Origin of the sequence: Microbacterium atlanticum, from assembly GCF_015277815.1 — a bacterium.
Lineage (GTDB): Bacteria > Actinomycetota > Actinomycetes > Actinomycetales > Microbacteriaceae > Microbacterium > Microbacterium atlanticum.
The window spans coordinates 1,667,708-1,725,378 of record NZ_CP063813.1 but is presented as its reverse complement, the minus strand read 5'-3'; the positions used below and the strand labels follow the sequence as shown (position 1 = coordinate 1,725,378).

Here is a 57,671-nt window from a genome sequence, read left to right as displayed (position 1 = left end):
TCTCGGCGATGCGGACCTCCAGGCGGAAGTCGAGGGGGAAGTCGCCGAACAGCAGGCGGCCCGCCGCGGTCGCGGCATCCGCCACCGCCTGCGCTGCCGCCTCGGCGTGCACCTCCGGGGTGTGCACGATGACCTCGTCGTGCAGGAAGAGGGCCAGGTGCGGGCGTATGGCGAAGGCGGGGCCCGACCGCGGCGCCGCGTCGGCGCCCGCGACGGGCTCCATCGCAGCGAGGCGGGTGCGCAGGTCGGCCAGCCACGCCAGCGCCCACTCCGCGGCGGTGCCCTGAACGACGAAGTTGCGGGTGAACCGGCCCCGATCCCGCGCCTGGCGCCGGGCGCGGGACAGGTCGGCTGCGGATGCCTCCGCCTCGGTCGCCCGCGACTGGGCGGCCGCCCAGGCGGGAGACGGCGGCGGCGAGGTGCGCCCCAGCCAGGTGGAGACCACGCCGCCGTCCTCGCCGGTCCGCGCGGCGTCGTCGACCAGCCCCATGGCGCGCGGGTAGGCACGGCGCAGCCGCGGCACGAGCCGGCCGGACTCCCCCGTCGTCGCGCCGTACATCGCCCCCAGCAGGGCGATCTTCGCCTCCTGCCGCGAGCCCACCGCGCCGCGGTCCACGATCCCGCCGTAGAGGTCCCGCCCCCGCGCCGCGTTCGCCAGCGCCTCGTCGCGGGACATGGCCGCCAGCACGCGCGGCTCGAGCTGGGCGACGTCCGCCACGACCAGGCGCCAGCCGGGATCGGCTCGCACCGCCTCGCGCAGCTGCCTCGGCAGCTGCAGCGCGCCGCCGCCCGACGAAGCCCAGCGACCGGTGACGACGCCGCCGGGAACGTACATCGGCCGGAACCGGCCGTCCTGGACCCACTCCGCCAGCCACGCCCAGCCGTTCGCCGAGAGCAGCCGCGAGAGCCTCTTGTACTCGAGCAGCGGCTCGATCACCGGATGCCGCTGCTGGGCGAGCTCCCACCGGCTCGTGGACTCCACGAGCACGCCCGCGCGGTGCAGTGCGCGCAGCAGCTTCGGGTGCGAGTCGAGACTCGCCGTCGGGTCGCCCAGAGCCGCGCGGACGCGGGCTGCCGCCTCCTCCAGCTTCGCCGGCCGACCGCCGGCCGCCGGTCGCTCGCCGAGCGTGCCCACGAGGATCCTGTCGTGCGCCGCGGCGTCCCACGGCAGCCCGGCAGCCCGCAGCTCGCACGCGACGAGGGCACCCGCCGACTCGGCTGCGGTCAGCAGGCGCAGGCGGCCCGGATCTCGGCCGCTCGCGATCGCGTCGCGCTGCCGCATGAACTCCGCGAGCACTTCCTCCGGGTCGCCGGGCGGCCCAGTCGGACGGTCGGAGCTGTCGAGCTCGAACAGCGCGGGCGGGCCGTCGTCGGCGTCGGCATGCGGTGCGGTGGCCCACGCATGTGCCCGGCGGACCGGTGCGGAGGCCGTCACCAGCTCCGATGCGCGCAGGATGGCGTGGCACAGCCGCAGGTCGTGACACCGCGCAACGCGCACGCCGTCGGCGAGGAGTCCGGGATACCACTGAGGGGTGTCGTTCCAGACCCAGCGCGGTGAGTGCGCGGACTCCCGCGCCGCGACCCACGCGCTCAGGTCGACGTCGGAGACGTGCTCCCGGCCGGACACCTCACCGGCCGCGTCGAGGTGGATCGCGACGCAGCCGTCTCCGGTGCGTCCGAGGACGATCCAGGCGGCGTCGTCAGCGGCCGCCATGCCGGGACAGCTGCAACCGGGTCACAGCCCGGATTCGTCGTCGCGCACCAAGATGCAGCCGCACTCGGGGCACGTCACCACCTCGTCCTCGGGCGCCTGGCGCAGCGCCTGCAGATCGGTGCCCGCGAGCACCATGTGGCATCCCTCGCACGTCCGCCGCCGAAGGAGCGCGGCGCCCGAGCTGCGCGCGGCCACCCGCTCGTAGAACGTCATCAGCTCGCCGGGGAGCAGCTCCGCGATCGCCGCCCGGTCGCGCGTGGCGGCGTCGAAGGCGGCGCCCGCCTCAGCGACGGCGCGCTTCCCCTCGGCGCTGAGCTCTGCACCTTCGGCGTTGGTGGCGGCGATGAGCGCCTCCTGCTCGGCGACGGCGGCATCGGCCAGCTCGAGCCGCTCCATGACCGACAGCTCAGCGTCCTCCAGGTCGCTCTTGCGACGCGCCAGCGCAGCCAGCTCGCTCTCCAGCCCCTGCGCCTCCTTCGCATTGCTCGAAGAGGCCAGTCGCTGGGAGTCGCGGGCAGCCCGCGCGTCGACGACCGCGACGTCGGACTCGATGCGCGCGAGCTCGGTGCGCAGATCATCCCGGGCGCCCAGGCGCTGCGTGAGCTCCGCCGAGAGCTCCTGCCGGCGGCCGAGCAGCTCCTGGACCCGCGCGGCCTGCGGCGGGTTGCGGCGGGCGTGCTCCGCCTGGCGGATGCGGGCGTCGAGCTGGGCCACCTCGACGAGGCGGCGCTGGTCTGCGGCGGTGGCTTTCACGCCACCAACCTACCCCGCGGGCCGCGACCTGATCCGCGGACGACGGCGAGGGTGCGGCGGCGGGCGCCGTGCGGCACGGAAGTGGGCCCTGCCGGGATCGAACCGACGACATCCACGGTGTAAGCGTGGCGCTCTACCAGCTGAGCTAAAGGCCCTCGCGGCCAGTCTACGAGGTGCGACCCGAACGTCCCGGACTCGCTAGGCTGGCAGCTGGTGCGTTGTGCACGGCAGACAAAGCCGGCGCCGCTCCGGTTGCGATTCCCTGGCACGATCTGCCAGACGACGAAAGGTCTTCTGTGACTGTCAACGATCAGGATCCGTACTCGCAGGAACCCCTCGACAGCGATCCCGACGAGACCTCCGAGTGGCAGGAGTCCCTCCAGCAGCTCGTGCAGGCGAAGGGCCACGGCCGTGGCCGGGAGATCATGCTGAGCCTGCTGCAGACCTCCCACGAGCTTCAGCTCAACGTGCCGCAGGTGCCGACGACGGACTACATCAACACCATCGCCCCCGACAACGAGCCCGAGTTCCCCGGCGACGAGGAGCTGGAGCGCCGGTATCGCCGGTGGATCCGCTGGAATGCCGCGATCACTGTGCACCGCGCGCAGCGCCCGGGCATCGGCGTCGGCGGCCACATCTCCACGTACGCATCCTCCGCCTCGCTCTACGAGGTCGGCTTCAACCACTTCTTCCGCGGCCTCGATGACCCTGCCGGCGGCGACCAGGTGTTCATCCAGGGGCACGCCTCGCCCGGCATCTACGCGCGGTCGTTCCTCGAGGGACGCCTCAGCGAAGCCCAGCTCGACGGCTTCCGCCAGGAGAAGTCGAAGTTCCCCGACGGGATCCCGTCCTACCCGCACCCGCGCCTCATGCCGGAGTACTGGCAGTTCCCCACCGTCTCCATGGGCCTCGGTCCCATCAACGCCATCTACCAGGCGATGACGAACAAGTACCTGACGAACCGGGGCATCAAGGACCTCTCCGATTCGCGCGTGTGGGCCTTCCTGGGCGACGGCGAGATGGACGAGGTCGAGAGCCGCGGCCAGCTGCAGGTCGCGGCCAACGAGGGTCTGGACAACCTGACGTTCGTGGTGAACTGCAACCTGCAGCGCCTGGACGGCCCGGTCCGCGGCAACGGCAAGATCATCCAGGAGCTCGAGAGCTTCTTCCGCGGCGCCGGCTGGAACGTCATCAAGGTGGTGTGGGGCTCGGGCTGGGACGAGCTGCTGTCGAAGGACGTCGACGGCGCGCTGGTGCACCTGATGAACACGACGCCCGACGGCGACTTCCAGACGTACCGCGCCGAGGACGGCGCCTTCATCCGCGAGCACTTCTTCGGGCGCGACGAGCGCACGGCGGCGCTGGTGAAGGACTGGTCCGACGACGACATCTGGGGCAAGCTCCGCCGCGGCGGCCTGGACTACCGCAAGGTGTACGCGGCGTACAAGGCAGCGACCGAGCACAAGGGCCAGCCGACGGTGATCCTCGCCAAGACGATCAAGGGATACGGGCTGGGTCACCACTTCGAGGGTCGCAACGCGACGCACCAGATGAAGAAGATGACCCTGCAGGACCTGAAGTACTTCCGCGACTCGATGCGCATCCCGATCACGGACGCGCAGCTCGACGAGAACCCGTACCTCCCTCCGTACTTCAACCCGGGCGGGCAGGACGAGACGATCCAGTACATGCTCGAGCGCCGGCGTGCGCTCGGGGGCTTCCTGCCGGAGCGCCGCTCGCACCACGTCGGTCTTCAGCTCCCGGGCGACGAGGCCTACGCGCTGCCGAAGAAGGGCTCGGGCACGCAGGAGATCGCCACCACGATGGCGTTCGTGCGCCTGCTGAAGGATCTGCTCCGCTCGAAGGACTTCGGCCACCGCATCGTGCCGATCATCCCCGACGAGGCCCGCACGTTCGGCATGGACGCGTACTTCCCGACCGCGAAGATCTACAACCCGCACGGGCAGAACTACACCTCTGTCGACCGCGAGCTCCTCCTGGCGTACAAGGAGAGCCCGCAAGGCCAGATCATGCACGTCGGCATCAACGAGGCGGGCGCCGTCGCCGCGTTCACGGCCACCGGAACCTCGTACTCGACGCACGGCGAACCGCTGATCCCGGTCTACGTCTTCTACTCGATGTTCGGCTTCCAGCGCACCGGCGACGCCCAGTGGGCGGCGGGCGACCAGATGGCGCGCGGCTTCATCATCGGCGCGACCGCCGGCCGCACGACCCTGACCGGAGAGGGACTTCAGCACGCGGACGGCCACTCGCCGCTGCTGGCTTCGACGAACCCCGCCACGATCTCGTACGACCCGGCCTACGGCTACGAGATCGCCCACATCGTGCGCTCGGGCCTGGAGCGCATGTACGGCGGCGACCACCCCGACCCGAACGTCATGTACTACCTCACCGTGTACAACGAGCCGCTCGTGCAGCCGGCGGAGCCCGAGGGGGTCGATGTCGACGGCATCGTGCGCGGCATACACCGCATCTCCTCGCCCGAGGGCGAGGGACCGCGCGCGCAGATCCTGGCGTCGGGCGTCGGTGTGCCGTGGGCGCTCGAGGCGCAGCAGCTGCTGCGCGACGACTGGGGCGTGCAGGCGGACGTCTGGTCCGTCACGTCGTGGAGCGAGCTGCGCCGCGACGGTCTCGCGGCCGACGAGCACAACTTCCTGCACCCCGACCAGGAGCCGCGCGAGGCGTACATCACGCAGAAGCTCGCCGGGGCGCCCGGCCCGGTCGTCGCGGTCAGCGACTACATGCACGCGGTGCAGGACCAGATCCGCCCGTGGGTCCGGCACAACTTCGCCACGCTGGGTGCGGACGGCTTCGGGTTCTCCGACACCCGCGCCGCAGCACGCCGGTTCTTCAAGATCGACGGTCCCTCGGTCGCGGTCCGCACGCTGCAGGCCCTCGCCGCCGAAGGCGCCGTCGACCGAGGCCTTGCCGCGCAGGCGATCCAGAAGTACCGCCTGCACGACGTGACGGCCGGGACGAGCGGGAACGCGGGCGGCGAGAGCTGATCCGCGAATGGGCACGTCCGCCGAGCTGATGGACAAGCCCGAGACGCTCGCCTGGCTGCGACGCATCTCGGGTGATCTGGCCACCGTCACCATCAAGCGACTCGAGGAGACGCTGCCCTGGTACGCCGAGATGCCGCCGGCCCGACGCTCCGCCGTCGGGCTGGTGGCGCAGGCGGGCATCACCTCGTTCATCTCGTGGTACGAGGATCCGGCCTCCACGCCGTGGATCGCCTCCGACATCTTCGCCGTCGCGCCGCGCGAGCTGCTGCGCAGCGTCAGCCTCCAGCAGACGCTGCAGCTCATCCGCGTCACCGTGGAGGTGACGGAGGAGCGGGTCGCCGGCAAGGGTGAGCACCTGCGTGAGGCGATCCTGCTGTACTCGCGGGAGGTCGCGTTCGCGGCGGCTGACGTCTACGCGCGCGCCGCAGAGGCGCGGGGTCTGTGGGACGCCCGGCTCGAGGCGCTCGTCGTGGACTCGATCCTCACCGGGGAGGCCGATGAGGAGCTCCCGAGCCGCATCGCCGCGCTCGGGTGGCACGGCCACGGTGAGGTGGCGGTGCTCGTGGGCACGACCCCGCCGCAGTTCGATGTCGACCAGCTGCGTCGCACCGCCCGCAAGCTGGGCGTCGACGTCCTGATCGGCGTGCAGGGCTCGCGCCTCGTGCTGGTCGTGGGCCGCGCCGACCCCGGCTCGCGCGCCGATGAAGCGATCGCCGACCTTCCCTTCGCCGAGATCGCGCGGCGTCTGGAGCCGGGTTTCGGCACCGGCTACCTCGTGCTCGGTCCCACGGTCCCCGCGCTCGTCGACGCCAGCCAGAGTGCGCGCGCCGCGCTGGCGGGCTTCGCCGTGGCGCGGGCGTGGCGCCATGCCCCGCGTCCGGTGGAGGCCGACGACCTCCTGCCCGAGCGCGCTCTCGCGGGTGACCCGCTCGCCAAGCTCACGCTGGTGGAACGCATCTACCGCCCGCTGCAGGGACACAGCGCCGACCTGCTGTCGACGCTGTGGGCGTACCTCGACAACGGCCGCTCCCTCGAGGCGACCGCGCGGGAGCTGTTCGTGCACCCGAACACCGTGCGCTACCGCCTGAAGCGCGTGTCGGAGGTCATCGGCTGGGATGCGACGGGCCCGCGGGAGGCGCTCATCCTTCAGACGGCGCTGATCCTGGGATCCATCGGAACGGATGCCGCGCGCCGGCGCTCGCCCTCCCCCCGGCGGAGTCCCGCCTGACGCCGCAGACCGTCCGGGTGTGCACCACGCACAAAGCATGCGAGCATTCTTTGACGGTCTCGCCAGAACCCCGTCGATGATCCTTGGAAGGATGGAACGGTGACAATCGCGGTCTTCCCCGGACAGGGCTCCCAGTCCCCCGGCTTCCTGACCCCCTGGCTCGAATCGGACGGCGCGGCGGACCGCCTCGCGCAGTACTCGGAGTGGTCGGGGGTCGACCTCGTCGCCGCCGGCACCGAGTGGGACGCCGAACGCATCCGCGACACGCAGGTGGCGCAGCCGCTCATCGTCGCGGCGAGCCTGCTCTCGTGGAACGCCCTCCCCGACCGGGACCGCATCCTCGGGGTCGCCGGCCATTCGGTCGGCGAGTTCGCCGCGGCGGCGGCCGCAGGAGTCCTGACCGAGGAGTCCGCGCTGACCCTCGTCGGCATCCGCGGGCGGGCGATGGCGCAGGCGGCTGCGGCCGCCGAGACGGGCATGAGCGCCGTCATCGGCGGCGATGAGGCATCCGTGCTCGCCCGCCTCGACGAGCTGGGACTGTCGCCCGCGAACTACAACGGCGGCGGCCAGCTCGTCGTCGCCGGTGCGCTCGATGCCCTGCAGGCTCTCGCCGCCGACCCGGTCGCCGGCACGCGGGTCATCCCGCTGCAGGTCGCCGGCGCCTTCCACACCGACTACATGGCACCGGCCGTGCAGACGCTCCGCCGGGCCGCCTCGGACCACGACGTGTCCGATCCCGGGATCACGCTGTGGACCAACCGCGACGGCTCCGTCGTCTCGACGGGCTCGGCTTTCGTCGAGCTCCTCGTGGAGCAGGTCGCTTCCCCGGTGCGCTGGGACCTCTGCATGGCTTCCTTCGCCGACAGCGGCGTGTCGGGGATCATCGAGCTCTCCCCCGCGGGCACGCTCGTCGGGCTCGCGAAGCGCGCGCTGCGCGGGGTGCCGACCGTGGCCGTCAAGACACCCGCCGACCTCGAGGCCGCCGCCGCACTGGTGGCCGCCGCCGCCTGACCGGAGCACGCGACATGTCCAGCATCATCCAGCCCACCGGCGCCGCGCACACGCGCATCTACGCCTACGGTGCCGCCCGCGGCGAGATCGCGGTCCCGAACGACGACCTGGTCGGTCCCATCGACTCCAGTGACGAGTGGATCCGCCAGCGGACCGGGATCGTGACGCGCACACGGGCGGTGCCCGAGACGGACGCTATCGACCTGGCGACGGATGCCGCACGCGAGGCGATCACGCGGTCGGGCGTCGCCGCCTCCGACATCGACGCCGTCATCGTCGCCACGGTCTCGAACCCGAAGCAGACCCCGTCGGTCTCGGCGATCGTCGCCGACCGCGTCGGGGCCAACCCGGCCGCGGCCTACGACGTCAACGCCGCCTGCGCGGGCTTCGCCTACGGCGTCGCCCAGGCGGACGCCCTCATCCGCGCGGGTGCCGCTCACCACGCCCTGGTCATCGGCGCGGAGAAGCTCAGCGACGTCGTGGACCCCACCGACCGGAGCATCTCGTTCCTGTTGGGCGACGGGGCGGGAGCCGTGGTGATCGGCCCCAGCGAGACGCCGGGGATCGGCCCGACAGTGTGGGGCTCGGACGGCTCCAAGGCCGACGCCGTGGGGATGAACCACACCCTCGTCGAGTTCCGCGACGGCACGGCCCCCTGGCCGACGCTGCGGCAGGAGGGGCCGACGGTGTTCCGGTGGGCGGTGTGGGAGATGGTGAAGGTGGCCCGTCAGGCTCTCGAGGCCGCCGGGGTGGAGGCATCCGATCTCGCCGCCTTCGTCCCCCACCAGGCGAACATGCGCATCATCGACGAGTTCGCCAAGCAGCTCGGCCTTCCCGACTCGGTGGTGGTCGGCCGAGACATCGAGACGACCGGGAACACCTCAGCGGCATCCATCCCGCTCGCGACGCACCGTCTGCTCGAGGAGCACCCCGAGCTCAGCGGCGGTCTCGCGCTGCAGATCGGGTTCGGTGCCGGTCTCGTGTACGGCGCGCAGGTCGTCGTGCTTCCGTGAGCCCGGAATCCCCGACTCTAGACTGAGACCCGGCCCGGTCGGGTCTCGCAACCCCAAGAAAACAGGAGAAACCATGGCATTCACCAGTGACGAGGTCCTCGCCGGACTCGCCGAGCTCATCACCGACGAGACGGGCATCTCGGCCGACGAGGTCGCCCTCGAGAAGTCGTTCACCGACGACCTCGACATCGATTCGATCTCGATGATGACAATCGTCGTCAACGCGGAGGAGAAGTTCGGCGTCACCATCCCCGACGACGAGGTCAAGAACCTCAAGACCGTCGGCGACGCGGTCAGCTACATCACGTCGAACCAGGCGTAAACCCTTCCGGTGGGGGCTTCGGCCCCCACCGGCGCACCCACGAGGACTCCCATGAGCAACCCCCGCATCGTCGTCACGGGCATCGGCGCGTCGTCGCCCCTGGGCGGCACGGCCCCCGAGAGCTGGTCGGCACTTCTCGACGGCGTCTCCGGCGCACGCACCCTCGAGTACGACTGGGTCGAGCAGTACCAGCTGCCGGTGACCTTCGCCGCCGAGGCCAAGGTGCGGCCGGACACCGTGCTGGATCGCCCGGTCGCCAAGCGCCTCGACCCGTCGTCGCAATTCGCCCTCGTCGCGGCGATGGAGGCGTGGGCCGACGCGGGCAGCCCCGACGTCGACCCCGATCGCCTCGGCGTCGATTTCGCCACCGGCATCGGCGGTCTGCACACCCTCCTCGACGGCTGGGACACGCTCCGCGAGAAGGGCCCGCGGCGCGTCCTGCCGATGACCGTCCCGATGCTCATGCCCAACGCGGCTGCGGGCAACCTGTCGCTGCACTTCAACGCCCGCGCCTACGCCCGCACGGTGGCCAGCGCCTGCGCGTCGAGCACGGAGTCGATCGTCAACGCGATCGAGCACATCCGCGCGGGACACGCGGACGTCGTGATCGCCGGCGGAACCGAATCCGTGATCCATCCCGTCACGATCGCGGCGTTCTCGTCGATGCAGGCCCTGTCGCGCCGCAACGACGACCCCGCGACGGCGTCGCGGCCCTGCAGCATCGACCGCGACGGCTTCGTCATGGGCGAGGGTGCGGCCGCGCTCATCCTCGAGACCGAGGAGCACGCCCGGGCCCGCGGCGCCCAGATCTACGCGGCCGTCGTCGGCGGCGGCGTGACGGCGGACTCGTACCACATCACCGCCAACGATCCCGAGGGCCTCGGCGCCTCCCGTGCCGTTCGCCTGGCGCTGGAGATGGCGGATGCCTCGGCCGACGATGTCACCCACGTCAACGCGCACGCGACGTCCACCCCGGTCGGCGACCCGAACGAGTACACCGCCCTGCGGTCGGTGTTCGGCGCGCGGATCGACGAGATCCCGGTCTCGGCCACCAAGGCCTCCACCGGCCACCTCCTGGGCGGCACCGGTGCGCTGGAAGCGATGTTCACGGTCCTCGCGCTGCGCGACCGGGTCGCTCCCCCGACGATCAACCTCACCGCGCAGGACCCCGAGGTCCCCTTCCGCATCTCGGGCTCGCCGATCCCGCTCGGCGACGGCCCGCAGCTCGCGATCAGCAACTCGTTCGGCTTCGGCGGGCACAACGCCGTCGCGGCGTTCGCATCGGTCTGAGGCATCCGGCCCGCACCAAGACGCCCCCGTGCCGCACCTCAGGTGTCGACGCGGGGGCGTCTGTGGTGTCAGGCGGTGGTTCGCGGTCCCGCTGCCCGGGATCAGGGGCCTCCGAGCCTCGGTAGTGGCGCCTCGCACCGCCCTCGTCTGTGAAGTTGTGTCACCCGCTCGGAGATGCCGGGCACGGGCCCGACCGCCGTCAGCCGACCTTGTGCAGCCAGACGACCGGTGCGTCGTCGCTCGCGTGGCGGAACGGCTCGAGCTCCTCGTCCCACGCCGCGCCGAGCGCGATCTGCAGCTCCCGGTGGAGTTCGGCCGCATCGCCGCCGGCGATCTCCATCGCGTAGCGGATGCGGTCCTCGCCGATCACCACGTTGCCCGCGGAGTCGGTCTGGGCGTAGTGGATGCCGAGACCTGGCGTGTGCAGCCACCGGCCGCCGTCGCTGCGCGGCGTGGGATCCTCGGTGACCTCGAACCGCAGATGCTCCCACCCGCGGATCGCCGTCGCGAGCGCCGAGCCTGTCCCGGCGGCGCCCTCCCAGTAGAACTCGGCGCGGCGACTTCCCGCCAGCACGGGCTGGTCCGCCCAGTCGAAGCTGACGGCACGCCCGAGGGCCCGCCCGACCGCCCATTCCAGGTGAGGACACAACGCCCGTGGCGCAGAGTGAATGAAGATCACCCCACGCGCTTTGTGTGTCGCCATGATCTCTCCGTTCGTCAGGTGCGTCTTCCCCTACGACCTGAGACGGTGCCACGGCGTGCTGTTCGGTTGTTCCCGCCATTATCGCCGAGGGGGTGGGCGAATCACAAGTGTGTGATTCCCCCACCCCCTCGGTCCGGGCGGAGGCTCAGGCCTCGCTCATCGCCTGGACCTCTGCCTTGCCCTTGGCGGCGTAGTACGCGGCGCGGGCGGCGTCGCGGCGGGCCTGCTCGGCCTGACCGGCGTCGAGGACGTCCTGCGGCACGTCGAACTGGTCGGTCGTCGGCTTGCCGTGGTACTTCGCGATGTAGGCGTCCAGTTCGGGGCCGGACTCCCACGACGTGATCAGGCAGTAGCGCGGCGCGTCGCCGTCGTGGTGGACGGCGTGCCACAGGCGCTGCGTGTCGACGATGAGCTGCGCGCCGGCGGGAAGCGCCACGCGGTACTCGATGCTCGGGTCGGTGCGGTTCTCGCGCAGCACGAAGTAGCTGTTCTTGTCGTCGGTGAGGTTGAAGAACCCGCGCACCACCCAGCCGGTGCCGTCCGGGTTGAGGCGGTTGTTGTCGTCCTGGTGCAGGTTGTAGAGGGCGTCGGCGTACGTGTTCGGCTGCAGCTCGATGATGCGGCAGCGGCCGACGTTGGCGCCCGGCTCCTGCGCGCGACGCGTCAGGGTCGGCGCCTTCTCGGTCTGCTCGGGGATCCAGACGCCGTCCTTGTCGGTGCGCGGCGGCGTGTGGTTCCAGAAGCCGTTGCACTCGATCTCGCCCTTGGCCGAGGCCAGCGGGGCGAAGCGGGTGTCACCCGACGACTTCCAGTCGACGTACTCGATGGACAGCCATTCCTGCGGGTCGATCTCCTCGTTATAGGAGTCGAGCACCACGAAGCCGGTCTCATCGAGAGCGGCGGACTTGATGTAACCCATGACGGATCATGCCTTTCGGTCAGTGAGCCAGCACGTTTTAACAGGCTCAACTTAGGCAAGCCTACCTCGCTGGCCTCCGGGCCCCTCGAGACCGGGCCGGGAATAACCGCCCCCCGGGTGGGGCAGCGACGCCCCAATAGACTGGAGGCGCCATGGTCACTGCCACGAACGTCGATGCGACTGCTGTCAACACGATCGGGTGGCTCTCCGCCGCGGACTGGACGATCGTCGTCCCGGTCTACCAGCGCCAGTACCGGTGGGACATCGGCGGATGCGAGCAGCTGTTGGCCGACATCCGGGCGGTGGCGGACCTCGACGATCGGCACATGCACTTCATCGGCTCGATCCTCTCCTCCGCGAGCGGAGACGGCGAAGGCGCCGAGCTCGTGCTGATCGACGGCCAGCAGCGGACGACGACGCTGATGCTCCTCGTCGCCGCGCTCCACCACACGGTGCGCGAGACCGATCCGGAGCTGGCCGATCAGCTGCAGCGCGTGCTCGTCCACTCCCACGACGCATCCCGCACCAAGCTGCGGCCCCACCGCGCGTGGGCCGGTGTCTTCGAGCGCGTCGTCCTGGACCTGCCGCTCGCGCCGGGCGAGCACCGGGATTCGCGCTTCGACGACAACTACGCCTTCTTCCGCAGCCAGATCCGCGCCGAAGAGGCGCCCCGCATCTGGCGCGGGCTCCAGAAGCTCGAGCACGTCGCGATCACGCTCGGCGCGGGCGCGAACGCCCAGCAGATCTTCGAGAGCCTGAACTCCACCGGCGAGCCGCTGCGCGACCACGAGCTGATCCACAACTACGTCCTGATGGGGCTGACGCACGCCGAGCAGCGGGAGGTCGAGGGCGAGTTCTGGCAGCCGATCGAGACGGACACCGGCGACGCGATCGCCGACTTCTGGCGCCAGTACCTCGTCATGCGAACCGGACGAGAGGTCGCGGTGGTGGGCGGCCGCGGCGTGTACGACGCCTTCCGGCACGAATTCCCGCGCCTGGAGTTCGCCGATCTCATCGCGCACGCCGCCGAGTGGCGGGCGCTGGCCCGCGTGTACCGGGTGCTGCTGCGACCGCAAGAGGCCCCGGACGCCGAGATCGCAGGGCACCTCGGTCACCTCAGCACCTTCGGCTCGACCATGTACCCGCTCGCGATGCGCGCGTATCGCGACCACGAGACCGGGGAGCTCTCGCGGGAGCGCCTCATCGAGACGCTCGAGATGATCCAGACGCTGCTGATGCGCCGATCGGTGGTCGGCATCGGGACGCAGCGTCTCGTCGCCCGGCTGTGCCGGGCACGCGAGGCGGGCTGGGACACTCTGGTCGCGGCGATCTCGCGCATCACGCCCTCGGACGAGCGCATCGCGGTGGCGCTCAAGTACACCGAGCTCCCGCACGCGCGGTACGCGCTCGGCCGCATCGCCGGCGTCGACCCCGCGGGTCTCGAGCTCGAGCACGTCTTCCCCCTCGCCCCTGGCGACGGGTGGACCGGCGACGGGGCGCGCACGTGGGCGTCCTACAGCGAGGACGAGCAGAACAGCCACCGCGCGCTCGCGCAGACCATCGGCAACCTCACCCTCCTCGAAGAGGGCCTCGCGATCGCCGCCTTCGACCGGTCCTTCCCCGAGAAGCGGGAGCTGTACGCCCGCAGCGCCGTGGGCATCACGGCCGACCTCGCCGATGTCGCGGCGTGGGGAACCGCGGCCGTCGCCGAGCGCTCACGTCGCCTCACCGACCGCTTCGTACGGGTGTGGCGGCGTCCGGGCGGCCCGGCGATCGACGACGACGGGCTGACTCCGATCCTCGACGCGGTGCGCCGCCGCGGCTGGCCGGCCGGCTGGCACCGCGAGTGGTCGTACGTCGAGTACTGCGGAGAGCATTGGGAGGTCTCGGACGTCAAGTACCTCTTCAACCGCGTGTTCAAGCGGCTGTGGGCCGATGCGCGCGAGGCGGTCGTGTCATACAGCGCCCGCCGCGGCGGTCCCGTCTACACGGCGCAGTCGTGGAACGGCCAGTGGGATCGCCTCGACGATCAGCACTCGCTCTACATGGGCTGGGACTCCAGCTACATGCTCAGCGCCGTGCAGGGCGTCCTCGAGGAGGCTGGCCTGGCCCCTGAGGTCTTCGTCAAGTACTCCTACATCGGCGAAGCGATGTGATGACGGGGACGGATGCCTCGGCCCGAGGCATCCGTCCCCGCCATCGTCGGATCACTCGAACGAGACGGCGGCGTTCTCGTTGTTGAGCACGATCACCGGGGTGATCGCGGGGTGGCCGGCGGCACGGATGCGCTCGAGGTCGAAGCGCAGCAGCGGAGTGCCCGCGGTGACCTTCTGGCCCTTCTGTACGAGCGTGTCGAATCCGTCGCCCTTCATGTCGACGGTGTCGATGCCGACGTGGATGAGCAGCTCGGTGCCGTCCTCGAGCACGAGCGCCACCGCGTGGCTGCTGTCGAACGTGGCGCCGATCGTGCCGTCTGCCGGCGCGATCACGGTGTCACCGGTCGGCTCGATCGCCACGCCCGGGCCCATGACCCCCTGCGAGAACGTCGGGTCGGGCACCTGCGAAAGCGACACGACGCGGCCCTCGAGCGGCTGGCGCAGCCGCACCGTGGTCGTCGCCGGGGCGTCGGTCAGCACCGCGGTTCCTCCCGCGGTGACGGGCGCGGGCTCGGCCGTCGCACCGGCCGGGGCCGCGGCGCGTCCGGCGAGGATCGCCTCCATGGCGTCCTTCACGAACTGCACGTTGGTGCCGTAGACGACCTGGACGGACTTACCACCGGGTTTCATGGTGCCCGCCGCCCCTGCGCGCTTGAGGGCGGCGTCGTCGACCTTGCTGACGTCGTCGATCTCCATGCGCAGGCGCGTGGCGCAGTTCTCGAGTTCGAGGATGTTGTCCTTGCCGCCGAGGGCGTCGATGAACCGACCCCCCGTGACCAGATACTTGTCGTCCGCCGTGTGCGTGTCGTACTCGGTGCCTTCGCCGAGGATGTCGTCGTCCTCGCGGCCCGGGGTCTTGAGGTTGAACCGCTTGATGAAGAAGTAGAACACCACGAAGTAGATGAAGAACCAGAAGACGCCCATGACCGGGATGAGCCACGGGTTCTGGGCCATCGGGTTCATCCAGTTGAGGACGAGGTCGATGAATCCGCCCGAGAACCCGAAGCCCATGCGAACGGGAAGGATCTGGCTGATGGCCATCGAGATGCCGGTGAAGACCGCGTGCGTGAGGTACAGCACCGGCGCGAGGAACATGAACGCGAACTCGAGGGGCTCGGTCACGCCGACGAAGAAGGAGGCGATGGCACCCGAGAACAGGATGCCGTACGCGAGCTTCTTGCGCGTCGTCCTGGCCGTGAGATACATCGCCAGCGCGGCGCCGGGGAGACCGAACATCATGATCGGGAAGAAGCCCGTCATGTACTGGCCGGTGACCCCGTAGGTGCCCTCGCCGGCGAGGAAGTTGTTGAGGTCGTTGATCCCGGCGACGTCGAACCAGAACACGGAGTTCAAGGCGTGGTGCAGCCCGACCGGGATGAGCAGGCGGTTGAGGAAGCCGTAGATCCCGGTGCCGAACGCCCCCAGCGTCACGATCCACTCGCCGAAGCCGACCAGCCCGCCGTAGACGAAGGGCCAGACGAAGAACAGCACGATGGCGACCACCAGTGAGACGCCCGCCGTCACGATCGCGACAGAGCGCTTGCCGGAGAAGAAGGACAGCGCGTCGGGGAGCCGGGTGTCCTTGAACTTGTTGTAGCAGTACGCGCCGATGAGGCCGCAGACGATGCCGACGAATACGTTCTGCACGCGCAGGAATGCGGGATCGACCTGATTGACGTCGTCGACCCCGGTGAAGAGGGCGACGGTCTCGGGCTTGAGCAGCGTCGTGATCACGAGCCAGGACACCAGGCCGGCCAGGGCGGAGGTGCCGTCGGACTTCTCGGCCATGCCGAGCGCGATGCCGACGGCGAACAGCAGCGCCATGTTGTCCAGCAGCGAGCCGCCGGCGGCGCCGAGAAACGTCGAGACGATGTTGGGACCGGCTGCCGAGCTGATCCAGTAGGAGATGCCGGACAGGATCGCCGCGACCGGCAGCACGGCTACCGGGAGCATGATCGACCTGCCGAGCCTCTGCAGGAACTTCATTGTTCGCCTCCATGACGGGCTGGGGACAGTTGCTGTCGATGACGCTACCGCCAAATCCCGGCGCTCATCAGAGGCATCCCCTCCGAAAGTAAGGATGGTGAACGAAAGACCGTCGCGTGTGCCGCGGCGACGGTCTTGTTCGGTAGGGCGGGTGGGACTTGAACCCACGATCGTCGGGTTATGAGCCCGCTGCCTTGACCAGCTTGGCCACCGCCCCGCGCACCGAGGTGCGCAGACGAGCCTACCGGCCTGGCACCCCGGTCCGGTGTCTCACCGGGCGTCGGGCTCGTCGGCCGGATCCTTGACGGGCGGTTCGGGCCACACCTTCGCGACGGCCTCAGTGACCTTGATCGACGCGGTCGACGGATGCGCGGCATCGGGGGCCGTGCCACCGCTTCCGCGCGGGATCGGCAGCTCCTGGCTGTCGCTGAGCACCTGCGGATGATGGCGGGCGAGCTGGAAGACGCCCCACACGGCGACGGCACCCACCACCGCGAATGCGATGTAGACCCACAGCGGCGCCCCGGCGACCTCCTGCAGGACCGTCAGCCCGATGAGGATCGCCACGATCGGATCGATCACGGTGAGGCCGGCGACGACGAGGTCGGGCGGACCCGAAGCGTAGGCGCTCTGCACGAAGTATGCGCCGACGATCGCCCCCACGATGAGGGCCGCCAGGCACAGGAACGTGAGCCAGTCGAAGTTGTTGTCCTTGATGCGCTCGATGACCACCTTGGCCAGCGTCGCGACGAAGCCGTAGATGACGCCGGCGGCGGTGATGTAGAACAGCGCCCCCATGCGCTTGCGCAGCCACACCCACAGCCCGGCGAACGCGAGCGTCACCAGCGCCAGCAGCACGAGGATCGTGACCAGCTGCCCGTTGGACACGGGCTTCTCGGTCGCGAAGAGCGCCGCGATCGTGACGAAGACGAAGATGCCTCCGACGCACGCGGCAATGGCGATGAGCGAGCGTCGCGTCGGCTTGTGTCCGCTGATCTGCGCATTCAGGAGGGTGGTGATGACGAGCGCGATCGCTCCCAGCGGCTGGACCACGATGAGCGGCGCGACAGCCAGGGCGGAGAGCTGGCAGACGATGGCGAGCCCCAGCATCACCGTGCCGATGACCCACGAGGGCCGCGCCAGCAGTCTCAGCATGTGGCTTGCACCCAGGCCGCCGTGACCCGTCTCGGACCGGCTCATCCGCTCGACCTTGGTCACTCCGCGGTGCTGGTACTGCGCCCCGAACGACATGAAGATCGCACCGAGCAGCGCGAGCGGGATGCCGTACAGCAGCCCGGGGTTCTGGAAGGCGCCGACCAGCTGGTCCCCCACGTCCTCGAGCTCCACAGCGGTCCACAGCACACATCGACATTAGCCGCAGGCATCGCTCGATAGGCTCAAGGCGTGGCTGTTCTCCCGATTCGCATCATGGGCGATCCCGTCCTGCACGCCCCTGCGTCGCGCGTCGAAGCGATCACCGATGAGGTGCGCGCCCTGGTCGCCGACATGTTCGAGACGATGGATGCCGCGCCCGGCGTGGGGCTCGCCGCCCCGCAGGTCGGCGTGCCTCTGCGCATCTACACCTACTCGTATGCCGATGACGACGGCGCCCCCTGGCGCGGCGTGATCGTGAACCCGGAGCTGTGGATGCGGCCGCTCGAACCCGGAGCGCCCGACCCCGACGAGGAGTCCGAGGGCTGCCTGTCGTTCCCCGGCGAGCGGTTCCCGCTCCGGCGCTCGGATGAGGTGCTGGTGACCGGAACGGATCTCGAGGGCGCGCCCGTGCGCATCCAGGTCGACGGGTGGCGGGCGCGCATCATGCAGCACGAGTTCGACCACCTGGACGGCGTCCTCTACGTCGATCGCCTCGACGACGGCGACTGGAAGACGGCGCAGAAGATCGCGCGCAAGCGCGGCTGGGGCCGCCCGGGCAGCGCGTGGACGCCCGGCATCGACGACCTCGACGCCTGATCCGTCGGTCTCCTGCTGGGGGGAAGCGGCTCGACCGCGGAATGAGGAAAGGCCCCGAGGTGGAGCTCGGGGCCGATCCGCTCCCCCACTTGGACTCGAACCAAGAACCTATCGGTTAACAGCCGATTGCTCTGCCAATTGAGCTATGGAGGAATGTCCTGCGCTCTCGCGCGGGCAACCAGACCATCTTAGCAAAGCTCCGGCGGTGGTCTTGACCACCGGGGCCCTCATGAGCCGACGAGTCGCCGGTCTGCTTCGCCGCTGGGAGTCCACAGCAGATCCCGGATGCCGTGGCCGTAGGCGACGGCGTGACCGGCGCGGAGCACCAGGACATCCGCGTCCAGCTCGTCGGCCACATCGGCCTGGTTCGTCACCACGAGGGCCGCCATGCCGAGTTCTCGCTGTCGGCGCAGGATCGCGTCTCGAGCGGCCGTGCGCACCTCGACGTCCATGTTCGCGTACGGCTCGTCGGCGATGAGCACGCGCGGCTGGAGCACCAGTGCGCGCGCCATCGCCACGCGCTGCCGCATCCCGGCGCTCAGCTCATACGGGTACTTCGCCGCAGCCCCCAGCGGCAGCATCATCTCGTCGAGCAGCGATGCGACTCGCACCGCCAGAGCCCGCGAGCTCACTCGGCGGTCCCGGCTGGTGATGGGCCCGCCGATCACGTCCGAGACGGTGAGCCGCGCGGGAAGACGTGCACCAGCCGATTGGGGCAGATACCCGGCGTAGTACGTGAGGTACCGGTGGTCGCGGCCCGGACGGCGCACCGGGATGCCCTCCACGGTCGCCTCGCCGCCGACGACGGCGAGGCCCGGCTCGTCGGCGCCGGCGAGCACCGCCGCCAGCGAGGACTTGCCCGAGCCCGTCGGGCCCATGACCGCGAGACTGCGTCCATGCGGCAGACGGAATGTGACGCCGTCGACGACCCGCTGATTCGGACCGCCTCGCCCTGCTCGGGCGATCGACAGGTCGGAGCAGTCGATCGCGGCATCCGCGGTTCGTCGTCGAGCCATGCCCTCATCCTGCCCCGGCCGCGCCTCCGTGCGCCAGTCGGCGGCGCGGTCAGGAGGATTCGTCGGCGATCGCCTGGCGCTGTGCGTCGAGCTCGCGCAGACGCAGCCGGATGCTGCGCCCCTGCTCGGAATCCGCCGGCACGCGCTGGATCGCGCCCAGCAGCTCGGCCTTCTCGCGCTCGATGCCGCGCATCACCAGGCGACGTGCGAGATCGCCTGCCGAGGCGACCGCGGCCTCGTCGTTGAGCGCAGGGAAGTCGCCGGCGAGCAGCTCCGCGGCCAGCGAGCGGTACGGTTCCCGCACCGTGCCGACGACCGCCGCCGACCAGCCCGGACGCTGCATGTCGTCTGCCGCGACGACCGCCGCCCGGACGGCGTCCAGGGCGGGGTGGCGGAAGGGCTGCTCCAGCGCCCGCGCGACGAGCGCCGCCTCCATGCGGTGGCCGAACTGCAGGACGCCCATGAGCGCGTCGCGCTCGAGTCCGACCTCGGGCGTGCGCGGCAGCGTCGCGACGGTGACCTGGAGGGGGTCCGTCTCACCGGAGGGGGGCGCCGGCGAGGGCGGGTGAGCGGCGGTCGGAGCATCCCGTCGTCCGCTCCCGCGCCCGGCGCGCTCCACCTCCCGGCGCACGTCCTCGGTGTCCATGCCGAGGCGGCGCGCGAGGACCCGCACGTACTCCGGCTGCAGCAGCGGGTCGCGCAGCTCGGCGACGACGGGAGCAGCGGTGCGCAGTGCCCCGACGCGGCCCTCGACGCTCGCCAGATCGTAGCCCGCGATGCGCTGGTCGAGCACGAACTCGACCATCGGCACCTTCGTCTCCACGAGCCCCCGGACGGCGCCGTCGCCCCGCATCAGGCGGAGATCGCACGGATCGAGCCCGTCGGGGCCGGTCGCGACGTACGTCTGGGCGTTGAAGCGCTTGGCGTCGGCGAACGCGCGCAGTGCGGCCTTCTGGCCGGCCGCGTCGGGATCGAATGTGAAGACGACTTCGCCCGCGGTCGAGTCGTCACCCATCACCCGCCGGAGCACCGTGATGTGGTCTGCGCCGAAGGCCGTCCCGCAGGTCGCGATCGCCGTGGTGATGCCCGCGAGGTGACACGCCATCACATCGGTGTACCCCTCCACCACCACGACACGGTGCTGCCGCGAGATCTCGCGCTTGGCGAGGTCCAGGCCGTAGAGCACCTGGGCCTTCTTGTAGATCGTCGTCTCGGGGGTGTTGAGGTACTTGGGGCCCTGGTCGTCGTCGTAGAGCTTGCGCGCGCCGAAGCCGATGACCTGGCCCGTCACGTCGCGGATCGGCCACACGACGCGGCCGCGGAAGCGGTCATACACGCCGCGCTGGCCCTGCGACACCAGCCCCGCCGATGCCAGCTCGTCGTCGGTGTACCCCTGCGCGCGCAGCGCGGAGTGCATGCCCGACCAGCCCTTCGGCGCATACCCCACGCCGAAGTGCGCGGCCGCGCCGGCGTCGAAGCCGCGCTGGCCCAGAAACCGCCGCGCGGTGTCGGCTTCGGAGGTCATCAGCTGCGTGCGGAAGAACTCCGCCGCCGCCGCATTCGCCGCGTACAGCCGCGCCCGGCCGGTGTGCTCGGGGGCGGCGCCCCCGTCCTCGTAGTGCAGGGCGTAGCCGATCCGCCCTGCGAGGCGCTCGACGGCCTCGGTGAACGAGACGTGGTCCATCGCGCGCAGGAACGAGTAGACGTCGCCGGACTCCCCGCAGCCGAAGCAGTGGTAGAAGCCCGCCTGCGGACGCACGTTGAAGCTCGGACTCCGCTCGTCGTGGAACGGGCAGAGCCCTTTCAGCGAGCCCACGCCGGCGGACTTGAGGGCGACCCGCTCGCCGATGATGTCAGCGATGTTGGTGCGCGCCTTCACCTCGTCGACGTCCGCCTGCCGGATGCGCCCGGCCATCAGCCCACCTCGAAGGGGTCGCGGGTCCGGCCCGCCGGCGAGTCCATCGGGCGGGCGCCGGGGGCCCAGACGCCGACCGACGCCGGGTCCAGCGGTTCGACGAGGCTCCCGTGCCACGCGATGGCCAGCTGATCGGTGAGGCTCGCGACCTGATCGACGACGACGCGGCGGCGTGCGGCATCCGTCTCCGCGGCGGCGAAGTCGCGCAGGTGCAGGGCATCGAGCGCCTCGGGGCGCTCCCACAGCGCCGAGGCGAGGCGCTTGAGGACGCGCCGCTGCTCCTTGTAGAGGTCCTTGCGTCCCTCGATCGAGACGACGGCCGCGCCGATGATGCCCTTCAGGACCGCCATCTCGGCTTCGACGACGCGGGGAACGACGAGGTGGCCCTGATAGCGGGTGAGGACGGAGCGTGCGTACGACTCGCGTGTCGCCGTCGTCGCCGCGCGGGCGAAACGGCCGATCAGGTCGGAAGTCAGGTTCTTCAGGCGCGCCAGCGCGGCGCGCGATCCGTCGAACGCGTCGATCCATTCCGGCATGCGGGTGAGCCGGAACAGCGCATCCTCGAGCTCGTCCCGCGCGAAGTCGAAGCCGACCCACGACTGGACGGCGGTCAGCAGCCACTCGTGCTCGTGCGGATCGGCCAGCCTCGCGGGATCCAGGTACCCGTTCACGATCGCGTCCTCGAAATCGTGAACCGAATAGGCGATGTCGTCCGAGAGGTCCATGACCTCGGCCTCGATGCAGCGGACGCGACCGGGCGCGCCGGCTCGCAGCCAGCGGAAGACCTCCTCGTCCTCGGGGTAGACGCCGAACTTCAAGCGGCCGCCGGGGTCCGGCAGCGGATGGTCGGCCGTCCACGGGTACTTGCAGGACGCGTCCAGACTCGCGCGCGTGAGGTTCAATCCGAAGCTGCGCCCGTCGGCGTCGATCACCTTCGGCTCCAGGCGGGTGAGGATCCGCAGCGTCTGGGCATTCCCCTCGAACCCGCCGACGTCCTCCGCCCACTCGTTCAGGGCGCGTTCGCCGTTGTGGCCGAAGGGCGGATGACCGAGGTCGTGACTCAAGCAGGCGGTGTCGACGACGTCGGCGGCGAGGTCCAGCGCCGTGGCGAGCTCGCGTCCGACCTGCGCGACCTCCAGCGAGTGGGTCAGCCGGTTCCGTGCGAAATCGGCCGGGCTCGCCGGGCTCAGCACCTGGGTCTTGGCCGCGAGCCGCCGCAGCGCCGCGGAGTGCAGCACGCGCGCGCGGTCGCGGGCGAAGTCGTCGCGCTGGGAACGGTGCTGCTCGGCATGGAACCGGGCGGCATCGGCGTCGTCGTAGCCGTCCGGTCGGTCGGACGCCGGGCCTCTCAGGTCAGCCGCCACTGTGGTCGAGCTCCGCATCGGCGATGGCGCTGGAGGCCTCGGCGCTCAGCTCCCGCGAGCTGAGCCAGCCCTCGGGCAGAGCGGGACGCTTGGGCGTCCCCGCGCGACCTCGCTGCCCCTCCGCTGCCGCCCCGGGGTAGGGAGCGTCGGGGTCGAGGGAGGCGAGCAGCTCGTCGATCTCGGACAGGCTGGAGGCCGTCGCAAGGCTCGCGCGGAGCTCGCCGCCGACGGGGTAGCCCTTGAAGTACCACGCGACGTGCTTGCGGATGTCGCGGCAGCCGCGGTCCTCGTCGTCGAAGAACTCCACCAGCAGCTCCGCGTGCCGACGGAACGCGGCCGCGACGAAGCCGAGTGTCGCGTCGACCGGCTCGGCCGGCGCCGCTCCCGCTCCGCCCAGGGCGCGGGCGAGATCACCGAACAGCCAGGGTCTCCCGAGGCATCCCCGACCGACTACGACGCCGTCGCAGCCGGTCTCGGCCATCATGCGCGCGGCGTCGTCGGCCGACCAGATGTCGCCGTTGCCGAGCACCGGGACGCTGGTGACCGTCTCCTTGAGCTTCGCGATCGCGGACCAATCCGCCTGGCCGGAGTAGAACTCCGACGCGGTGCGGGCATGGAGTGCGACGGCGGCGACACCGGCGTCCTCCGCGATACGGCCGGCATCGAGGTACGTGAGATGGTCTGCGTCGATGCCTTTGCGCATCTTCACGGTGAGCGGCACGTCCCCCGCCGCGCGTGCGGCACGGGTCACGATCGCGCGGAACAGCCCCAGCTTCCACGGCAGTGCGGCTCCGCCGCCCCTGCGGGTGACCTTCGGGACGGGGCATCCGAAGTTCAGGTCGATGTGGTCGGCCCGGTCCTCCTCGACGAGGAGGCGGACCGCGGCCTCCGTGGTCGCGGGGTCGACGCCGTAGAGCTGGATGGACCGCGGCGTCTCGGACTCGTGGTGGGTGATGAGGCGCATCGTCGTGGCGTTCCGCTCGACGAGCGCGCGGGTCGTGATCATCTCGCTCACATACAGCCCGGCGCCGTACTCGCGGCACAGCCGCCGGAACGCCGTGTTGGTGATGCCCGCCATCGGCGCGAGCACCACGGGGGCGTCGAGTTCGATGGGCCCGATGCGCAGCGCGCGAGCAGGGGCGGGGGCAGTGGTCACGCGTTCCATTCTCTTACACGAGGCCGTCCGTCGGCTGAACGCGCAACCGGCTGTGGACGCGCGTCCGGCGCGCACCCGCGGGGCCCGACCGGAGCCGGCCGACGCGCTGCCGGGACCGGGCCGTTCACGCGTCGACGTCGGCGGGCGCGCGGTGCTCCGCCCACACCTGACGGACGATCTGCGCGAACGCCTCCGCCGGCTGCGCACCCGACACGCCGTACTTGCCGTCGATCACGAAGAACGGCACACCGTTGATGCCGTACGCGGCCGCCTGCGCCTGGTCGGCGCGGACCGCGCTCAGGTAGCGGCCGCCGGCGAGAGCCTCGCGCGCCGCGACGGCGTCGAGCCCGACCTCGGCCGCGAGCGCGGCGAGATCGTCCTCCCGGCCGAGATGCCGGCCCTCGGTGAAGTAGGCCGACATGAGGCGCTCGGCCATCTCCGACTGCCGACCGTGTTCCTTCGCGAAGTGCAGCAGCTCGTGCGCCTTCACGGTGTTCGTGTGCTTGAGCAGGTCGAAGCGGTATTCCAGGCCCGCCTCGGCGGCGACAGCGGTGACGCGCTGCAGCATCTGCTGCGCCTGGGCCGCGGAGATGCCCTTGTGGGTGGCGAGGTAGTCCGCCTCTCCGCCGTCGAAGTCGACCGGCGTGTCAGGCGACAGCTCGAACGAGTGGAAGGTGACCTCCACAGCCGGCGCGTCCTCGTCCGCCGATGCCGCGGCGAGCCCGTTCTCCAGATTGCGCTTGCCGATGTAGCACCAGGGGCAGGCGATGTCACTCCACACGTCGATCTTGATCGTTCCGGTCATGCCGGGGACAACCGCCTCGCGCAGCGCTTCTATTCCGACGCATGTGTCGGAGGAGGTCACGAGGTCGCTGTGTCAGGCGCGTCGACGGCGCCGCCGAAGCGCCGGTCCCGCGCGAGGTACATGTCGATGCCGTGCCAGAGGTCGGCGCGGGTGAAGTCGGGCCACAGCGTGTCCAGGAACACGAACTCCGCGTAGGCGGACTCCCACAGCAGGAAGTTGGAGGTTCGCTGCTCGCCGCTGGAGCGGAGGAACAGATCCACGTCCGGCATGTCCGGGCGGTAGAGCCGTCGCTGAATCAGCTTCTCCGACACCGCCGACGGACGAAGCCGACCGGCCGCGACGTCCTCGGCGATGGACCGCATGGCGTCGACCAGTTCGATCCGGCCGCCGTAGTTGACGCACATCGTGAGGGTCAGCACGTCGTTGGCCGCGGTCAGGCGCTCCGCGAACTGCAGCTCCTTGATGACGCTCGACCACAGCCGGGGCTTGCGCCCCGCCCACTGGATGCGCACGCCCCACTCGTTGAGCTGGTCGCGCCGGCGGTGCAGCACGTCGCGGTTGTACCCCATCAGGAAGCGCACCTCGTCGGGTGAGCGCGACCAGTTCTCCGTCGAGAAGGCGTACACCGAGAGATGCTTGACGCCCGCCTGGATGGCGCCGGCGACGACGTCCAGCAGCGCCGCCTCGCCGGCCTTGTGGCCTTCGATCCGGGTGAGTCCGCGCCGATTGGCCCAGCGCCCGTTCCCGTCCATGACGATCGCCACGTGATTCGGCACGGCGCCACGCGGATACTCCCTCGGGTGCAGTCCCGTCCAGTCGAGCGGTCGATACGGGATCGCGTCGCGGTGCGTGTAGGGCTTCGGGCTCACCTGGTGCCTTCCTGCGGGGGTGCCGAGACGTGCGAGAGCGAGCGGATGCCCCGCTCGAGGTGCCACTGGGCGTACGCCGCGATGAGTCCCGAGGCGGCCGCGGTCGAACCCGGCGACGCGGCGTCCACCGCGTCCCACTCCCCCGCCATCAGCGACTGCAGCAGCGACACCGTCGCGCGGTCCACCCGGGCGGCTCCGGTCGGCGCACAGTCGCGGCACACGATGCCGCCCTGCTGGGCGACGAAGGTGTCGTGAGGCCCGGTTCTCCCGCACCGAGCGCACTCGCCGAGCCCTGGCGCCCAGCCCGAGAGCGCCATCGCCCGCAGCAGGTACGAGTCCAGGACGCTGCGAGAGGCGTGCTCACCCCGCGAGAGGGCCCGGAGTCCGCCGACGAGGAGGAGGTACTGCTGGGACGTGGCCTCCGCCTCGTTCAGTCGGTCGGCTGCCTCGACCATCGCATGTGCCGAGGTGTACCGGTCGTAGTGCGCGGCGATGTCCGCGCCGTACGAGCCGAGCGACTCCGCCTGCTGGACGATGTCCAGCGATCGGCCTTGATACAGCTGGACGTCGGCGACCATGAACGGCTCCAGCCGGGCGCCGAACCGCGACGAGGTGCGGCGCACGCCCTTGGCGACGGCGCGCAGCTTGCCGTGCCGACGGCTCAGCATCGTCACGATCCTGTCGGCCTCCCCCAGCTTGTGGGTGCGCAGGACCACGACTTCGTCGCGGAAGGTGGGCACCCCTCGATTATCCCCGCTCGGCGTCTGCGTCGGCCTCCGCCGAGCCGCGGGACGCTCGCGCAAGGAGCGGATCGGTCAACATTATGTATAGTGTTCACTATGTCGGGAACACGCATCTTGGACACCCTCCTGGCCCTCTCCCTCGTCCTGGAAGCGGATCAGACCCGCGAACTCGAGCGGCGCGGACTCACGGCGTCCAAGACCCACCTCTTGTGGGTTGTGCACCACCGCGGGCCGGCGACGCAGGCGCAGCTGGCGGAGGCGCTGCAGGTGACGCCTCGCCATGTGACCACCTTGGTCGACGCGCTGGAGGCCACGGGATTCGCGCGCCGCACGCCGCACCCGACGGACCGCCGGGCGGTACTCGTCGACCTCACCGACCGCGGGCGGTCGGTCATGACGGCGATGACCGCCGAGCACGAATCGCTCGGGGCCGAGCTCGTCCGGGGCCTCGACGCCGAGTCGGTGGCGGTGGCCGCCGATGTGCTCGACCACGTCCTCCAGAGGCTGCAGACGCTGGTCGCGGAGCATGAGGCGCGCCAGGCGGAGCGGGCGGAGACCTCATGACTGCCTCGCCCACGGTCAGTGCACCTGCCCGGGTGGGTAGGCAGGTGGTCAAGATCGCCCGCTTCGCATGGCGTGCCGAGGTGGGCATCTGGAAGAGCCTCTACCGGTGGATCTTCCGCCGCCCGCGCGTGCCCGGCGGTGCAGCCGCTTTCTCGTACCACTCCCCGGTCATGACGATCCTCGTCGTCTTCATCGTCCTCTCGGCGGTCGAGATCCCCATCATCGACCTCATCGTCCATCCCTGGCCGTGGCTGCGCATCCCGCTGCTGGCGCTGGGGATCTGGGGACTCACGTGGATGATCGGGCTCATGCTGAGCTACCTGACACGTCCGCACGCGGTCGGGCCCGACGGCATCCGGGCGCGCGTCGGCGCCGATGTCGACGTCGACCTGCCGTGGGACGTCGTCGCGTCGGTGGAACGGTCACACGACGTCACGGAGAAGGCCCCGAAGATCCGCGATGAAGAGAACGGACGGACCCTCGCGCTGCGGATGGCGGACGAGACCAACATCCTGATCGTGCTCGAGAAGCCGGTGGTCACGCGACTGTCGGGTGGTGACGTGGAGATCGACGCGGTGCGCCTGTGGGCAGACGATGTCGAGGGCTTCCTGGACGCAGTGCGCACCCACATCCCCTGAAGCCCTGCGGTTCGTCGGCGGGCCGATTGCGCCGTCACCGGGCGGCGCGAGCGGCCGCCTCGCGTGCCGTCGCGAGCGCGGTGAGCTCCGCGTCCACCTCGCCCAAGATCTCGTCCTGCGCGACGGCCGCGACGCTGTCGCGCAGTCCGTCGGCGATGCGGGCCGCCCGTCGGCGAGCGCCGGCACGGACCGCAGCGCCGGCAACGAGGGCGAGCAGGATGCCCGCCACCGCGCCCGCTACGAGCAGCAACGTCGGCCATGGCACCTCGAAAGCGCCCACGCCGAGGGTCGGCGAGAGGTCCGCGGTCGGCATCCGGAGGTAGTCCAGAAGCGCGAGCACCCCGAGCCACGCGCCCCCCGCCACAGCCACGGTGACGAGGAGCCACTGCACGACGTCGACCAGACTCCACCATCGTGGGCGTCGCACCTCGACCGTGCGGATGACCGCGCGGTCGAGGGCGTCGACGACGTCCGCCGACGCGGCGACGACCCGGCCGTTGACGCGTTCTCGGGCGGCCGCGGGGAGAGCGCTCGCGGCCGCGGCGACATAGGCGCGGGCGGCACTGGCGATCTGTGCACGCACCGCGGGAGAGGCCGTGGGCAGCGAGGAGCGGATGAGTTCCGCACTCGCGGGCGCCTGCACGACTCCTGGGCGCTCCGGACGACGCAGCCCCAGGGTGCGCAGCGGGTCGGCGCGAAGCGTGCGCACCCACCGCGTCGGCGGCCAGCCCGTGCGGGCGATTCCGTCGCGCGTACTGGAGCCGCGCACCGCGTCGACGACGAGCGGAACACCCGCCGCGTGCTCGAGGGCGCCGATCAGGCTCCGGCGGGCATCCTCGAGCGCACGCGTGTCGGGCGCTGTGCCGGGAAGGGCGGCCAGGAGGCCCGACGCGGCATGACGCACGTCGGCCACCAGCCGCGCAGTGGCCGCTTCCCGTCGCTCGACGGCGCGGGCGATCAGTCCCTCGAGCTGGGGTACGCCGTCGCGGGTACGGGCGGACGTGCCGATGACCTGTGCGCGCAGCCCGTCGGCCTGCACGATACGCCGGAGGTCGGCGAGGCACGCCTCCGCCTCCTCGCGAGTGAGGCGGTCCAGCTGGTTGAGCACGACGACCACCGAGTCCTCGTGCCCGGCGAGAGGAAGAAGATAGCGGGAGTGCAGGACGGCGTCGGCGTACTTCTGCGGGTTCGTCACCCACACCAGCAGGTCGGCGCGCTCGGTCACGCGGTCGGCCCGCAGCCGATGCTCGGCGACGACCGAGTCGTGGTCGGGCAGGTCGAGCAGGACCAGGCCGTCCGGACGCGCGCGCGAGACGTCGACATCGTGTCGCTCCTGCACCCCCAGCCATTCGAGGAGGGAGGTGGAGCCCGCGGCGATGTCAGCCGATTCGGCGACGGCGGCGAGCGGGAAGGCCGTCGTCGGTCGCTGCCGGCTCGTCCGGGCCAGGTCGGACCCGGCGAGCAGGTTGAACAGCGTCGACTTCCCCGTCCCCGTCCCTCCGGCGAGGGCGACGACGGTGTGCTCCGCCGACAGCTGCGAGCGCTCCCCCGCGCGCTGGAGCACCCTCCGTGCGGACGCGAGGGCGTCGTCGGCGATCCGGCCCTCGGCGGAGCTGGTCGCTGTGCTGAGGTCGGCAGTGCGCTGCGCGAGCGTCGTGCGCGCCATCAGCCCTCACCGCCGAGCAGCCGCCGCCAGAACCCGGGTCTCCTGCGCTCCTGCGCCGGCGTCGGGATCGGCGCCGGGGTCGCCGCGTCGCCGGCATCGGAGGGAATGCCGCGCTCGGCCATTCCGACGGCGCGAAGGTGCGCCCCGCGAAGGGCCGGGGCCGGGCTCGTGCCACGTGCCGATCGCGCCACGCGCGCGAGACGCTCCTGCGCAGCGGCCCGCTGCAGCTCGGCCGCGGCGTCGCGCAGTTCGTCTCCCGCCGAGTCCGAGACGGCAAGCGCCGCCACGGCGGTCGACGCGATCGAGGCGTCCGCCTCCAGGAGCGAGCCCAGCCGCCGGGTGAGGCGATCCGAGGCCTCGGAAGCGAGCCGCCGGACGGCGTCGTCACCGAAGACGGCTTCCAGCACCTTCTGGGCCAGGATGGCCGTTCCGCCCGCCACGCCCACCTCGATCCCGGTCAAGCCTCCGGTGCTGCCGAACACGACGAGCATGAGCGCCACGCCCAGTCCGTTGACGCCGAAGCTCAGCCCTCGGGCGAGGCCGCGCCGGTCCGCGCCCTGCTCCTGCACGATGGCGAGGACGTCACCCTGCCAGGCGCGGATCTGCGCGCCGATCGCCGAGCGGAGTTCGGCGGTGCTGACGCCCGTCACCCCCGCGGTCGCACCCGCGTCGACGAGGATGCCGGAACCGGCGGGGTCGCTGCGCCACGCCGAGCGCACCCGCTCCCGCGCCGTCTCGATCGCGTCGATCGTGATGGCCTCGAGCCCGTGCGCGATCGCGAGCTCGACCGGCTGCGCGTCGGGCTCTCCGCCTCGGAAGAATGAGACGACGGCGTCACGCGCCCGGCTCACACCACGCTCCATCGACCGCATGACGGTGCTGGCGCCCACGAAGTCCTGCCATCGGCTGAGGACCTCGCCGCGAAGCATGGCGCCGTCGGTGGTCGCCTCCGAGATGTGCGACGCAGCCTCGGCGTAGGCCGCTTCGACGATCTGCCGCAGGCGTGCGGCGGAGGCCGCCTGGGCGTCTGCCGCGTCGGCGAGGCGCCGCGCGGCCTCGACGAGATCGTCCACCACCCCGTCACGTGTGGCCAGCGCCACGTCGTCGCGGGCGTCCGCGCTGCCGCCGAGATCGGTCAGCCAGCCCGACACGTCGGCGACCGCCCCCTCGGGGAGGAGTCCGTTTTCGTCGAGGCGCGCCTCAGGGATGACGAAGAGCGGCGCGTCGCCCAGGCCGTGCTCGCGCATCATCCGCTGCAGATCCGCGACGACGGCCTCGCTGCCGGGGTCGACCCGATCCAGCACCAGGGCGAGCTGCGCGTGGCGGGCTGCGGCCGCGCCCAGCAGATCCCACGGGACGGCGTCGGCGTATCGCGCTCCCGTCGTGACGAACAGCCAGAGGTCGGCCGCCGCGAGCAGCTGGGCTGCGAGCTCGCGGTTGGCGACCTCCACGGAATCGATGTCGGGTGCGTCCAGGAGCGCGAGCCCCGGCGGCATGCCGGCGAACGGCGCGAGCCGGAGCGCGCGCACGCCGGGGGCCGGGGTGCCGTCGCGGTCGGTCGCCGGCGGCTCACCCGCGGCGACGGCCGAGGTGTGGACGCGGGTCAGGGTGGGAAGCACGCGCTCGGGCGCGAACCATGGCGCATCGGCGGGGTGATGCACGAGGACCGGCGACCGGGTCGTGGGTCGCAGGACGCCCGGGGAACTGAGCATGGCTCCCAGCACGGAGTTGACGAGGGTCGACTTCCCGGCGCCGGTCGACCCGCCGACGACGACGAGGAGCGGAGCTCCGTCCGACCGGAGCCGGGGCAGGAGGTAGTCGTCGATCTGCGCGAGGACCTCGTGCCGGCGCGCCCGCGCCTCGGAGACGCCGGTTCCCTCCAGCGGGAGCGCCGCGGCGGTGAGTCGGCCGCGCACGACGTCGACGGCGCTGATGAGGCGCCCGCGGGCCTGGGCCGCGGCATCCGTGCTCTCCTCGTCGCCCTCGGGCATGCCCCCATCCTGCACCACACCGCGCAGCCCACGGCCGGTGCACCGCCGACGCGTGCGCGCGTCGGCGCGACGGCCGCGACAATGGAGGAGTGAACGAGCCGGTCTTCATCATCCCGCTGTGGGCAGACCTCACGGCCGTCGGCCTCGGCGGTGTGCAGGGGGCGCTGTTCGCCTCCGGCTTCCGGGGGGAGCGCCGACTCGACCTGCTCGGCGTGGCGATCATCGGCGTCGTGGTGGGCATGGGCGGCGGTCTCATCCGCGACCTGCTGCTGAACGTCACCCCCACCACGCTGCAGAGCAACTGGTATCTGCTGACCGCGACCGGCGCGGCGCTGTTCGGGATGCTCCTGGCCGGTGTCTTCCAGCGCCTCAACGCCCTCATCGTGGGCCTCGACGCCGTCGTCATCGGCATGTTCGGCGCCTTCGGCACCAGCAAGGCGCTCGCGCTCGGACTCCCCCTCGTGCCCGCCGTCTTCGTGGGGGTGTGCGCGGCGGTGGGCGGCGGCATCCTGCGGGACATGATCATGGGACTGCCGGTGGCGATCATGCATGTCGGCTCGCTGTACGCGGTGGCCGCGGCTGCCGGATGCCTCGTGCTGGCCGCCTCGCATGAGCTCGGGCTGGACATCGTCGCGGCGTCGGCGATCGGCATCGCCGTGACCGCTGTCATCCGCCTGCTCGCCGTGATCTTCGACATCTCGCTGCCCGAGCAGCGCGCGCTCTATCGTCGCAAGGTCGCGGTCGAGACCTCGGCGATCCCGATCGCCAAGCCCTGAGCGGGCCCACGCGCCGGCGGATGCGCGCGGGGATCACCCGCGGGCACCCGCCGACGGTCTGCGCTCAGACGCCCGCGAGGGCTCCGGAGCGCTGCCGCGTGCGGATGGCGCGGTTCACGCCCGACACGATCGCCTTGAGCGACGCGGTCGAGATGTCGGAGTCGATGCCGACGCCCCAGAGGCGCTCGCCGTCGACCTGCAGTTCGATGTAGGCGGCGGCCTGCGCGTCGCCTCCGGCGCTCAGCGCGTGCTCGACGTAGTCGTAGAGCGTGACGTCGAAGCCCTGCGCGCGGATGATCTCGAGGAAGGCGGCGACGGGCCCGTTGCCGCGGCCGGATGCCTCGAACCTCTCGTCGCCGTCACGCAGCGTGATGTCGAGCGAGACATCGCCCGACAGGTCGCTGCGCGTGCTGGTGGCGAGCAGTTCGAAGCGGCCCCAGCGCTCGTCGGCGTTCTGCGACGGCAGGTACTCGTCGGTGAAGATGCGCCAGATCTGCTCGCTGGTCACCTCGCCGCCCTCGGCATCCGTCTTGGCCTGGACCACGCCGGAGAAGTCGATCTGCAGTTTGCGCGGCAGGTCGAGCGCGTGGTCCGTCTTCAGCAGATAAGCCACGCCGCCCTTGCCCGACTGGGAGTTGACACGGATGACGGCCTCGTACGAGCGGCCCAGATCCTTCGGGTCGATGGGCAGGTACGGGACAGCCCAGTCGATGTCGTCCACGGTGACGCCGGCAGCGGCGGCGCGGGCTTCCATCGCCTCGAAGCCCTTCTTGATCGCGTCCTGGTGCGAGCCGCTGAACGCGGTGAACACGAGGTCGCCCGCCCAGGGGCTGCGCTCGTGCACGGGCAGCTGATTGCAGTACTCGACGGTGCGCTTGACCTGGTCGATGTCGCTGAAGTCGATCTGCGGGTCGACGCCCTGCGTGAGCAGATTGATGCCGAGCGCCACCAGGTCCACGTTGCCGGTGCGCTCGCCGTTGCCGAACAGGCATCCCTCGATGCGGTCGGCGCCGGCCATGTAACCCAGCTCCGCCGCGGCGATCGCGGTGCCGCGGTCGTTGTGCGGGTGCAGAGACAGGATGACGTTCTCACGGTGGGCCAGGCGCCGGCTCATCCACTCGATCGAGTCGGCGTAGACGTTCGGTGTCGCCATCTCGACGGTCGCCGGCAGGTTGATGATGACCTTGCGCTCGGATGTCGGCTCGAAGATCTCGATCACCTGGTTGCAGACCTCGAGGGCGAACTCGAGCTCGGTGCCGGTGTAGCTCTCGGGCGAGTACTCGTAGAAGACCCGGGTCTCGGGGATGCGCTTCTCGAACTCGCGGCACAGGCGCGCACCCTCGAGGGCGATGTCGATGATGCCCTGGCGGTCGGTGCGGAAGACGACGTCACGCTGGAGCACGCTCGTGGAGTTGTACAGGTGGACGATCGCCTGCTTGGCGCCGGCGATCGACTCGTAGGTGCGCTCGATGAGGTGCTCCCGCGCCTGCGTCAGCACCTGGATCGTGACGTCGTCGGGAATCAGGTCCTCTTCGATGAGCTGGCGGACGAAGTCGAAGTCGGTCTGGCTCGCCGACGGGAAGCCGACCTCGATCTCCTTGTAGCCCATCCGCACGAGGAGGTCGAACATGATGCGCTTGCGCTCGGGGCTCATCGGGTCGATGAGCGCCTGGTTGCCGTCGCGGAGGTCCACCGCGCACCACCGAGGCGCAGCGGTGATGCGCTGGTCGGGCCACGTGCGGTCGGGCAGATCGACGCGGATCTGCTCGTGGTACGGCCGGTACTTGTGGATCGGCATGCCCGAGGGCTTCTGGGTGTTGTCCATGATTCGTCGCTTCCGTCTGTCTCGAGCGGCACCGGATCGGACCGGCTCGATGCCTGATGATGCGGGCCAACGAAAGCTCCGCGACGAGGAAGGCCCTTAGATCGAGGTCTCGTCGCGGCGGCTAAGAAGGAGAAGCCCGCCGAAGCGCATGGCACCAGGCTACACCCCGCATCGCGTGCAGGTCGAACGTGTGACGGGCCGCGGATGCCGCGGTGCCCGGTCGCGAGACGATCGGCGCGCGTGCGACACCATGAAGGTATGAGAGGTCTTCGTCGTCCGGTTCCCCTCGTCGTCATCGCCTGCGCCGCCCTCGCCCTCAGCGGGTGCGTCACGGCGTCCGGCGCACCGCCCTCGCCGTTCGGCGCCGTCTCTCCCGTGCCTCCGGCGGGCGAGGTGACCGCGGTGGGCACGGTGCTCGACACGGCCGGCGACGCAGAGCTCTGTCTCGGGCCGGTCGCCGAGTCATACCCGCCCCAGTGCACCGGCGTCCCCCTGGAAGGCTGGACCTGGGAAGGCGTGGACGGGGCCGAATCGTCGGGCGAGGTCACGTGGGGTGCCTACGCCGTGCAGGGGACGTTCGACGGGGAGTCGTTCACGGTGACGCAGCCGCCCGTCATGCTGGCGCTCTACGATCCGATGGCGCCCGAGGACCCGACCGGAGGCGAGCCCGGCGCCGGCGACGACGAGACGCTGGCGCGCATCCAGGAGGAGCTGCCCGACCGCCTCGGATCGAGCTACCTGAGCTCGTATCCGCAGGACGGCCGGCTCTGGGTCGATGTGGTGTGGGACGACGGGACCTGGCAGGATGCCGCCGACCGTGAGTTCGGCGCCGACGTGGTGCTCATCCGCTCGGCGATGCGCGAGGCGGCCGGGTAGGCGCCGCCGACACCCTCAGCCGTCGCACTCGCAGATGAGGTTCCACTCGACCACCTGATCGCCCTCCTCGGGCCGGGCCCAGGCCTCCGCGGCCGCGCGATCCGCGAACCTGCGGGGCGCGAGCCGCCCGTCGGCCATCAGCACGCCGACCGCGATCTCGTCGCGCGGATCGGTCCAGGCGGTGACCGCGGCGGCGCCGGCCGCCGCTGCGTGCGCTGACATGGGTGCCTCCTCGTGCGCGGGCGCTGGGATGCGTCGGTGTCATGCTACGCGCGCGAAGCAGGAAGCGGCAGGGTGCCGCATCCGTCACCGTACCGCGCGGATCAGAAGCCCAGGCGGCCGAGCTGCTTCGGGTCGCGCTGCCACTCCTTGGCGATGCGCACGTGCAGCTTGAGGAACACTCTGGTGCCGAGCAGCGGCTCGATCTGGGCTCGGGCCCGCGCACCGACGTCGCGCAGACGGGAGCCCTTGTGACCGATGATGATGCCCTTCTGGCTGTCGCGCTCCACCACGATGTCGGCGAAGACGTCGGTGAGGTCGCCGTCCTCGCGCTCGGCGATGTCCTGGACGACGACGGCGATCGAGTGCGGAAGCTCGTCGCGCACGCCGTCGAGCGCGGCCTCGCGGATGATCTCGGCGACGCGGTCCTCGATCGACTCGTCGGTGACGACGCCGTCGGGATAGAGCGCCGGTCCTTCGGGCATCATCGCGAGCAGCTCGTCGCTCAGCACGTCGAGCTGGTCGTGTGTGAGCGCCGAGAGCGGGATGACGGCGGCCCAGTCCTCGCGGAGCTGATCGACCTCGATGAGTCGCTCGGTGATCTGCTCGCGCGTCGCCGCATCCGTCTTGGTCACGATCGCGACCTTCTTCGCACGCGCGTAGCCGCTCAGCGACTCGGCGATCCGGCGGTCGCCGGGGCCGACCTTCTCGGTGGCGGGGACGCAGAAGCCGATGACGTCCACGTCGCCGAGCACCTGCTCGACCAGGTCGTTGAGGCGCTGGCCGAGGAGGGTGCGCGGCTTGTGCAGGCCGGGGGTGTCCACGATCACCAGCTGGCCGGCGGGACGGTTCAGGATGCCGCGGATGGCGCGGCGGGTCGTCTGGGGCTTGTCGCTGGTGATGGCCACCTTCTCGCCGACGAGCGCGTTGGTGAGCGTGGACTTGCCGACGTTCGGTCGTCCCACGAACGTGACGAAGCCCGAGCGTCCCGCCTCGGCCCCGGATGGCCGGGCGTGCGCGCTCGCCTCGGGGTCGCGGCTGATCTCGGGGTCTGTCATGGCGTGTCCTCCTTCCTCGGCAGGCGGACGTCGCCGCTGCGGGGGCTCACGATGCGGATCTCGCCGGTGCGCGCCGCGACCGTGCGGTTCTCGCCGGTGCGGGGCGGCCGGCCCGCCTCAGGCGGTGTCTCGCCGCGCTCGACGAAGACGGTCGAGATGCCGCGGCCGCGGCCGCGCGAAGCCCCGCCGGTCAAGACCAGGCCTGCGTACTCCGCTGTCGCGCCCGGCTGCGGGACGCGGCCGAGCGCCTTGCCGAGGAGCCCGCCGATGGAGTCGACGTCCTCGTCCTCGAGCTCCATGCCGAACAGGTCGCCGACCTCGTCGAGCCCCAGCCGGGCGCTGACGCGGTAGTGGCCGGGTTCGACCTCGGTGACCTCGGTGGCGCGGGGATCGTACTCGTCGGAGATGTCGCCGACCAGCTCCTCGATGAGGTCCTCGAGGGTCACCAGCCCGGACACGCCGCCGTACTCGTCGACCACGAGGCACACGTGCACGGCGTCGCGCTTCATCTGCTGCAGCAGCGTCTCGGCCTTCATCGACTCCGGCACGAACACGGCCGGGCGCGCGATGCGGCTGATCGGGGCGTCGCGCCAGCCGGTCTCGTCGCGGAACCCGAACTGCACGAGATCCTTCAGATAGAGCACGCCCACCACGTCGTCGGCCTCGTCGTCCACGATCGGCACGCGGGACACGCCCTTCTCGAGGAAGATCGTCATGGCCTCGCGGGTCGAGGTCGAGGCATCCACCGTGACCATGTCCGTCCGCGGCACCATGACCGCCCGGACGAACGTGTCGGTGAAGTCGAACACCGAGTGGATGAGCTCGCGGTCGTCCTCCTCGATGAGCTCGTTCTCGGCTGCCTCGTCGATGATGCTGAGCAGCTGCTCCTCCGACGCGAACGACGACCCGCGTGACGCGCCGGGGGTGATCCTCGTGCCGAGCGCGACCAGGCCGTGCGCGAGAGGGCCGAGGATGATCCGCACCCCGCGGATGACGGGTGCCGCACCGCGCAGCAGCCCCCGGGCGTGGAGCCTGCCCACCGAGCGGGGGCTCGCGCCCACGACGACGTACGAGACGCCCGTCATCAGCACGGCGGCTGCCACCATCGCCCACCAGATGCTGTTGAAGAGATCGACGAACGCGACGGTGACGAGCACCGCGGCGGTCGTCTCCGCCAGCACGCGGATGAAGACCACGGCGTTCGCGTGCGCATCCGGGTCGGCGGCGATGCGGCGCAGCGACGACGAGTTGCGGCCTTCGGCACCGAGCTCGGCCAGATCGGCACGCGAGGTGACTCCGAGCGCGGCGTCGATCGCGACCATGAGGGCGCCGAAGGCGAGCAGCAGGACCGCGGCGGCGAGGAGGAGGGCCGCGGTCATGCGCGCGGTCGTCGGCGTTCGGACGCCTGGAACGACGCGATGAGCTCGCGCTGCAGTCCGAACATCTCCCGCTCCTCCTCGGGCTCGGCGTGATCGAAGCCGAGGAGGTGGAGAAGGCCGTGGGTGGTGAGCAGGACGAGCTCATCGAGCGTCGAGTGCTTGGCCGCCATCGCCTGCGTCTCGGCGACCTGCGGGCAGAGCACGATGTCGCCGAGAAGGCCGGCCGGCGTGGGGGCGTCATCGGTGCCGGGCCGCAGCTCGTCCATCGGGAAGCTGAGCACATCGGTGGGGCCGGGCTCGTCCATCCACTGCACGTGCAGCGCCTCCATCGCGCCCTCGTCGACGAGGAGGATGGCGACGTCGGCGTCGGGGCTCACGTGAAGCTCCGCGAGGTGGTGCTCCATGAGCCGCAGCAGCACGGTCTCGTCGACCGCGATTCCCGACTCGTTGCCGATCTCGATGGTCATGCGCGTCCTCGCTTCGGAAGGTGGTCGCGGGGTCCGCCGTGTCGGGCCGAGGCGGCACGGCGCTCGGCACGATTGGCGAACTCGGAGGCTTCGTCGCGTTCGCGCCGCGCGGCCAGCCGACGCTCGTCGTACTCGCTGTAGGCGTCGACGATGCGCCCGACGAGAGTGTGGCGCACCACGTCGTCGCTGGTGAGGTACGAGAAGTGGATGTCGTCGATCTCGTTGAGCACCCGTGTCACCAGCCGCAGTCCCGACGCCCCCTGCGGGAGGTCGATCTGGGTGATGTCGCCGGTGACGACCATCCGGGTGCCGAAACCCAGGCGGGTGAGGAACATCTTCATCTGCTCGGGGGTGGTGTTCTGCGCCTCGTCGAGCACGACGAAGGAGTCGTTGAGCGTGCGCCCGCGCATGTACGCCAGCGGCGCGACCTCGATGGTCCCCGTCGCCATGAGCTTGGGCACCAGCTCGGGGTCCATCATCTCGTTGAGCGCGTCATACAGCGGGCGCAGGTAGGGGTCGATCTTGTCGGTGAGCGTTCCGGGGAGGAATCCCAGCCGTTCGCCCGCCTCCACCGCCGGGCGCGTCAGGATGATGCGGCTGACCTCTTTGCGCTGCAGCGCCTGCACGGCCTTGGCCATGGCGAGATACGTCTTGCCCGTCCCGGCGGGACCGATGCCGAAGACGATCGTGCTCTCGTCGATCGCGTCGACGTACGCCTTCTGACCGAGCGTCTTGGGCCGGATCACCTTGCCCCGCGACGACAGGATGGCCTCGCCGAGCACCTCGGACGGACGCGGCCCGCCCTCGGAGCGCAGGATGCGGTTCGACGACGCGACGTCCTCCTCGCCCAGGGCGTGCCCGGACCTCGTCATCGCCAGCAGCTCGTCCACGAGCGATCGGGCCGCCGCGACCGCCACGGCCTCGCCGGTCAGCGTGATCTCGTTGCCGCGCACGTGCACGTCGACCTCGGGGTGCTCCTTCTCGACGACGCGCAGCAAACGGTCCTGCGGGCCGAGCAGCTGCACCATGGCCACGCCATCGGCCCACACTCGTTCGACGGTGGTGGTGCGCTCGCGCGCCTCTTCCTCTGCGGGTTGGTCAGGCACCTACGCTCTTCTCTTCGAGTCCTCCCGCGAGCACGTGTGCGTGCACGTGGAAGATGGTCTGGCCCGCACCGGGGCCGGTGTTGAAGACCAGACGGAAGTCGCCGTCCGCGTGCTCGGCGGCGAGCTTGTTGGCCAGGCCCACGAGTTCTGCCATGAGTGCGGGATCGCCGGCTGCCAGCTCGACGACGTTGCGGTAGTCCTCGGTCTTGGGGATCACCAGCAGGTGCACCGGCGCCTGCGGGTGGATGTCGCGGATCGCGAACGCGTTCTCCGTCTCGGCGATGATCTCGGACGGGATCTCCCCGCTGTGGATGCGCGTGAAGATCGAGGACTCGCTCATACGGCAAGTCTACCGACGGCGCCCTTCGACGGGCTCCGGGTCGGACGCTCGAGCTCCGTGACCGGTCGATGGGCCCGTCGGACCGTCACCAGCGCCCGAGCGCCGTGCTCACCACCGCCAGGGCCGCGGGACCGGCCGTCGACGTGCGCAGGACGGTGTCCCCGAGGCGCACGACTCTTGCTCCCGCGGCGGTGAGGACCTCGAGCTCCTCCGGGGCGATGCCGCCCTCGGGCCCCACGACGAGCACGATGTCGCGCGGGTCGTCGAGGCTGAGCTGCAGCGTGCTCAGCCGCTCCGTCGCCGTCGGCTCCAGGATGAGGACGACGGATGCCTCGGCCCGGCGTGCCAGCCCGGCGGTGGTGGTGAGCTCACCGACCGCGGGCAGCCACGCCCGATGCGCCTGCTTGGCGGCCTCGCGGACGATCGTCGCCCACCGTGCGCGGCCCTTCGCCGCCTTCGCGGCGTCCCAGCGCGACACGCTGCGGGCGGCCTGCCAGGGCACGATCTCGTCGACGCCGAGCTCGGTCGCCGCCTGCACGGCGAGCTCGTCGCGATCCCCTTTGGCCAGGGCCTGCGCGAGCACGACGCGCGGGCGCGGCGGCGGGGCATCCGTCCGCTCCCGGATGCGGACGATGACCTCGCGCGCCGCGACGGACTCGACCTCGCCGGTCAGCCAGGCCCCCCGGCCGTCCCCCACGGTGACCTCCTCGCCCACGCGGACGCGCCGCACCGTCGCGGCGTGGTGCGCCTCGGGTCCGGTCAGGGCGACGGTGTCGCCGGGTGCCGCAGCCGCGCCGTCGACGAGGAAGTGCAGCGGCATGGCTCAGCCGTTCCGGAAACGGTCGCGCAGCTTCGCGAACAGACCCTGGTGGTACTCGGCCAGCTTCGGAGCGGGAGCCTTGGTCCGCTTGGCGAACTCCTCGATCAGCGCGCGCTCCTTGTGGTCGAGGCGCGTGGGCGTGACCACGTGCACGCCGACCTTGAGATCGCCGCGCTGCGAGCCGCGCAGCGGCGTGATGCCGCGTCCCCTGATCGTGAGCACGTCGCCGGCCTGCACGCCCGGGCGAATCTCCAGCTCGACCGGGCCGTCGAGGGACTGGATCGTGGTGGTGGTGCCGAGGATCGCGTCGGGCATGGAGACATCGAGCGTGGCCAGCAGATCGTCGCCGTCGCGGCTGAAGACCTCGTGCGGTGCCACCGTCACCTCGATGTACAGGTCGCCGTTGGGGCCGCCGGCCGGACCGACCTCGCCGGACCCGGGCAGCTGCAGGCGCAGTCCGGTCTCGACGCCGGCGGGGATGTCCAGCGACACGGTGCGACGTGCCCGCACGCGGCCTTGGCCCTGGCAGGTGGCGCAGGGGTACGGGATGGTGGTGCCGTAGCCCTGGCAGACGTTGCACGGCTGCGACGTCACGACGTTGCCGAGGAGGCTGCGAACCTGGCGCTGGACGTTGCCGGTGCCGTGGCAGATGTCGCAGGTGACCGGACTCGTGCCCGGCTGGCAGCACGAGCCCTGGCACGTCTCGCACAGCACCGCGGTGTCCACGTCGATGTCGCGGTGGGTGCCGAACACCACGTCGCCGAGCTCGAGCGTGACCCGCACGAGGGCGTCCTGCCCGCGCTCGCGCCGGGAGCGCGGCCGCCCCCCGCGCGTGGCACCGGCCGCGCCGAAGAACGTCTCGAAGATGTCGTTGAATCCCCCGAAGCCCCCGGCGCCGCCGAAGGGCGACTCACCGCCGCCCATGTCGTACCGGGCGCGCTGCTCGGGGTCGCTGAGCACGTCGTATGCGTGCGTGACGAGCTTGAACCGCTCTGCCGCCTCGTCACCCGGGTTCACGTCCGGGTGGAGCTGCCGCGCGAGCTTGCGATAAGCCTTCTTGATGTCGTCGGTGGACGCGTCGCGTGAGACGCCGAGGACCTCGTAGTGGTCTGCCACTTTCGCCTTCCTGCCGCGGCTGCACCGCGGGATCGTGAGTACGCGTCCGCGTCAGCGGGAGCTGTCGTCCTGCTCCAGCATGCGCGTGAGGTAGCGCGCGACGGCACGGACCGCCGCGAGGTTGGAGGGGTAGTCCATCCGGGTGGGACCGAGCACGCCGACACGCGCGAGAGAGCCGGTCGCGTCGTAGTCGCTGGCGACGACGGACGCCTCGCCCAGGCCGAACGCCTCGTTCTCGCGCCCGATGCTGGCCGCGAGCCCCTGCTCGTCGGCCACCATCTCACCCATGAGGCGCAGCAGCGTCACCTGCTCTTCGATCGCCTCCAGCAGCGGATAGATGCTGCCGCGGAAGTCCGCTTCGCTGCGCGCGAGATTGGCGCTGCCGGCCATGACGAGCCTGTCCTGGCGGAACTCCTCGAGCTCTTCGGCGACGGCGCGCAGGATCTCGTCGGTGGCGCGCTCGTGCGCCGGCGCCTGCGGAGCCGGGGTCCCGAGGCGCTCGGCGATGCGCTGGAGCCCTTCGCGGACCGGTCGGCCCACGAGCAGCGTGCCGAGTTCCGCGCGGATCCGGGCCAGGTCGGCCTCGTCGAAGTGCTCGCCGACGAACGTCAGGCGCTGTGAGACCCGGCCGGTGTCCGTGACCACGATGACGAGCATGCGGCCGCCCCCGAGCTGCACGAGCTCGACGTGCGTGACGGTGGCGCGGGCGAACGACGGATACTGCACGATGGCCACCTGGCCGGTGAGCCGGGTGAGCGCGCGCACGGTGCGCACGAGCGCATCGTCCAGGTCGCCGGGTCCTTCCAGGAAGGAAGCGATCGCGGAGCGCTGAGCCGGCGACAGCGGCCGCAGCTCGGCGAGATGATCGACGAACACCCGGTAGCCCTTGTCGGTGGGCACCCGACCGGAGGACGTGTGCGGCGCCGCGATGAGCTCCTCGTCTTCGAGCAGCGCCATGTCGTTGCGGATCGTGGCCGCCGAGACGCCGAAGGCGTGCCGCTCGACGATCGCCTTGCTGCCGACCGGCTCGCGCGTGTCGACGTAGTCCTGGACGATCGCCCGCAGCACCTGCAGTCCTCGCTCGCTGACCATCCCGCCTCCTCACGCCCCGATCTGGCACTCGCACGACTGGAGTGCCAATTCTATCCGATGGGCCGGTCAGGATCGCCGCGCGCGCGGTGGTGCTCGCGCCCGCTTCGCTGGCGCGAAGGCGGTCGCGCACGATCGGTCAGTCGGTCAGCGCGCGGACGACGGCGTCCGCCAGCAGCCGGCCGCGCCGGGTGAGCACCACCCGTCCCCGCAGCGCGTCTGCCCCCTCGACGAGGCCGTCAGCGATCAGCGAGGCCACCGCCGGGCGGCGCTTGATCGGCAGGTCGTGCACCGGCATCCCTTCCCGGATGCGGGTGCGCAGCAGCACGCTCTCGAGTCGTCGCGCCGCGGCATCCGGGATCTCGCGTCCTGCCGCGGGCGACTCCCCCGCCGCGAGCCGCTGGGCGTACGCCGCCGGATGCTTGACGTTCCAGAACCGGACCCCTCCGATGTGGCTGTGGGCGCCGGGACCGAACCCCCACCAGTCGGCGCCGGTCCAGTACGCCAGGTTGTGGCGGGAGCGGTGCTCGGCGCCCCGCGCCCAGTTCGAGACCTCGTACCACTCGAGGCCCGCCGGCGCGAGCAGGTCGTCGGCCAGCTCGTACATGTCGGCCTGCAGATCGTCGTCGGGTGCAGCGACCTCGCCGCGGCGGATCTGCCGGGCGAGCTTGGTGCCGTCCTCGATGATCAGCGCGTAGGCCGAGACATGGTCGGGCACGAGCGCCATCGCGGTCTCGAGGGACGAGCGCCAGTCGGCGAGCGTCTCGCCGGGCGCTCCGTAGATCAGGTCCACGCTCACATCGAGCCCGGCCCCGCGGGCGGCGGCCACGGCGGTGCGGACGTTGTCCGGGTCGTGGGTGCGGTCGAGAGCGGCGAGCACGTGCGGGACGGCGGACTGCATGCCGATCGACATGCGGGTCACCCCGGATGCCGCGAGCTCCGACGCGACGGCGGCTGAGACGGTGTCCGGGTTGGCCTCGACGGTGATCTCGGCGTCGTCGCGGAGACCGAACGCCGCGCGCACGCCGTCGAGCATGCGACCGAGGTCGCCCGGCGGCAGGAGGGTGGGCGTGCCGCCGCCGAAGAACACCGTCGCGGCCGGACGCGTCCCGCCCGCGCGATCGAGGACGGCGCGAGCGAGGTCGACTTCGCGCAGCAGCGTGTCGGCGTACTGGTCCTGACGGGCACCCCGCAGCTCGGACGCGGTGTAGGTGTTGAAGTCGCAGTACCCGCACCGCACGCGGCAGAACGGCACGTGCAGGTACACGCCGAAGTCGGTGCCGCCGTCCACGCGCACGGCGTCCGGCAGCGACCCGTCTGCCGGGACGGGCTCGCCGAGGGGCAGCGCGGAGCCCATCAGCGCCTCACGCCGGGGTGGCGTACAGCGGCGAGATCGCGCGCAGGTAGCGGGTGAACAGCTCCCGCCGACGGCGGCGCGTGAGCGCGGGGATGACGCGGTAGGCCAGCGCGCGCGGCGCATCGAACGCCCGCACCGTGAACCACACCTCGTCGTTGGCGTTCCAGTCGAGCATGAACGACTCCTCGCCGCTGACGACGGAGTCGCCCACGGTGCCGAGGGCGAAGCCCACGCGGCGCGCCTCCTCGACCGTGAAGATGACGCGCAGCTCGCCATCCGCGCGGAGCCCCTTCACGCGCCCTCCGACGCGGATCGTCGTGCCGGGCCCCACGTAAGGGGTGCCGTCTGCGTCGAATCGCTGCTCGGACTCGGTGCGGCTCGGCGCCACGGGATTGCCCTCGGCGTCGAAGCTGACGCCCGAGTACATCGGTCCGGACGCCGGCCGGACATCGGTGACCTCCAGTCCCGCGCCGCGCTGGGCCGTCCACGACAGCAGCGCCTCACTCGCGGCCCGGAAGCGGGTCTCGCCGCTGCCGATGCGCCACGACTGCTCTGCGGGGATGCTGCGCTCGGGCGGATACTGCATCAGATCGGCCGCCTGCGTCGCCCCCACGGCGGCGTAATCGACCGTCTCGTCACGGAAGGTTCCTCGACGCATGAGGACCAGCCTACTTCGCGCCCTTGGTCTCGACGTCACCCGAGAGGGCGGCGATGAACGCCTCCTGGGGCACCTCCACGCGGCCGACCATCTTCATGCGCTTCTTGCCCTCCTTCTGCTTCTCGAGGAGCTTGCGCTTGCGGCTGATGTCGCCGCCGTAGCACTTGGCCAGCACGTCCTTGCGCATCGCGCGGATGTTCTCGCGCGCGATGATGCGGGCGCCGATCGCTGCCTGGATCGGCACCTCGAACTGCTGCCGCGGGATGAGCTTGCGCAGGCGCTCGGTCATCATGGTGCCGTACGCGTACGCCTTGTCGCGGTGCACGATCGAGCTGAAGGCGTCGACCTTGTCGCCCTGCAGCAGGATGTCGACCTTCACGAGGTCCGCCGTCTGGGACCCTGCGGGCTCGTAGTCGAGGCTCGCGTAGCCCTGCGTCTTGGACTTCAGCTGGTCGAAGAAGTCGAAGACGATCTCGCCGAGCGGCATGTTGTACCGCAGCTCGACGCGGTCCTCGCTGAGGTAGTCCATGCCCAGGAGCGAGCCGCGGCGCGACTGGCAGAGCTCCATGACCGTGCCGACATAGTCCTTCGGCAGCAGGATGCCCACCTTCACCACGGGTTCGGACACCTCCGCGACGCGGCCGTCCGGGTACTCGCTGGGGTTGGTGACGACGACCGTCTCGCCGGTGTCGGTGGTGACCTCGTAGGTCACCGAGGGCGCCGTCGTGATGAGGTCGAGGTCGAACTCGCGCGACAGGCGCTCGGTGATGATCTCGAGGTGCAGGAGCCCGAGGAAGCCGCAGCGGAACCCGAAGCCGAGCGCGACCGAGGTCTCGGGCTCGTACTGGAGCGAGGCATCCGAGAGCTTCAGCTTGTCCAGCGCCTCCCGCAGGTCCGCGTAGTCGCTCTGGTCGATCGGGTAGATGCCCGAGAAGACCATGGGCTTCGGGTCGGTGTACCCGGCGAGCGGCTCGGCCGCCGGCTTGCGCTGGTTGGTGATCGTGTCGCCGACCTTGGACTGCCGGACGTCCTTCACGCCGGTGATCAGATACCCGACCTCCCCGACGCCCAGCCCCTTGGTGGGCACCGGCTCGGGGCTGGAGACGCCGATCTCGAGGAGGTCGTGCGTGGCGCGCGTCGACATCATCTGGATGCGCTCACGAGGCTCGAGCTTGCCGTCGACCATACGCACGTAGGTCACCACGCCGCGGTACGAGTCGTAGACCGAGTCGAAGATCATGGCGCGGGCCGGGGCATCCGCATTCCCCTTCGGCGCGGGGATCTGATCGACGATGCGGTCCAGCAGATCCTCGACGCCCGTACCCGTCTTCCCCGAGACGCGCAGGACGTCGTCGGGGGAACCTCCGATGAGGTTGGCGAGCTCGGCCGCGAACTTCTCCGGATCGGCCGCCGGGAGGTCGATCTTGTTCAGCACCGGGATGATGTGCAGGTCGTTCTCGAGCGCCAGGTAGAGGTTGGCCAGGGTCTGCGCCTCGATCCCCTGCGCGGCGTCGACGAGCAGGACCGCGCCCTCGCACGCGGCGAGCGACCGCGACACCTCGTACGTGAAGTCGACGTGGCCGGGGGTGTCGATCATGTTCAGCGCGAACGTGCCGTCCGCGGTCGCCCACGGCATGCGCACCGCCTGAGACTTGATGGTGATGCCCCGCTCGCGCTCGATGTCCATGCGGTCGAGGTACTGCGCGCGCATGTCGCGATCGGCGACCACGCCGGTGATCTGCAGCATCCGGTCCGCCAACGTCGACTTCCCGTGGTCGATGTGGGCGATGATGCAGAAGTTGCGGATCAGCTCAGGAGGGGTCGCAGACGGCTCGAGAGGCTTCAGGGCGCGGGGTGACATGTCCAGACGATTCTACGGGTGACGGATGCCGCGGCCCTGCGCTTGGCCGGCCGGGGTCGCCGTCCCACCCCACGGCGCGGGGATGCGGCCGAGTCCCTCGAGGAGCTCCGCCCTGTCGCTGGCGACGCACACGCGCACCCATCCCTCCCCGGACGCCCCGAACGCGGTGCCGGGGGCGACGGCGACGCCGTGCTCGTGGAGGAAGGCCTCGCACCACGCCGCCACGTCGCCTCCGGAGACGTGCGAGACGTCGATCCAGAGATAGAACGCGCCCGTCGGCTCGAGATAGCGCAGGCCGCGGGCATCCAGCGCCGACGTCGCAGCGGCCAGGTTCCCGCGGTAGTGCGCCGCACTGGCGGCCACCCGGGCCTGATCGCCCGTCAGCGCGGCGACCGCGGCGCGCTGCGACGGCTCGTCGACGCAGCTGACCACCGACTCCTGCACCCGCAGCATCGTCTGGCGCCATCCCGGCGGCGTGACCAGCCACCCCACGCGTGCGCCCGTCATCGCGTAGGTCTTCGACATCGAGAACACCGAGAGCACGCGCGAATCGTCGTCGAGGGTCGCGGGGCTGACGTGCGGATGCCCCCACGTGAACCGCTCGTACACCTCGTCGCTGATCACCCACAGATCGTGCCGCCGCGCCAGCGCCATCAGCGCTTCGAGCGTGGCGCGATCGAACGTCGAGCCGAGGGGGTTGGACGGGGTGTTCACGATGAGGGCGCGGGTGCGCGCGGTGATCAGGGCCTCGACCTCGGCGAGGTCCGGCTGGAAGTCCCGCTCAGGGCGCAGCGGGTATGGCACGGGGGCCGCCTGCAGCAGGTGCGCGTTCATCGTGAAAGTGGTGTACCCGGGGTCGGGGACGAGCACTTCGTCGCCGCGAGACAGCGTCAACGCCATCGCGAGGTGCAGCGCCTGCGTCGCCCCGACGGTGACCCAGATCTGCTCGAGGTCGACCTCGAGACCGTTGTCACGGGCGAGCTTGGCGCGGATGGCCTCGCGCAGCGGCAGGATGCCGCCGTTCGGCGTGTACCGGATCGCCCCCGCCGCCCACGCCGCCGCCGCGGCGTTCCGGACGGATTCCCCCGCGACGGCCCCGGGCTCTCCGACCGCCAGGATGATCGTGCCCGGACGCCGCAGCGCCTGCTCGAGGATGTGCCGCACACCGGAGCCGGGCATGCGCGCGATGTGCGGAGCGATCTCGGGCATGCCGCCATGGTAGGCGCGAGGGTGGCTACCCTGTCGTCATGGCGGTCCAGGTCGTGCTCGTGCACGGCATCCGCACGTCCGCGACGATGTGGCGGTCGCAGGTCGCCCATCTCGATGCCCGCGGAACGCCGGTCACGGCCGTGGATCTGCCCGGCCACGGGTCGCGGATGGGCGAGGTGTTCACGCTCGACTCGGCGTTCACCACCATCGACACCGCCGTCCGGGCGGCGGCGGAGCGCGGTCCGGTGCTGCTGGTGGGCCACTCCATGGGCGGGCTGCTGTGCATCGAGTACGCGGGCGCCGAGGAGCCGCCGCCGGTATCGGGACTCATCGCGGCCTCGTGCACCGCGATCCCGCGTGGCATCGGCCTGCAGGCGTACCGTCTGCTGGCGCGCGGGTTCGACTCGCTTCCCGACCGCGGGATGTGGCTGACGGATCGGATGCTCGACCGCATCCTTCCGGACGAGACCCGAGCGGACTTCGGCGCCGGCGGCTACGCGCTGGACGCGCAGGACGTGGCCCTGCGCAGCCTGTCCGTGCTGGACCTCCTGGCGGCGCTGCGCCGCATCGGCGTGCCGTTGTGGTTCGTCAACGGCCAGTACGACCAGCTGCGCGTCAACGAACGGCTCTTCACGCGGATCGCCCCTCACGCCGAACTGATCGTCGTCCCGCGCACGACCCACCACGTCACGGTGATGCGCCCTCGGGTCTTCAACGCGGTGCTGGACGTCGCCCTCACGACGCTCGAGGCGACAGGACGGGCGGGCACCGGTGGAAGCGCCGTCGCGGCCGCGTCATCGGGCGGACGACCGACCTGATAGAATCCTTGTTTGGCTTGCGTGTGGGTTCGCCCTCACGACCGCCGCGAGGCGCCCCTCTCCCGCTGACCGGCACATCAATCCGATTCACCTTCGAACGAAAGAAACGTCGACACGTGGCGAACATCAAGTCGCAGATCAAGCGCAACAAGACCAACGAGAAGGCGCGCGAGCGCAACAAGGCCGTCAAGAGCGAGCTGAAGACGCTCGTCCGTCGCACCCGCGAGGCCGTCGCCGCAGGCGACAAGGCCGCCGCCGAGAAGGCGCTCGGCCGAGCGACCAAGAAGCTCGACAAGGCCGTCAGCAAGGGCGTCATCCACAAGAACCAGGCTGCGAACCGCAAGTCGGCCATCTCCAAGCAGGTCGCGGCGCTCTGACGCCGACGGCAGCGCGGCAGGTCCGCGCCTCCGGACAAGGCCCGTCCCGCGAGGGGCGGGCCTTTCGCGTCCCCGCCGGTCGGTCTGGCGTCCTCGGGGCGGCGAGGGCGGCGACGTCAGGCGCCGTACGGGGCGCGCGTGGCGATGACGGTGATCATGCGCTCCAGCGCGAAGACGGGGTCGCGCGAGCCGCCCTTGACCTCGGCATCCGCTCGCGCCGTCGCCTGTATCGCGCGGCCCAGGCTCTCTTCGTTCCAGCCGACGAGGTCGCGACGCGCGCGGTCGACCTGCCAGTCCTTCATCCCGAGGCGTGCCGCAAGCGCGCCGGCCGGTTCGCGGTTGCCCGCAACGCGTGCCATCGTCCGCAGCTTCATCGCGACCGCGGCGACGAGCGGAACGGGGTCGGCGCCGGATGCCAGAGCGTGACGGAGCGCGATGAGCGCTTCTCCGTACCGGCCGGCGATGGCGGTGTCGGCCACCGTGAACGCCGAGGTCTCGACGCGACCCCCGTAGTAGCGTTCGACGATCTGCTCGGTGATGTCGTCGGGGACATCCGCGATGAGCTGCTGGCACGCCGCCGCGAGCTCGGTGAGGTCGTCGGCGAACGCCGACACCAGGGCGCGCAGCGCTGCCGGGGCGATGCGCTTGCGGGCGGCCTGGAACTCGCCCGCGGCGAAGTCGAACCGGTCGGAGTCCCGCTTGATCGCCGGGCAGGCGACCTCGACCCCCGCACCCTGACCGGCGCGGATCGCGTCCAGGAGCTTCTTGCCGCGGACGGTGGCACCGGTGTGGCGGAGCACGACCGTCGCGCCGTCCTGGGGTGTCGCGAGGTAGGCGAGGGCTTCGGCGAGGAAGGCGTCGGAGCACTTCTCGACGCCGCTCACCCGCACCAGGCGGGGCTCGCCGAACAGCGACGGCGAGGTCACGCCCAGCAGCGATCCCGCGGCGTAGTCGTCGGCGCGGATGTCGGAGACCTCGAGCGTCTGATCCTCCGCGCGAAGATAGTCGCGCACACCGGCGATCGCCCGTTCGGCGCACACCTCCTCAGGCCCCGAGACCAGCACGATCGGAGCCGGCTGCGGAGCGCGCCACGACAGCTGCGGAATGGCGCTGCGCGCGGGCTTCGCGGGTGCTCGGCGCGCGGAGGATGCCATCCCCTCAGCCTACCGATGACGGCCGACGTCTCAGCCGCTGCCGACTCCCGAGGCGAGTCCGCGGCCTGTCGCCGCGGTCGCCCCACAGCGCCACCGTCCCGTCGGGAGTGGTCCACAGCGCGATGGCGCCGTCGTCGTCGGTGCGCGCGATCCGGGCGCCGACGCCCGTGAGGAGGGCGAGGAGTTCCGGGCGGGGGTGGTCGTAGTCGTTGTCGACGCCGACGGTGATGAGGGCGACGCCGGCCTGTGCGGCGGCGTAGAGCTCGCCGTGCTGGTCGGCGCTGCCGTGGTGGGCCACCTTCACGATCGCGTACGGGGGATCGAGCATCCCGGATGCGACGACCGCGCGCTGGGGGGAGGCCGACAGGTCCCCCAGCAGCAGCGTGGGCGGCACACCGCCGCCGCGGACGTCGAGCACCACGCTCGCATCGTTGCCGACCGGGTAGGCGCGGCTGTCGGCGCGCGGCCAGAGCACTCGCCACCTCGCCCCGCCGAGAGTGCCCGTCATTCCGGCCGTCGCCTGCTCGACGCGTGCGCCCGCCGCTTCGAGGGCGGCGACCTCGGCGCTGCCACCGGCGCCGGCGGGGCCGTGCACCACCGTGCCGACGCGGCCGCGGACGGCGGCGATGCCACCGACGTGGTCGAGGTCGAAGTGCGTCAGCACGAGCAGGTCGATCCGCGCGACGCCCGCGCGCGACAGGCAGGCGGCGAGGGCAGCGGGTTCCGGACCGGTGTCGACGAGCGCCACGGCGTCGCCCGAGCGCACCAGCACCGCGTCGCCCTGCCCGACATCGCACGCCAGGATCGTCCACGCGGCCGGCAGGGTCCATCGCCCCGCGACCGAGGCGAGGGCGCCCGCGCCGAGACAGCCGCCGGCCACCGCCGCGACGAGGACGACGGCACCTGCGCGCATCGCCCGGAGTCGCCGGGCTCCGTGGCGGGGCAGAGCGATCGCCGCTCCGAGCGCGAGACCCAGGACGGCCAGCGCCGCGGCGCCGGGCGGACCCTCGAGCCACGGCAGCTGATCGGCCGGGAGGTGCGAGACCGTCTCGGCCGTAGCGGCGATCCATGATGCCGGCACCCATGCCAGCGCTGCGAGGCCGGACTGCAACCACGGCAGCGGCGCACTGAGGCAGGCGAGAAGACCGATCACTGTCGCGGCCGGCGCGGCGGGGGCGGCCAGGAGGTTGGCGAGCACGCCGTAGACCGGCACGGTGGGCTCGATCAGGATCAGCAGCGGTCCGCAGGCCAGCTGCGCGGCCAGCGGCACGGCCAGCGCGAGGGCGAGAGGCCGGGGCACGTGCCGACCGAGGCCGGATGCCAGGGACCGCGCGAACAGCACGAGCGAACCGGTTGCAGCGACGGAGAGCGCGAATCCGAGCGATGCCGCGAGCCACGGGTCGAAGACGAGCAGCAGCGTCACCGCCAGGCACAGCAGTCCCATACCCGCTCCCGGTCGTCCGAGAAGCAAACCCAGCATCGCGATCGCCGCCATGGTGGCCGCGCGCAGGACGCTGGGCTCGGGGGTGACCAGCACGACGAAGCCCAGCAGCACGGCCAGCGCGCATCCGGCCCGCAGCGTGCGTGAGGCGCCCGCTGCGGCGGCGAGCCCGAATGCGATGCCGACCACCAGGGCGCAGTTCGCACCGGAGACGGCCGTCAGGTGCGAGAGGGAGGACTGCTTCATCGCGGCGTCGAGACCGGGTGAGACGGCCGACGTGTCGCCGACGGCGAGTCCCGGCACCAGCCCGGCGCCGGCACCGGGCAGCCCCTCGGTCGCGTGGACGAGTCCGCGCCGCAGTTCGCCGGTGAGCGCGGCTGCGCCCACGGCCGCCCGCTGGACCTCGACCCCGCGCGATGCCCACAGGACCAGGACGCTTCGCTCCCCCGGCCGCGCCGGCCGTGCCGTCCCGTGCGCCGCCACGGTGGCCCCCACGTCGAGCACAGGCAGGCGGTCGACGTCGGCGGGTGCCGCTCGCACCGTGACGTCGATGGCCGTCGGATGCATGCGGGCGCCGGTCGCCACGCTGGTCGCACGGGCGGGGAACGCCAGTGTGCCGTCCGCGCGCCGCTCGACCTTGCCGACGACTTCGGCCCGCACGACGACCGCGCGGCCGCCTCCCAGCGCGAGGTCCGCGACGGCCTGGCGAGACGGCTCCGCGGCCGCGACGTGCGCCGCGGCCGCGCCGGCTGCCGCGACGGCGAGCACGGACACCGTGAGTGCGACGCGCGCCGTACGCCGTGGCATCCGAGATCCCGCCCGCGCCCGTGGTCGAGGCGGCGCTGCGGTCGCAGATCCCCGATGACCGGTGCGGGCCGCCGCCACCACCCCGGCGGCGGCCGCCACCGCGCATGCCAGCGCGATCCAGCCGGCCGAAGCCGGGGCGAGGATCGCGCCCGCCGCGGCCGCCCAGGTGGCACCCGCGACCGGGACGAGGCGCAACGACGTGCCCGGTCGCCTCACACCGTCACCAGATCCCGCAGGGACTCCAGCACGGTGTCGCCGATCCCCGGTACGGCCAGCAGATCCTCCACGCTGGTGAAGCCGCCGTTGTCGTCGCGCCATGCGATGATGCGCTCTGCGAGCGCCGGCCCGATGCGCGGAAGCGTCTCGAGGAGCGTCGCATCGGCTTTGTTGAGGTCGACGCGGCCGTCTGGTGACTCCCCCGGCGCCGCCGGCGTCGCCGGGGCGGCTTCACCCTGACGCGGCACCGCCAGCTGCTCGCCATCGCCCACGGTCCGCGCGAGATTGACCCCGTCGCGCGCCGCGTCGTCGGCGAACCCGCCCGCGGCGGCGATGGCGTCCACGACGCGGGCGCCGGGCGGGAGGACGTAGAGCCCCGGCTCGCGCACCGCGCCCGAGACGTGGAGGTAGAGCCTGCCGGCAGGACCCGCCGTCGCGACCGGCGAGGGATGGACCTCGATCTCGTCCACCGGCGTCATGGCGCCGCGCACGATGCCGACGGCGACGGTGATCGCCAGTGCCGCCAGGACGATGACCACCACCGCGCCGGTTCCGAATCGCCGACGCGCGTCCGCACCCGGCGGCTGCTCCGGGTCGTCACGAGCGCCGGCTGTCACGGGCCAAAGCTATGAGGCCTGCGGGGCGCCCGGGCAGGCTCCGGGCGGCTCTGTGCAGAGCTCGGGACGACGCGCTGCTGGGGAGGAGGCTCAGTGGGTGCTGAAGCTGACGACCTTCGGCGGGCGGACCACGGCCCGCGTGATCTCGCGGCCCGCCAGCGAGCGGACGACCTTCTCGTCGGCCCGCGCCAGGCGCTCGAGCTCGGCGGCATCGATGCGCGCAGGCACCTGGAGCGTCCCGCGCACCTTGCCGTCGATCTGCACGACGGCGGTGACGCTCTCCTCGACGAGCAGCGTCGGATCCGCAGTGCGCCACGGCACGAGGCCGACGAAGCCGTCATAGCCGAGGATCTGCCACATCTCCTCAGCGGTGTGCGGGGCGAACAGGTCCAGGATCATCGCCGTGGCCTCGGCCGCCTCACGAACGGCAGGGTCGGCGGGTCCGGCGCCGGTGTCGATCGTTTTGCGGGTCGCGTTGACCAGCTCCATCAGGCGCGCCACGACGACGTTGAACTTCGTGTGCTCGACCAGCCCCGGGGCATCCGCCAGGAGTCGGTGCGTGACACGGCGGAGCGCCGCGTCACCCTCGGCCCACACGACATCCGGCTCGCTGGCGACGTCCTTGGCCACGCGCCAGGCGCGGGCCAGGAACTTCTGTGCGCCCGTGGTCGACACGTCCTCCCAATTGATGTCGTCTTCGACGGGGCCCGCGAAGGCGATGGCGATGCGCACCGCGTCGGCACCCGGATCGACCATGCTCGAGGCGAATTCGACCAGGTTCCCCTTCGACTTGGACATCTTCGAGCCGTCCAGCAGCACCATTCCCTGGTTGATGAGGCTCGAGAAGGGCTCCGTGAAGTCGACGAGCCCCATGTCGAAGAGGACCTTGGTGAGGAAGCGGGCGTACAGCAGGTGGAGGATCGCGTGCTCGACTCCCCCGATGTACGAGTCGACCGGAGCCCACCGGTCCGCCGCGCGCGGGGAGAACGCCTCGTCCGGGTCGTTGGGAGACAGGAACCGCAGGAAGTACCACGAACTGTCGACGAACGTGTCCATCGTGTCGGGGTCGCGCAGCGCCGGCTCGCCCGTCTCCGGGTCGGTCGTCCGCATCCACTCCGTCGCACCGCCCAGGGGCGAGGTGCCCTTGGGCGCGAGGTCGAGTCCCTGCGCGTCCGGCAGGCGCAGGGGAAGCTGCTCGTCCGGCACCGGCACGATGCGACCGTCCTCGGTGTGGATCATCGGGATCGGCGTCCCCCAGAAGCGCTGACGGGAGATCAGCCAGTCACGCAGGCGGTACGACTTCGCCGCCCGGCCGGTGCCGGCGGCGCCCAGCTCCTCGATGATGCGTGCGATGGCGTTCCGCTTGGACAGCCCGTCGAGCGAGCCGGAGTTGATCATGCGGCCGTCGCCGGTGAGGGCGACGCCGGTCCGCGCCGGATCGATGTCGTCGAGCGTCTCCGTCGGGCCCGGGTCGATCGGCACGCCGTCGTCGTCGAGCTCGATGACCGGGATCGCACCCGTGATGGGTGCCGTCGTGTCGACGACCACCTTGACGGGCAGATCGAAGGCGCGGGCGAAGTCGAGGTCGCGCTGGTCGTGCGCCGGCACGGCCATGACGGCACCGTGTCCGTAGTCGGCGAGCACGTAGTCCGCGGCCCAGATCGGGAGGCGGTCGCCGTTGATCGGATTGATCGCGAAGCGGTCGAGGAAGACGCCGGTCTTCGGCCGGTCGGTGTTCTGCCGCTCGATCTCGGTCTCCCGCTGCACCGTCTCGAGGTAGTCCTGGAAGCGCATGCGCACCTCGGCGGACGATCCGGCCGCCAGCTCGGCGGCGAGGTCGCTGTCGGGCGCGACCACCATGAAGGTCGCTCCGTGCAGCGTGTCGGGCCGTGTCGAGAACACCGTGACCTTGTCGTCGCGACCCTCGATCTCGAAGTCGATGTCGGCGCCGACCGATCGGCCGATCCAGTTCCGCTGCATGCGGATGACCTTCTGCGGCCAGAAGCCCTCGAGCTGGTTCAGGTCGTCGAGCAGGCGGTCGGCGTACTCGGTGATCTTGAAGTACCACTGCGTGAGCTTCTTCTTGATCACCTCGGCGCCGCATCGCTCGCAGTGCCCGTCGACGACCTGCTCGTTGGCCAGCACGGTCTGGTCGTTCGGGCACCAGTTGACCGGGCTCTCCTTGCGGTAGGCCAGGCCCCGCTCGTACAGCCGCTGGAACAGCCACTGGTTCCAGCGGTAGTACTCCGGATCGCTGGTGTGCAGAATGCGGCTCCAGTCGTACGACGAGCCGTACTCGCGGAAGCTCTTCTTGTGCTGCGCGATGTTCGCGTATGTCCACTCCCGCGGGTCGGCACCGCGCTGGATGGCGGCGTTCTCCGCGGGCAGGCCGAACGAGTCCCAGCCGATCGGGTTCAGGACGTTGTATCCGCGGTGACGCCAGAAGCGCGCGACGATGTCGACGTAGGCGTAGCTCTCGGCATGACCCATGTGCAGGTCGCCCGAGGGGTACGGGAACATCCCCAGCACGTACTTGCGCGGGCGCGCGTCGTCGTCGCCCCCCGCGCGGAAGGGATCGGCCTCCGCCCAGCGCGCCTGCCACTTCTGCTGGATGGCATACGCGTCGTAGCCCTCTGCGGGCGCACTGGTGTCGGAGGACATGGTCTGGCTCACGGGGGAAGTACCAATCATGGGAGGGGCTGAGACGCAGGTCTCAGCGCGCGAAGCGCGTGTTCCAGGGTAGCGGAACGACGTGCTCACCAGCCGGGCGGCAGCTCCGCCCCGAGCGCCGCCAGCGGGCCCCGCGCCTTGATGCCGACCTCTGCCACTTCGGCTGCGGCATCCGATCGCCACGTGATGCCCCCGCCCGCCCCGACGTAGGCGCCCCCCGGACGCACCACGATCGATCGGATGACCATCGCCAGGTCGAGGGCGCCGTCGTCGCCGACCCACCCGAAGCAGCCCGAGAAGACGCCCCGGGGCGCTGCTTCCAGCCGATGGAGGATCGTCATCGCCGACAGCTTCGGGGCGCCGGTCATGGACCCCGCGGGGAAGGTGGCGTCCAGCAGGTCGCCGACCGTCGTGCCGGGCGCAAGCGTTCCCGAGACCGTGCTGACCAGCTGATGCACCGCGGGGTAGGACTCCACCTCCAGGAGCGCGTCCACGCCGACCGTTCCCGGCTTGCACACCCGCGAGAGGTCGTTGCGCATCAGGTCGACGATCATGACGTTCTCGGCGCGCTCCTTCTCGCTCTCGCGCAGCTCCGTCGCCAGCGCCGCATCCTCCGCGGCGTCGGTACCGCGGGGGCGGGTGCCCTTGATGGGCCGGGTGCGCACGACGCGCGACCCGTCGTCCGCGGGCTCAACCTGGAGGAAGCGCTCCGGGCTCGCACTCAGCAGTGCGGCGTCTGCGGAGCGGATGAATCCGCCGTGATGGGCCGGGGTCGCAGACCGCAGCCGGGCGTACGCCTCCACGGGATCGACGGATGCCTCGACCTCGAACCGCGTCGTCAGGCACAGCTGGTAGGCATCGCCGTCGCGGATCGCGTCGCGGCAGCGCTCGATCAGCGCCGCGTACTGGTCGGGCGTGTGCCGGCAGCGCGCCGCCCCGTGGCGGCCCGAACGGCGCGGCGGCGCGGCGTCCGCGCTCTCCGCGACGGCCGCGATCAGCTGCGGCAGTTCGTCCGGCGCCGCGAGAGCGTGCACGCGGCGGCGGGCGTGGTCGAACGCGAGAAGTCGTGCGACGCGGAGCCACCGTTCCCGGGGGACGCCGTCGTCGTCGCGGACGGACGGCGCGCCCGCACGTGCGGCGGCGTCGTCGTAGCCGATCCAGCCGACCCAGCCGCCGCGGAACGGACTGCCGCCGACGTCGCCGCCCCGTGCCCGGCGGCAGACGCGCTCGCGCACGACGGCCGGATCGTCGGGCCGCCCAGAGCCCATCCAGCTCCAGCCGTCGCCGGCGCCGGGCCCGGCGTCCAGCCAGAACGCGTGCGCCTCGGCCGCGAACACCGACGCGAAGACGGATGCCGGATCCACCCATTCTGCGAGTTCTGCAACGTCCAGCCGGTCCGACATGTTCCCAGGTTAGAGGGGCTGCCGGAGCTCTAGGCTCGTGGCGTGAACGAGTTCCTGACGTGGCTCCTCGACGCGGTTCAGAGCGTCGATCCGATCGTCAGGACTCTCCTCGCCGGTGTCGCCGTCATGCTCGAGACCAGCGTGCTGATCGGACTCGTGGTGCCCGGCGACACCATCGTCATCGTCGCGGGGACCGCGGTGGCCTCGCTCGCCGAGGGTGTGCTGCTCGGGATCGCGGTCGTCCTGGGCGCGCTGGCAGGCGAGAGCATCGGGTTCGGGCTGGGACGTTTCCTCGGCCCCAGGATCCGTCATTCCCGGCTCGGCCGCCGCATCGGCGAGGAGAACTGGGCGCGTTCCGAGCGCTACCTCCGGCGGCGGGGCGGGCCCGCGATCTTCATCTCCCGCTTCCTGCCTGTGCTGCACTCGCTGGTGCCGCTCACGGTCGGGATGAGCGGATTCCCCTACCGGCGGTTCCTGGCATGGACGATCCCGGCGTGTGTCATCTGGTCGACGCTCTACATCTCCGTCGCGGCGCTCGCTGCGGGCACCTATCGCGAGCTGGCCGACCAGCTGCACTACGCCGGCTACATCTTCGTCGTGGTCATCCTGCTCTTCCTGGCGCTGGTGTTCCTCAGCAAGAAGGTGATCGAGCGGGCCGAGCGGAAGCACCTCGAACACGACGGCCCCGACCGACCGGCGGTGGCGGACGTGGAAGACTGAGGAGGTGTCTGCCACCGATACCCCGTCCGAGCGCGCCAAGGTGCTGTGGTTCGCTCGCCTGGAGTACCGCTTCCATGCCTGGCGCGAGCGCCGCGCTCGCCGGCGCGGGCAGACGCCCACGGTCGCGCCGTTCCCGGGCTACGCCGGTCCCGACTGGGTGCGCGTCCTCGGCAGGGTGATGATCGCGCCGCCGGTGAAGACGAGCGAGTCCGGGGAGTATGCCCCCGTCCGCGGCTGGCGCAGCTTCGTCGCCGTGCCGATCGGCTACGCGCAGGTGACCGTGTCGATCGGCGGGGTCGACCACGAGGTGGTCGCAGACCGCGGTGGCGTGATCGACACACGGCTTCCGGCGAAGCTCGAGCCGGGCTGGCAGACCTTCACGATGTCGGTGGAGGGCGGCGAACCGGTGGAGACGCGCACCTTCGTCGTCGGCTCCGACGTCCGGTTCGGCATCGTGTCGGATGTCGACGACA

At 71.3% G+C, this 57,671-nt stretch carries 50 protein-coding genes and 3 tRNA genes (2 of these 53 running past the window's edge); 16 read left to right on the top strand and 37 right to left on the bottom strand.

All coding sequences use genetic code 11. The annotated features are described in order from the left end of the window. From IR212_RS07755 to IR212_RS07745, 3 genes are all read right to left on the bottom strand, one after another. Positions 1–1,714: the 5' portion of a bifunctional 3'-5' exonuclease/DNA polymerase gene (locus IR212_RS07755; protein ID WP_194398332.1), read on the bottom strand. Its footprint begins 17 nt before the window's first position; the window shows 1,714 of its 1,731 coding nt (coding positions 1–1,714); it begins with the start codon at positions 1,712–1,714; its stop codon lies beyond the left edge, outside the window. 21 nt (positions 1,715–1,735) lie between these two features. Beyond that, positions 1,736–2,467, bottom strand: coding sequence for a zinc ribbon domain-containing protein (locus IR212_RS07750; RefSeq protein WP_194398331.1), 732 nt, complete (start codon positions 2,465–2,467; stop codon positions 1,736–1,738). Positions 2,468–2,549: 82 nt separating this feature from the next. Next, a tRNA-Val gene (locus IR212_RS07745) sits at positions 2,550–2,622 on the bottom strand. A gap of 141 nt (positions 2,623–2,763) precedes the next feature. On the opposite strand from IR212_RS07745, the gene aceE reads away from it, so the two are divergent. The 6 genes from aceE to IR212_RS07715 all read left to right on the top strand — a co-directional run bounded on the left by aceE (position 2,764) and on the right by IR212_RS07715 (position 10,357). Then, positions 2,764–5,493, top strand: a complete 2,730-nt coding sequence (gene aceE, locus IR212_RS07740) for a pyruvate dehydrogenase (acetyl-transferring), homodimeric type (protein ID WP_194398330.1) — start codon at positions 2,764–2,766, stop codon at positions 5,491–5,493. A 7-nt stretch (positions 5,494–5,500) separates the two neighbouring features. Then, positions 5,501–6,721, top strand: a complete 1,221-nt coding sequence (locus IR212_RS07735; RefSeq protein ID WP_228479537.1) for a PucR family transcriptional regulator — start codon at positions 5,501–5,503, stop codon at positions 6,719–6,721. A 99-nt stretch (positions 6,722–6,820) separates the two neighbouring features. After that, positions 6,821–7,732, top strand: a complete 912-nt coding sequence (locus IR212_RS07730) for an ACP S-malonyltransferase (protein ID WP_194398329.1) — start codon at positions 6,821–6,823, stop codon at positions 7,730–7,732. 14 nt (positions 7,733–7,746) lie between these two features. Beyond that, complete coding sequence (locus tag IR212_RS07725; protein WP_194398328.1) at positions 7,747–8,745, top strand: beta-ketoacyl-ACP synthase III; 999 nt, start codon at positions 7,747–7,749, stop codon at positions 8,743–8,745. Between the two features lie 73 nt (positions 8,746–8,818). Beyond that, the gene (locus tag IR212_RS07720) at positions 8,819–9,067 is read left to right on the top strand and encodes an acyl carrier protein (protein WP_055964675.1); all 249 of its coding nucleotides are present in this window, start codon (positions 8,819–8,821) and stop codon (positions 9,065–9,067) included. 51 nt (positions 9,068–9,118) lie between these two features. After that, positions 9,119–10,357, top strand: a complete 1,239-nt coding sequence (locus IR212_RS07715; protein ID WP_194398327.1) for a beta-ketoacyl-[acyl-carrier-protein] synthase family protein — start codon at positions 9,119–9,121, stop codon at positions 10,355–10,357. A gap of 199 nt (positions 10,358–10,556) precedes the next feature. Here the strand turns inward: IR212_RS07715 and IR212_RS07710 are convergent, their stop codons facing one another. After that, positions 10,557–11,060 (bottom strand): DUF3145 domain-containing protein, encoded by a 504-nt coding sequence (locus IR212_RS07710; protein WP_194398326.1) that lies wholly within the window; start codon positions 11,058–11,060, stop codon positions 10,557–10,559. Positions 11,061–11,205: 145 nt separating this feature from the next. Then, on the bottom strand, positions 11,206–11,979 hold the full coding sequence (locus IR212_RS07705; protein ID WP_194398325.1) for a hypothetical protein: 774 nt from the start codon (positions 11,977–11,979) through the stop codon (positions 11,206–11,208). Positions 11,980–12,131: 152 nt separating this feature from the next. Between IR212_RS07705 and IR212_RS07700 the strand changes: the two genes are divergently transcribed. Next, positions 12,132–14,135 (top strand): DUF262 domain-containing protein, encoded by a 2,004-nt coding sequence (locus IR212_RS07700; RefSeq protein ID WP_194398324.1) that lies wholly within the window; start codon positions 12,132–12,134, stop codon positions 14,133–14,135. A gap of 51 nt (positions 14,136–14,186) precedes the next feature. On the opposite strand, the gene nagE is transcribed toward IR212_RS07700, so the two are convergent. From nagE to IR212_RS07685, 3 genes are all read right to left on the bottom strand, one after another. Beyond that, on the bottom strand, positions 14,187–16,121 hold the full coding sequence (gene nagE, locus IR212_RS07695) for an N-acetylglucosamine-specific PTS transporter subunit IIBC (protein ID WP_194398323.1): 1,935 nt from the start codon (positions 16,119–16,121) through the stop codon (positions 14,187–14,189). Between the two features lie 143 nt (positions 16,122–16,264). Continuing rightward, a tRNA-Ile gene (locus tag IR212_RS07690) sits at positions 16,265–16,338 on the bottom strand. A 53-nt stretch (positions 16,339–16,391) separates the two neighbouring features. Continuing rightward, positions 16,392–17,483: a DMT family transporter gene (locus IR212_RS07685; RefSeq protein WP_194398322.1), complete on the bottom strand. Its 1,092-nt coding sequence runs from the start codon at positions 17,481–17,483 to the stop codon at positions 16,392–16,394. A 42-nt stretch (positions 17,484–17,525) separates the two neighbouring features. On the opposite strand from IR212_RS07685, the gene def reads away from it, so the two are divergent. Next, on the top strand, positions 17,526–18,092 hold the full coding sequence (gene def, locus IR212_RS07680) for a peptide deformylase (RefSeq protein ID WP_194398321.1): 567 nt from the start codon (positions 17,526–17,528) through the stop codon (positions 18,090–18,092). Positions 18,093–18,172: 80 nt separating this feature from the next. Here the strand turns inward: def and IR212_RS07675 are convergent. The 8 genes from IR212_RS07675 to recO form a co-directional block, all read right to left on the bottom strand. After that, a tRNA-Asn gene (locus IR212_RS07675) sits at positions 18,173–18,245 on the bottom strand. A gap of 74 nt (positions 18,246–18,319) precedes the next feature. Then, positions 18,320–19,108 carry an ATP-binding cassette domain-containing protein gene (locus tag IR212_RS07670; RefSeq protein WP_194398320.1) on the bottom strand — a complete coding sequence of 263 codons (789 nt, stop codon included), beginning with the start codon at positions 19,106–19,108 and terminating at the stop codon, positions 18,320–18,322. 49 nt (positions 19,109–19,157) lie between these two features. Then, on the bottom strand, positions 19,158–21,023 hold the full coding sequence (gene dnaG, locus IR212_RS07665) for a DNA primase (protein ID WP_194398319.1): 1,866 nt from the start codon (positions 21,021–21,023) through the stop codon (positions 19,158–19,160). Beyond that, positions 21,023–22,405: a deoxyguanosinetriphosphate triphosphohydrolase gene (locus IR212_RS07660; protein WP_194398318.1), complete on the bottom strand. Its 1,383-nt coding sequence runs from the start codon at positions 22,403–22,405 to the stop codon at positions 21,023–21,025. Before IR212_RS07660 ends, dnaG begins: the two co-directional genes overlap by 1 nt. After that, positions 22,377–23,552, bottom strand: coding sequence for a tRNA dihydrouridine synthase DusB (gene dusB, locus IR212_RS07655; RefSeq protein ID WP_194398317.1), 1,176 nt, complete (start codon positions 23,550–23,552; stop codon positions 22,377–22,379). Before dusB ends, IR212_RS07660 begins: the two co-directional genes overlap by 29 nt. 115 nt (positions 23,553–23,667) lie before the next feature. Continuing rightward, on the bottom strand, positions 23,668–24,348 hold the full coding sequence (locus tag IR212_RS07650) for a DsbA family oxidoreductase (RefSeq protein WP_194398316.1): 681 nt from the start codon (positions 24,346–24,348) through the stop codon (positions 23,668–23,670). A 56-nt stretch (positions 24,349–24,404) separates the two neighbouring features. Continuing rightward, entirely contained in the window at positions 24,405–25,217 is an 813-nt protein-coding gene (locus IR212_RS07645; protein WP_194398315.1) for an isoprenyl transferase, read from the bottom strand. Then, positions 25,214–25,957, bottom strand: coding sequence for a DNA repair protein RecO (recO, locus tag IR212_RS07640; protein ID WP_194398314.1), 744 nt, complete (start codon positions 25,955–25,957; stop codon positions 25,214–25,216). The genes IR212_RS07645 and recO overlap by 4 nt, the downstream gene beginning before the upstream one ends. 99 nt (positions 25,958–26,056) lie before the next feature. On the opposite strand from recO, the gene IR212_RS07635 reads away from it, so the two are divergent. Both IR212_RS07635 and IR212_RS07630 read left to right on the top strand, forming a co-directional pair. Then, positions 26,057–26,524: a MarR family winged helix-turn-helix transcriptional regulator gene (locus IR212_RS07635; protein WP_194398313.1), complete on the top strand. Its 468-nt coding sequence runs from the start codon at positions 26,057–26,059 to the stop codon at positions 26,522–26,524. Next, the gene (locus IR212_RS07630) at positions 26,521–27,162 is read left to right on the top strand and encodes a hypothetical protein (RefSeq protein ID WP_194398312.1); all 642 of its coding nucleotides are present in this window, start codon (positions 26,521–26,523) and stop codon (positions 27,160–27,162) included. Before IR212_RS07635 ends, IR212_RS07630 begins: the two co-directional genes overlap by 4 nt. Positions 27,163–27,196: 34 nt before the next feature. Here the strand turns inward: IR212_RS07630 and IR212_RS07625 are convergent, their stop codons facing one another. After that, the gene (locus tag IR212_RS07625) at positions 27,197–28,828 is read right to left on the bottom strand and encodes a GTPase family protein (protein ID WP_194398311.1); all 1,632 of its coding nucleotides are present in this window, start codon (positions 28,826–28,828) and stop codon (positions 27,197–27,199) included. Next, on the bottom strand, positions 28,828–30,819 hold the full coding sequence (locus IR212_RS07620) for a dynamin family protein (RefSeq protein WP_194398310.1): 1,992 nt from the start codon (positions 30,817–30,819) through the stop codon (positions 28,828–28,830). Before IR212_RS07620 ends, IR212_RS07625 begins: the two co-directional genes overlap by 1 nt. Positions 30,820–30,908: 89 nt before the next feature. Here IR212_RS07620 and IR212_RS07615 point away from each other — a divergent pair, with 89 nt between their 5' ends. Further along, complete coding sequence (locus IR212_RS07615; protein WP_194398309.1) at positions 30,909–31,595, top strand: trimeric intracellular cation channel family protein; 687 nt, start codon at positions 30,909–30,911, stop codon at positions 31,593–31,595. Positions 31,596–31,659: 64 nt separating this feature from the next. On the opposite strand, the gene leuA is transcribed toward IR212_RS07615, so the two are convergent. Continuing rightward, on the bottom strand, positions 31,660–33,420 hold the full coding sequence (gene leuA, locus IR212_RS07610; RefSeq protein WP_194398308.1) for a 2-isopropylmalate synthase: 1,761 nt from the start codon (positions 33,418–33,420) through the stop codon (positions 31,660–31,662). A 258-nt stretch (positions 33,421–33,678) separates the two neighbouring features. Here leuA and IR212_RS07605 point away from each other — a divergent pair, with 258 nt between their 5' ends. Further along, positions 33,679–34,296, top strand: a complete 618-nt coding sequence (locus IR212_RS07605; RefSeq protein WP_194398307.1) for a hypothetical protein — start codon at positions 33,679–33,681, stop codon at positions 34,294–34,296. Positions 34,297–34,311: 15 nt separating this feature from the next. On the opposite strand, the gene IR212_RS07600 is transcribed toward IR212_RS07605, so the two are convergent. The 13 genes from IR212_RS07600 to IR212_RS07540 all read right to left on the bottom strand — a co-directional run bounded on the left by IR212_RS07600 (position 34,312) and on the right by IR212_RS07540 (position 46,975). Then, positions 34,312–34,518, bottom strand: a complete 207-nt coding sequence (locus IR212_RS07600; RefSeq protein WP_194398306.1) for a hypothetical protein — start codon at positions 34,516–34,518, stop codon at positions 34,312–34,314. A 101-nt stretch (positions 34,519–34,619) separates the two neighbouring features. Next, complete coding sequence (gene era / locus IR212_RS07595) at positions 34,620–35,573, bottom strand: GTPase Era (RefSeq protein WP_228479535.1); 954 nt, start codon at positions 35,571–35,573, stop codon at positions 34,620–34,622. After that, a complete protein-coding gene (locus tag IR212_RS07590; protein ID WP_194398305.1) occupies positions 35,570–36,952 on the bottom strand; it encodes a hemolysin family protein in 1,383 nt (460 codons plus the stop codon). Before IR212_RS07590 ends, era begins: the two co-directional genes overlap by 4 nt. Then, positions 36,949–37,419 carry an rRNA maturation RNase YbeY gene (gene ybeY / locus IR212_RS07585; protein ID WP_194398304.1) on the bottom strand — a complete coding sequence of 157 codons (471 nt, stop codon included), beginning with the start codon at positions 37,417–37,419 and terminating at the stop codon, positions 36,949–36,951. Before ybeY ends, IR212_RS07590 begins: the two co-directional genes overlap by 4 nt. After that, on the bottom strand, positions 37,416–38,447 hold the full coding sequence (locus IR212_RS07580) for a PhoH family protein (protein WP_228479552.1): 1,032 nt from the start codon (positions 38,445–38,447) through the stop codon (positions 37,416–37,418). The genes ybeY and IR212_RS07580 overlap by 4 nt, the downstream gene beginning before the upstream one ends. A gap of 70 nt (positions 38,448–38,517) precedes the next feature. After that, positions 38,518–38,865, bottom strand: coding sequence for an HIT domain-containing protein (locus IR212_RS07575; RefSeq protein WP_194398302.1), 348 nt, complete (start codon positions 38,863–38,865; stop codon positions 38,518–38,520). 85 nt (positions 38,866–38,950) lie between these two features. After that, positions 38,951–39,685: a 16S rRNA (uracil(1498)-N(3))-methyltransferase gene (locus tag IR212_RS07570; protein WP_194398301.1), complete on the bottom strand. Its 735-nt coding sequence runs from the start codon at positions 39,683–39,685 to the stop codon at positions 38,951–38,953. 3 nt (positions 39,686–39,688) lie between these two features. Beyond that, a complete protein-coding gene (gene dnaJ / locus IR212_RS07565) occupies positions 39,689–40,801 on the bottom strand; it encodes a molecular chaperone DnaJ (RefSeq protein ID WP_194398300.1) in 1,113 nt (370 codons plus the stop codon). Between the two features lie 51 nt (positions 40,802–40,852). Further along, entirely contained in the window at positions 40,853–41,893 is a 1,041-nt protein-coding gene (gene hrcA / locus IR212_RS07560) for a heat-inducible transcriptional repressor HrcA (RefSeq protein WP_194398299.1), read from the bottom strand. 136 nt (positions 41,894–42,029) lie between these two features. Then, complete coding sequence (gene hemW / locus IR212_RS07555; RefSeq protein WP_194398298.1) at positions 42,030–43,247, bottom strand: radical SAM family heme chaperone HemW; 1,218 nt, start codon at positions 43,245–43,247, stop codon at positions 42,030–42,032. 7 nt (positions 43,248–43,254) lie between these two features. Beyond that, positions 43,255–43,905 carry a DUF1990 family protein gene (locus tag IR212_RS07550; RefSeq protein WP_194398297.1) on the bottom strand — a complete coding sequence of 217 codons (651 nt, stop codon included), beginning with the start codon at positions 43,903–43,905 and terminating at the stop codon, positions 43,255–43,257. 10 nt (positions 43,906–43,915) lie between these two features. After that, positions 43,916–45,766, bottom strand: coding sequence for a translation elongation factor 4 (lepA, locus tag IR212_RS07545; protein ID WP_194398296.1), 1,851 nt, complete (start codon positions 45,764–45,766; stop codon positions 43,916–43,918). A gap of 12 nt (positions 45,767–45,778) precedes the next feature. Then, entirely contained in the window at positions 45,779–46,975 is a 1,197-nt protein-coding gene (locus IR212_RS07540; protein WP_194398295.1) for a pyridoxal phosphate-dependent aminotransferase, read from the bottom strand. A 38-nt stretch (positions 46,976–47,013) separates the two neighbouring features. On the opposite strand from IR212_RS07540, the gene IR212_RS07535 reads away from it, so the two are divergent. Further along, positions 47,014–47,793 (top strand): alpha/beta fold hydrolase, encoded by a 780-nt coding sequence (locus IR212_RS07535; protein WP_194398294.1) that lies wholly within the window; start codon positions 47,014–47,016, stop codon positions 47,791–47,793. 116 nt (positions 47,794–47,909) lie between these two features. Beyond that, on the top strand, positions 47,910–48,170 hold the full coding sequence (gene rpsT, locus IR212_RS07530; protein WP_194398293.1) for a 30S ribosomal protein S20: 261 nt from the start codon (positions 47,910–47,912) through the stop codon (positions 48,168–48,170). Positions 48,171–48,286: 116 nt separating this feature from the next. Here rpsT and holA read toward each other — a convergent pair whose 3' ends face one another. The 5 genes from holA to pabB form a co-directional block, all read right to left on the bottom strand. Next, entirely contained in the window at positions 48,287–49,324 is a 1,038-nt protein-coding gene (holA, locus tag IR212_RS07525; RefSeq protein WP_194398292.1) for a DNA polymerase III subunit delta, read from the bottom strand. A 4-nt stretch (positions 49,325–49,328) separates the two neighbouring features. Beyond that, a complete protein-coding gene (locus IR212_RS07520) occupies positions 49,329–51,572 on the bottom strand; it encodes a ComEC/Rec2 family competence protein (protein WP_228479534.1) in 2,244 nt (747 codons plus the stop codon). A gap of 212 nt (positions 51,573–51,784) precedes the next feature. Next, positions 51,785–52,405 carry a ComEA family DNA-binding protein gene (locus IR212_RS07515; protein ID WP_228479533.1) on the bottom strand — a complete coding sequence of 207 codons (621 nt, stop codon included), beginning with the start codon at positions 52,403–52,405 and terminating at the stop codon, positions 51,785–51,787. A 90-nt stretch (positions 52,406–52,495) separates the two neighbouring features. Then, positions 52,496–55,066 carry a leucine--tRNA ligase gene (gene leuS / locus IR212_RS07510; protein ID WP_194398583.1) on the bottom strand — a complete coding sequence of 857 codons (2,571 nt, stop codon included), beginning with the start codon at positions 55,064–55,066 and terminating at the stop codon, positions 52,496–52,498. Between the two features lie 95 nt (positions 55,067–55,161). After that, complete coding sequence (pabB, locus tag IR212_RS07505) at positions 55,162–56,478, bottom strand: aminodeoxychorismate synthase component I (RefSeq protein WP_194398290.1); 1,317 nt, start codon at positions 56,476–56,478, stop codon at positions 55,162–55,164. Between the two features lie 42 nt (positions 56,479–56,520). Between pabB and IR212_RS07500 the strand changes: the two genes are divergently transcribed. Together IR212_RS07500 and IR212_RS07495 are read left to right on the top strand one after the other, a co-directional pair. Further along, positions 56,521–57,198: a DedA family protein gene (locus IR212_RS07500; RefSeq protein WP_194398289.1), complete on the top strand. Its 678-nt coding sequence runs from the start codon at positions 56,521–56,523 to the stop codon at positions 57,196–57,198. Positions 57,199–57,202: 4 nt separating this feature from the next. After that, on the top strand, positions 57,203–57,671 hold the start of the coding sequence (locus IR212_RS07495; protein WP_194398288.1) for an App1 family protein. 587 nt of this gene lie beyond the right edge of the window; the window shows 469 of its 1,056 coding nt (coding positions 1–469); the start codon lies at positions 57,203–57,205; its stop codon lies beyond the right edge, outside the window.

Coding starts and splice junctions, on each gene's coding strand:
- IR212_RS07735 (WP_228479537.1), top strand. CDS start 5,501: ATGGGCACGTCCGCCGAGCTGATGGACAAGCCCGAGACGCTCGCCTGG.
- IR212_RS07725 (WP_194398328.1), top strand. CDS start 7,747: ATGTCCAGCATCATCCAGCCCACCGGCGCCGCGCACACGCGCATCTAC.
- IR212_RS07720 (WP_055964675.1), top strand. CDS start 8,819: ATGGCATTCACCAGTGACGAGGTCCTCGCCGGACTCGCCGAGCTCATC.
- IR212_RS07715 (WP_194398327.1), top strand. CDS start 9,119: ATGAGCAACCCCCGCATCGTCGTCACGGGCATCGGCGCGTCGTCGCCC.
- IR212_RS07710 (WP_194398326.1), bottom strand. CDS start 11,060: ATGGCGACACACAAAGCGCGTGGGGTGATCTTCATTCACTCTGCGCCA.
- IR212_RS07705 (WP_194398325.1), bottom strand. CDS start 11,979: ATGGGTTACATCAAGTCCGCCGCTCTCGATGAGACCGGCTTCGTGGTG.
- IR212_RS07700 (WP_194398324.1), top strand. CDS start 12,132: ATGGTCACTGCCACGAACGTCGATGCGACTGCTGTCAACACGATCGGG.
- nagE (WP_194398323.1), bottom strand. CDS start 16,121: ATGAAGTTCCTGCAGAGGCTCGGCAGGTCGATCATGCTCCCGGTAGCC.
- IR212_RS07670 (WP_194398320.1), bottom strand. CDS start 19,108: ATGGCTCGACGACGAACCGCGGATGCCGCGATCGACTGCTCCGACCTG.
- dnaG (WP_194398319.1), bottom strand. CDS start 21,023: ATGGCCGGGCGCATCCGGCAGGCGGACGTCGACGAGGTGAAGGCGCGC.
- IR212_RS07660 (WP_194398318.1), bottom strand. CDS start 22,405: ATGCGGAGCTCGACCACAGTGGCGGCTGACCTGAGAGGCCCGGCGTCC.
- dusB (WP_194398317.1), bottom strand. CDS start 23,552: ATGGAACGCGTGACCACTGCCCCCGCCCCTGCTCGCGCGCTGCGCATC.
- IR212_RS07650 (WP_194398316.1), bottom strand. CDS start 24,348: ATGACCGGAACGATCAAGATCGACGTGTGGAGTGACATCGCCTGCCCC.
- IR212_RS07635 (WP_194398313.1), top strand. CDS start 26,057: ATGTCGGGAACACGCATCTTGGACACCCTCCTGGCCCTCTCCCTCGTC.
- IR212_RS07630 (WP_194398312.1), top strand. CDS start 26,521: ATGACTGCCTCGCCCACGGTCAGTGCACCTGCCCGGGTGGGTAGGCAG.
- IR212_RS07625 (WP_194398311.1), bottom strand. CDS start 28,828: ATGGCGCGCACGACGCTCGCGCAGCGCACTGCCGACCTCAGCACAGCG.
- IR212_RS07620 (WP_194398310.1), bottom strand. CDS start 30,819: ATGCCCGAGGGCGACGAGGAGAGCACGGATGCCGCGGCCCAGGCCCGC.
- leuA (WP_194398308.1), bottom strand. CDS start 33,420: ATGGACAACACCCAGAAGCCCTCGGGCATGCCGATCCACAAGTACCGG.
- IR212_RS07605 (WP_194398307.1), top strand. CDS start 33,679: ATGAGAGGTCTTCGTCGTCCGGTTCCCCTCGTCGTCATCGCCTGCGCC.
- IR212_RS07600 (WP_194398306.1), bottom strand. CDS start 34,518: ATGTCAGCGCACGCAGCGGCGGCCGGCGCCGCCGCGGTCACCGCCTGG.
- era (WP_228479535.1), bottom strand. CDS start 35,573: ATGACAGACCCCGAGATCAGCCGCGACCCCGAGGCGAGCGCGCACGCC.
- IR212_RS07590 (WP_194398305.1), bottom strand. CDS start 36,952: ATGACCGCGGCCCTCCTCCTCGCCGCCGCGGTCCTGCTGCTCGCCTTC.
- ybeY (WP_194398304.1), bottom strand. CDS start 37,419: ATGACCATCGAGATCGGCAACGAGTCGGGAATCGCGGTCGACGAGACC.
- IR212_RS07580 (WP_228479552.1), bottom strand. CDS start 38,447: ATGGTGCAGCTGCTCGGCCCGCAGGACCGTTTGCTGCGCGTCGTCGAG.
- IR212_RS07575 (WP_194398302.1), bottom strand. CDS start 38,865: ATGAGCGAGTCCTCGATCTTCACGCGCATCCACAGCGGGGAGATCCCG.
- IR212_RS07570 (WP_194398301.1), bottom strand. CDS start 39,685: ATGCCGCTGCACTTCCTCGTCGACGGCGCGGCTGCGGCACCCGGCGAC.
- hrcA (WP_194398299.1), bottom strand. CDS start 41,893: ATGGTCAGCGAGCGAGGACTGCAGGTGCTGCGGGCGATCGTCCAGGAC.
- hemW (WP_194398298.1), bottom strand. CDS start 43,247: ATGGGCTCCGCGCTGCCCCTCGGCGAGCCCGTCCCGGCAGACGGGTCG.
- IR212_RS07550 (WP_194398297.1), bottom strand. CDS start 43,905: ATGCGTCGAGGAACCTTCCGTGACGAGACGGTCGATTACGCCGCCGTG.
- lepA (WP_194398296.1), bottom strand. CDS start 45,766: ATGTCACCCCGCGCCCTGAAGCCTCTCGAGCCGTCTGCGACCCCTCCT.
- IR212_RS07540 (WP_194398295.1), bottom strand. CDS start 46,975: ATGCCCGAGATCGCTCCGCACATCGCGCGCATGCCCGGCTCCGGTGTG.
- IR212_RS07535 (WP_194398294.1), top strand. CDS start 47,014: ATGGCGGTCCAGGTCGTGCTCGTGCACGGCATCCGCACGTCCGCGACG.
- holA (WP_194398292.1), bottom strand. CDS start 49,324: ATGGCATCCTCCGCGCGCCGAGCACCCGCGAAGCCCGCGCGCAGCGCC.
- IR212_RS07520 (WP_228479534.1), bottom strand. CDS start 51,572: ATGCCACGGCGTACGGCGCGCGTCGCACTCACGGTGTCCGTGCTCGCC.
- leuS (WP_194398583.1), bottom strand. CDS start 55,066: ATGTCCTCCGACACCAGTGCGCCCGCAGAGGGCTACGACGCGTATGCC.
- pabB (WP_194398290.1), bottom strand. CDS start 56,478: ATGTCGGACCGGCTGGACGTTGCAGAACTCGCAGAATGGGTGGATCCG.